This window comes from Halorubrum halodurans, assembly GCF_002252985.1.
Taxonomy (GTDB): Archaea; Halobacteriota; Halobacteria; order Halobacteriales; family Haloferacaceae; genus Halorubrum; species Halorubrum halodurans.
Map to the genome: position 1 here is coordinate 1 of NZ_NHPJ01000094.1, position 55530 is coordinate 55530.

Below are 55530 nucleotides of genomic sequence, written 5' to 3' on the forward strand. Positions count from 1 at the left end.
CGCGGCGAGGCGTTCTGACTCCCCGTCCCGGATCACGGTCGGTTCCCCCTCGAGAACGTGGAAGACGTTCGTCGCGTCCGCGTGCTCGTGGGCGTCGATCTCGCCGCCGGGCGCGAGGACGAACGCCTTCACGAGCACGTCGTCGGTGACGACGAGTTCGGCGGTGGCGACCTCGCCGTCGGCGGGGTCGAGGTCGCCGACCGCGTCGGCGTATCGGTCGAGCATCATACCCGAGGGGTCGGGCCGCGGGGGTTAAAACGCGTCGCCGCGGGCGGCCTCACTCGCGCGCGCCCGGCGGCAGCGGGTCGGCGTGGTCCGATATCGCCCTCGCGACGCGGTGGGGGTCCTCGTGGATCACCCAGTGGGTCGCGTCGTCGATCGTGAGGAGCCGGCCGTCGGCGCAGTGTTCGAGGCTCTCGCCGGCCAGCCGCTTCTCGAGGAACGGATCGTTCGCGCCCCAGACCACGAGCGTCGGGACCGTCACGCGCGGCGTGTCCGGCTCGGGGCGCTCGCGGACGATCGCGCGGTACCAGTTCACCATCGCCTCGAACGCGCCGTCGCGGTCCCACGCGCGCCGGTAGCGTCTGAGGTCCTCCTCGCCGAACGTCCCCGGATCGCTCGTCTCGCGGAGGGCCCGCACGCCGATCCGCCAGTTGCCGGCGCGCGCGACCGCCTCCGGCAGCCGAGGGAGCTGGAAGGCGAGCACGTACCAGCTCTTGCGGCGCTGCCGCCAGGAGGTCCGGAGCGCCCGCTCGAAGACGGTCGGATGGGGAACGTTGACCGCGACGAACTCGGAGACCCGGTCGGCGTGGTGGATCGCGAGCCACCAGCCGACCGCGGCTCCCCAGTCGTGGCCGGCGACCGCCGCCGTCTCGCGCCCGTACGCGTCGATCAGTCCGACGACGTCGCGGGCGAGCGCTCCGATCCGATAGTCCGCGACGTCGGGGGGTTTCTCCGAGAGGTTGTAGCCGCGCTGGTCGGGCACGACGACGCGGTAGCCGTCGTTCGCGAGCGGGGCGATCGTCTCGTGCCAGCCGTACCAGAACTCCGGGAAGCCGTGGAGGAGAACGAGCAGCTTCCCGTCCTCGGGTCCGGCCTCGACGACGTGGAGGCGGACGCCGTTCGTCTCGACCGTCCGCGACGTGCCCGGAACGTCCTCGGGGATCTCGTCAGCCGGGACCTCGACCGGTGGAGACGTCCCCGCCGTGCCGTCTGCGGTACCGACCATACCGACCGATCGGTCCGGGACGACTAATAGGTACGTCCGCCGGGACGCGGGTTCGTCGGCGGATCCGACGCGACCGTGCCGGACGCGACCCGGTCGAGTCGGACGGGAGGTAGAAAACGTCTTATACGTAGATTTCACAGGATCGTCTGAGGAGTGTTATCACGTGAGTATCTCTGAAACGTACGTCCGATACCGCCGAACCCTCGGCGAGGAACCCCTCGCCATCGGGGTCGTTCTCGTGGCCCTCTGGATGGTGTGGGCACTCGTGAGCGGACTCTGGACGGGGGGGATCCAGGTCAGCAGCCTCGCCTCGCTGGTCTGGGACGGCCTGCTTCGGGGGCTGATCATCGGCCTGGCGGGAATCGGACTCTCGATGACGTACAGCATTCTCAACTTCGCGAACTTCGCACACGGCGACTACCTCACGAGCGGCGCGTTCGCCGGGATGGCCACCAGCTACCTCGTCGCCGGGATCGGCGAGAACAGCGTCGGCGCGCTGCTGCTCGTCGGCGCCGGCGGCTCGGTGTTCGGCGGCGCGCTCGGGATCGGCGTCACCACGTCGCCGATCGCCGTGGTTCTCGGCGCGATCGTCGCCGGGGGGCTGACGATCGCGCTGGCGCTTTTCATCGACCGGTTCGTGTACAAGCCGATCCGCGACGAGAGCGGCATCGCGCTGCTCATCACGAGCATCGGGGTCGCGTTCGCGCTCCGGTACCTCATCCAGTTCGTCTTCGGGGCCGGCGTGCGCGGGACGACCGCGGCCGGGTCGGTCCCCCGGATCAACGTTCCGGCGTTCGACGGGACCTTCCGGGTCACCGCCCACGACGCCTCGCTGATCGTCGTGGCGGGCGGGCTGATGCTCGGCGTCCACCTGCTCCTACAGCGGACCAAACTCGGGAAGGCGATGCGTGCGATGTCCGACAACGAGGACCTCGCGCGGATCACCGGGATCCCGACGGAGCGGGTCATCCGCACGACGTGGATCGTCGGGGCGGGGCTCACGGGCATCGCTGGCTACATGTTCGTCCTCTGGAAGGGGACGCTCGGCTTCAACGACGGCTGGCTGCTGTTGCTGCTCGTGTTCGCCGCGGTCATCCTCGGCGGCATCGGGTCGATCTACGGGGCGATCGGCGGCGGGATCGTCATCGGGCTGACCGCCTCGGTGTCCGTGATCTGGATCCCCTCCGAGTTCGGTCGGGCGGCCGCGTTCATGGTGATGATCGTGATACTACTGTTCAAGCCGGAAGGCATCTTCAGCGGGAGGACCACGGCATGAGCGTCGACGACCTTCGCGGGCGGTTCGAGGGACTCTTCGAGCGGGACGTGACGCTCGTGCTCGCCGTCCTCGGAACCATCTACCTGGCGTACGTCCTCGCCGGGGTCGCGTTCGGCTACGGGCTCCGCGGACAGCTGAACTCGATCGCGAACCTCACCTTCTACGTCGGCGCGTTCGGCATGCTCGCGCTGGCGTTGAACCTTCACTGGGGGTACACCGGGCTCTTCAACATCGGCATCGTCGGCTTCATGGGGATCGGCGTCTACGTGACGGCGCTCGTCTCGAAGCCGCCGGTCGCACAGGGCGGCGCGGCACAGGTCGGCGGCCTCGGGCTGCCGCTCGGCGTCGGCATGCTCGCCGGCGTCGTCGTCGCGGGTGGGTTCGGGCTGTTGGTCGCGCTCCCCGCGCTCCGGCTGCGGGCCGACTATCTCGCCATCGTCACGGTGGCGTTCTCGGAGATCATTCGGTTCACGATGATGTCCCGGACGTTCCAGTCGTACACCGTTCCCGACACGATCGACCTCACGGTCGCGGGCGTCCAGCTGTTCAGCCTCGACCCGACGGCGGACACGATCGGCCTCGGCGGCGGCGGCGGGCTCATCCTGAACTACGCCGATCCGCTGGAGGCGCTCCTGCGGACGCTCTTCCTGTGGGAGCCCTACCTCGGGTTCGTCGCGTTCGTCCAACGAACGCTGATCCCGAACAACCCGAAGCCGGTGATCGACGGGCTCCTCTACGGGATCGTGCTCCTGATCGGCGTCGGGCTGTTCTACCTCCTGCTCTCGCGGACCGGGAAGTCACCGTTCGGGCGCGTCCTGAAGGCGATCCGCGAGGACGAGGACGTCGCGAACGCCCTGGGGAAGGACACCGACCGCTTCAAGCTCACCGCGTTCGTGCTCGGCTCCGCGCTGATGGGGCTCGGCGGGATCCTGTGGTACTCCAGTCGCGGGAGCATCACGCCGCCCTCGTTCCGGCCGAACATCACCTTCTTCGTCTGGATCGCGCTCATCATCGGCGGTGCGGGATCGAACACCGGGAGCTTCCTCGGCGGGGCGATCTTCGCCGGGCTGCTGTACGAGGGGCCGCGGTACGTGAAGAACCTCGTCGAGGCCGCCTTCAATCTGGGGGACGCGCCGCGGAACTTCGGCGAGGCGGTCGCGGCGTTCGGGTCGCTCGATCCCGTCCCGTTCCTCGTCTACACGCTCGACAGCGTGAGCCAGCTGCGGCTCGTCATCATGGGCGTGGTGTTGATCTGGCTGATGCACAACCGGCCCGAGGGGCTGCTCGGGCACCGCAAGGAGACGGCCTCGAGCGTCGACCTCACGCGACCGAGCGGCGGGGACGCGGGCAACGCCGCGGCCGCCGACGGAGGCGAGAACCGATGAGCGAGAGCGACGACACCGCCGTCGACGGATCGACGCCGACCGAGGAACCGGTCGAGAACGACGGGGTCGAGGGCGACCGAACCGACGAGGCGGAACCGACGGAGGGGCCGATCGAGGGCGACTCGGCGTCGGCCGCCGGCGACGGCTCCACGACGGCCGCCGGCGACGACACGGACGGGGCCGAACCGGGCGGCGCGGAGACGCCGGACGGGACCGTCCACGCGCCGGAGGACTCGGGCGTGTCGGTCGACGCGACGCCCCTCGAGGTCGAGGGACTCAGGCGGACCTTCGGCGGCATCGTCGCCGTCGACGACGTCAGCTTCGACGTCGAGCGGGGAACGATGACGGGGCTCATCGGTCCGAACGGGGCCGGCAAGTCGACGACGTTCAACCTCATCACCGGGATGTTGGATCCCGACGCGGGGACGGTTCGATTCAACGGCGAGGACATCACCGGCCTCGAGCCACACGAGATCGCGAACCAGGGGCTCGCCCGGACGTTCCAGATCGCTCGCGAGCTCGAGGAGATGACCGTCCTCGAGAACATGATGCTCGCGCCGAAGGGGCAGATCGGCGAGTCGCTGTGGCGCTCGGTCATGCCGATCACCCGCCGCGAGGTGCGCGAACAGGAGACCGAACAGCTCGAACGCGTCTGGGAGGTGCTCGACTTCTTCGAGATCGATCACCTCGCCGAGGAGTACGCGGGCAACCTCTCGGGGGGGCAACGGAAGCTGCTCGAGATGGCCCGCGCGCTGTTGACCGACCCCGACATGCTGCTTCTCGACGAGCCGTTCGCCGGGGTCAACCCCTCGCTGGAGAAGCGGCTGCTCGAACACATCCACGAGCTGCGCGAACGGGGGTACACCTTCCTCATCGTGGAACACGACATGGACCTCATCATGAACAACTGCGAGCGGGTCATCGTCATGCACCAGGGCCGCGTCCTGAAGGACGGGACGCCGGCGGAGATCAAGGAGAGCGAGGAGGTCATCGAGGCGTACCTCGGGGGTGAGGTGTGAGCCTCCTCGAAGTGCGTGGCCTCGACGCTGGCTACGGCGACCTCCAGATCCTCACGGACGTCGACCTCGACGTCGACGACGAGGAGTACGTCACGATCGTCGGGCCGAACGGGGCCGGCAAGTCGACCGTGATGAAGTCGGTCTTCGGGCTGACGACCCACATGGGCGGCACCGTGACGTTCGCCGACGAGGACATCAGCGGGACGAAGCCGGAGGACGTCATCCACAAGGGACTGGGGTACGTCCCGCAGAACGAGAACGTCTTCGCGGAGCTCTCGGTCCAGGAGAACCTGGAGATGGGGGCGTACATCCTCGACGAGGTGCCACAGGACGCCCTCCGGACCGTGTACGACCGGTTCCCGATCCTTGAGGAGCGGAGGGACCAGCGCGCGGGGACGATGAGCGGGGGGCAACGACAGATGCTCGCGATGGGGCGGGCGCTGATGCTCGACCCCGAACTCCTGTTGCTCGACGAGCCCAGCGCCGGCCTCGCGCCCGACCTCGTCGACGAGATGTTCGACAAGATCGACGAGATCAACGGGAGCGGCACGGCGATCCTGATGGTCGAGCAGAACGCGAAGGAGGCGCTCAGACGCTGTGACCGCGGCTACGTGCTCGCGAACGGACGGAACCGGTTCGAGGACGACGGAACCGCGCTGTTGAACGACGACGAGGTTCGCCGGGAGTTCCTCGGCGGCTAGTCGGCGTCGATCCGCGCGGATCGTCGTCCCTCCTCGATAGCTCGCCACCGGGCCGCCGCTCGCGTCGGCCGTCGACTCGGAAAAACGCGGTGTTGGCTGCCGGATCGCCGGCGACGCCGCCGATCAGTTCCCGCTCGAGAGCGCCTGTTCGATGACGTTGGAGTACGACGACTCGCCGATGTTGAAGCTGATCTGGTCGTACACCTCGCCGTCGAAGGTGTCCTCGAACACGTTGCTGAACCGCTCGGAGAGCTGCTGTCCGTAGTCGTTGTTCACGTACAGCGTCGCGGCGGTCTCGGCCTCGAGCCGCTCGGAGGCGACCTGCGCCATGACGCGTCCCTGGAGCTGGTCGCTCGGGGCGGTCCGGAAGATGTAGTCGTCGTCGTCGAGGTTCGTCACCGACAGCGCGGTGCTGGAGGGCGAACAGCCGACGACCTCGTTCGGGATGAACGTCTCCTGACACACCGGGACGTTCACGCCGGAGGAGGCGGTCCCGCACACCGCCGGGACGCCCGCGCTGACCAACGACTCCGCGCCGCTGACCCCCTGGTCGGGCGAGGTGTTGGTGTCCTCGAACTGGGCGTTCACGGTGAGGTCGAGGTCGGACTCGTTGACCTGCTGGGCCGGGAGCTCGGCCGCACGGATCATCGGCTGTCCCGTCGACGCCAGGTCACCCGTCTCGGGAAGCAGGATCCCGACGCTCACCTCGCGGCCGAAGCCGCCGGGCGAGGAGTCCGCGGAGGGGCCCGCCCCGTCGGGGTTCTCGCCCTCGAAGTTCTGCGTCTCGGCGACGTCGACCGAGTCGGCGTCCTGTCCGGCGAACTCCCAGATGGAGTAGGCCGCGGACGCCGGGTCGCCGTTCCCATCGAAGTTGACGGCGCTCGACGCGCCCTGGTAGTTGATGTCCTCGCCGTTCGCGGCCGCCTCGACGGCGTCGAGGAACCCGTCCGGACCGTACTCGGTGCCGCCGGGGTTCGCGATGCGCCGGAGCTGGTCGCGGATCGCGGTGCCGTCGTTCTCGCCCGCCGCGACGTTCGCGAGAATGAGCGCGGCCGCCGAGTCGTACGACTGCGAGGTGAACACGCCCGGCGTCTCGTCGTACGTGTCCTGGTACAGGCTCTCGAACGCCGCCTGGTTCGGCCCGCCCGCCGCCGGCGCGGTACCGGTGACGTTGTTCATGTCGTTGCCGACCTGGCCGGGCAGCGCGGGGTCCTGGAGTCCGTCGGGGATCAGGATGTCCTCGGCCCCGTCGGACGCGCTGTAGTAGTCACGGAAGAGCTGGATGCCGCTTTCCGGGTAGCCGATGACGGTGAGCAGGTCCGGGCCGCTGCCGCCCCCGCCGCCGCCTCCGCCGCCCGAGCAGCCGGCGACGCTGACCGCGCCCGCGACACCGATCCCCTTCAGTACGTCACGCCGTCTCTTGTGGTATGACATATCCACTCATATAGGGTCCACTTTGATAAGTATATCCCTGTCAACATCCCCACACGTATTGTCAACGACGTGTATGTATGGAATGTACTTCCCTCGGGCGCGGCCGACCTCACGGCTCGAGGGCATGATCGCGAGCTGATGGAAGCTCGGTTCCGGCGACCCCTCCGCGGACTCGCCGCCGGGGCGCTCGCGCTCACCGACCGTCGGGCCGTGCCGGGTACGACTGCCGCGAGCCGTGGGACCGTCGCGCGAGGAGGCGTGCGCTCGCTCGCCGGCGGTCGTCGGGCCGCTCCTCGGCCGTCTCGTCGTAGTGGAGGACGGTCAGTCCGAGACCGGCCCGCAGGAGCTCGTTCGCCCCGAACCGGTAGCGGTCGGTGCTCGGGCCGGACGGGGTCGGCTCGGCCGACCGGAGGTGCCCCTCGACGAAGAGGTAGCCCCCCTCGGCGAGCGACTCGCGGAGGTCGGTGAACCGGTCGAGCGTGTGATAGAAGCTCACCGTGACCAGGTCGTACCGCTCCGTCGGGAACTCGTGCGCCGTGGCGTCGGCGTGGACCGTCTCGATCCGTCCCTGGAGGCCACGCTCCGCCGCCCGCTCCCGGACGATCCGGAGCCCCTCCCTCGAGGCGTCCAGCGCGTCGACCTCGTAGCCGGCCGCCGCGAGGAACAGCGCGTTCCGTCCGGTCCCCGTCGCCAGATCGAGCGCCCGTCCGTCGGGGATCGAGGGCTCGTAGGAACGGAGGACCGGAGACGGCTCCGGATCTCGGGGGTACTCGCCGCTCGCGAACCGCTCGTCCCAGTCGGTCGACTCGTCGCCGTCGGTCATACGCGTCGATCGCCGAAGGCCGACATAAACCTCCGCGTCGGGCGTTTCAAGCACGCCGCGGCCGGAGCTACCTCCATGACCGACGACCAGACGGCGGATGGCGATCGCCCGCGGGACGGGCGGTCGGGGACGCGGGGCGGGGCGCCCGAGGCGCTCCTCGGCGAGCTGTTGACCGACCGCGGGGAGACGCTCGCGACCGCCGAGTCGCTGACGGGCGGGCTCGTCGGATCGACGGTGACCGACGTGCCCGGATCGAGCGCCTACTTCGATCGAGGATACGTGACCTACGCGTACGACGCCAAACGCGAGGAGCTGGGGGTCGCCCGCGAGACGCTGGACGAACACGGCGCGGTCAGCGGACCGGTCGCCCGCGAGATGGCCGCCGGCGCCCGCGATCACGCCGACGCGACGTGGGGCGTCTCCACCACGGGGATCGCCGGTCCCGACGGGGGAACCGCGGAGAAGCCCGTGGGACTGGTGTACGTCGGCGTGGCCTACGCCGCCCCGTGGGGAACGGAGGCGTCGTTCACGCGGAGCGTCCGCGCGGAGTTCTCGGGCGGCCGCGACGCCGTGAAGCGAGCCAGCGTCGAGCGCGCGCTCGACGAGCTCGTTCGGGCGATCCGCGAGGTCGACCGGGAGGAGTGAGGTCGGCGGCGAGGCGCCGAGGAGTGAGGCCGGCGGCGAGGCGGCACGCCGATCGGGCGGCCGGTCCAGGATTCACGCGAGCGCGATCCCGTCGTCGGTCTCCGCCACGTCGACGGGGCCGTCGATCTCGACCGAGTCCCCGACGGCGACGACGGACCCCCACGACTCCCGCGGGACGACCGTGTTCACCATCAGCCGGAAGTCGTGATCGAACCGGTCGCTCTCGGTCCACTCCGGCAACGTCTCCCGGCGCCTCCGGAGGAACGTCTCCCGGAACCCGTCGATCTCGACCGCGGTGTCGGGGTGCCGCGACGGAACGACGCACCGCTGGCAGGGGTTGACGCCGACGAGGTCGGCGTCGCCGATCGAGAACCGGATCCCCGTCCCGTGGTCGTCGAACAGCCGGTCCTCGAAGAAGGCGGGACGGTCCTCGAGCACGACGTTCGGCCTGAACCGCCGGCGCGCCTCCGTCGCGTCCACGATCCCCTCGAACCACGAGGCGACCGTCTCGAGCGTCCCCGTCGAGGTCACGGTCGGACCGGGGGCCGCCCGGTCGTCCGGGAACCCGCCCGCCGGCTCGCGGACGAGGTCGACCTCGTACCCGAGGTACTCGCCCACCCACGCCGCCAGCGCGTCGCCCGCCTCCGGCAGCGCGAACGTCCGCTCGTCGGCCGCCGCGTCGCCGCGCGCCGGGCGCTCCAGCGTCACCGCCGTCGGCGTCGCGTCGGCCTCTCCGGCGAGATCGTAGCTCGCCCGCAGGCGCTGGATCGCCGGCTCGCTCTTCCCGTTCACGTACCCGCCGCCGCTCCCGACCGACGCGACCTCGGGGTCGACGCCGGCCTCGACGAACGCGTACGATCGGTCGCCCCGGAGCGCGCCCTGCGGGCCGAGCTCCGCACGCTCGACCGCGACGCCGTCGAGCGACTTCACCGGGTACGCGAGGAGGTCGCCGAGTCGTGTCATACCTCCCGTTCGCGGGTCCGGACCAAAAGCGTGACCGTGAGCCGTCGTCCGCGCGGTCGAGTCGCGTTACTCCGCGTCGCCGTCGGCGTCCTCGCCCTCGGCGTCAGCGTCGTCAGCCGACGTCTCGTCGTCCTCGTCGCCGGCGAGCCCGGCGGCCTCGAACGCCTCGCTCACCTCGCTTTCGGGGACGGTGCGGTAGCCGTCCGCCTCCGTGACCGTCGCGACCGCGAGGTCGCCGGGGACGAACTCCGTCTCGTGGGCCGCGAGCGCGCGGACGCCGAGTTCGATCCCCGCGTCGAGCGAGAGGCCCTCCTCCCACTCCTCCTCGAGGACGTCCTGGATCTCCTGTCTCCCGCCGCCGATGACGGTCGCCTTCCACTCGTTGGGGGTGCCGGAGGGGTCGGCCGCGAACAGGCGCGGCTCGCCGTTCTCGATCCCGCCGATGAGCAGCGCCGCGCCGTACGGCCGGGTGCCGCCCCGCTGGGTGTTCTCCTGGATGTGGTCCGTGACGAACTTCGTCAGCGTCTCGACGCCGACGGGCTCGCCGTAGCGGAGGCGGTTGCCCTGCGCCTGCCGACGTGCGAGGTCGATGAGCTGTCGCGCGTCCGCGACGTGGCCGGCGCTCGCGGTGCCGAGGTGGTCGTCGAGCTTGTGGAGCTTCTCGATGCTCTCGGCCTCCATCAGCGTCGAGGTCGCCCGCGACATCGCGACGAAGACGATCCCGTCCGCCGTCCGGACGCCGAGGCTCGGCGCGCCGCGCGAGACCGCCTCGCGGGCGTACTCGACCTGGTAGATGCGGCCGTCCGGCGAGAACAGCGACGTCCCGCGGTCGTACGCCTGCTGGTCGTTGCCGCCCATCATCGCTTCTCACCCGCTCGCGCGGTGACGTGCTCGCTCATTACCCTTTATTACGCCGGACGGTTGAAAAACCCTCCTTAACCGGTACGCGCGGGGTCCCGATCCGATCGGTCCGGCGTCGAGCGGTTCGAGTCCCCGTTCGTGCGTTCGTCGCCGTCGTCGCCGTCCCCCCAGTCGCGCGAGACGGGGGTCTCGCTGGCGTCGATGGTCCCGAGCAGCCAGTCGCTCCCGGCGGCCAGCTCCGCCTCGTCGGTCCCGACGAGCTTCAGCCGGTTGTGACCCGCCTCCCGGTCGGGATAACAGCCGACCGTGATATCGTACCGCGCCATCGCCTCCTCGAGGGCCGGGACGATGTTCGCCTCGGGCTCGACCGTGTAGAGGAACCGGGACCGGCGCTCGCCCGCGAACTCGTCGGCGACGGAGTCGAACATCGCCTTCAGCTCCTCGGGGATCCCCGGCAGGACGTACACGTTCTCGAGCACGCAGCCGGGCGCGAGCCCCGCCTCGTTCAACAGCGCCCGGCTCCCCTCCGGGAGCGCGGCCTCCCGGTCGACGTCCACGTCGAGGTCGCGGTCCGGGATCCGGGTCGCGATCGCGGCCAGCCGCTCCTCGACGTCGGCGCGCGCCAGCTCCGAGACGGCGAGGTCGCGCCCGAACGCGTCAGCGACCGCCTCCATCGTCACGTCGTCGGGAGTGCCGCCGATCCCGCCGGTGACGATCACGCGGTCGAAGGCGTCGCCGTAGGCCGCGACCCGCTCGGCGATCGTCTCCTGATCATCGGGAACCGAGAGGATCCGCGTCACCGAGACGCCCCGATCGGCCAGCCGCGCCGCGAGCCAGTTGGCGTTCGTGTTCACCGTGTCGCCGGAGAGCAGCTCGTCGCCGACCGTGATCAACGCGACGTCCATGCGACCTCCCCTCGGACCGGCGGGGACATAAGCGGTTCCACGGCGCGGACGCGCCGGAGAAGCGGAGCGGTAGGCGGGTCGCTCACTCCGCGACCCGCTCGTAGGTGACGAACGCGAGGTCGCCCTCGCGCTCCCGGTCGACCTCGACCCACTCGTCGGGGTCCCACGCCGGGAAGCGCGTGTCGCCGTCGGGCGACTCCGGCACCTCCGTGAGAACCATCCGGTCCGCGAGCGGGAGGAACGCCTCGTAGACGCTCGCGCCGCCGATCACGTAGATCTCGTCGACGCCGCGCTCGGCCGCGGCCGACCGTGCGCGCGCCGCCGCCTCCTCGACGCCGCCGGCGACGGCAACCCCCTCGGGGAGATCCGGGTCGCGCGTCGTCAACACGACGCTCGTCCGGTCCGGGAGCGGGCCGCCGATCCGGTCGGCGATGCTCTCGTACGTGACGCGGCCGAGGACCACGGGGTGCCCGCTCGTCAGCCGCTTGAAGTGCGCCAGATCCGCCGGGTAGTGCCACGGCATCCCGCCGTCCGCGCCGATGACGCCGTTCTCCGCGACGGCCGCGACGAGGACGAAGGACACGTCGTCGGGGTCGACGGCGGGATCGACTGCGTCGTCGGTGTCGGAGTCGGTCCCCGCCATCACTCCGCGACCGCGAACGAGATCCCCTCGGCGCAGTCGTAGTCGACGACCTCGACGTCGTCGTAGGTCAGCTCGTCGAGCGGCACGTCCGCGATCTCGATCCGGGGCCGGTCGCGGGGCTCCCGCGAGAGCTGTTCGAGGAGGCCGGGGACGTGGTCGTGCCCCTCCTCGCCGTCGGCCTCCGCGGGGGCGGCGTCCTCGAGCCAGCCCCTGACGTCGCGGTAGTCGGCCTTCCCCTCCGCGTCCGCGAGCCGGTCCTGGAGCGCGGGGAGGTTCTCGCCGTACCACGCGCCGCGGTCGCCCCGGCCGCAGTAGGCGTGCGCGTCGACGATCGTGTGGCCGAACTCGCCGACCTCGAACCCGGTCCGTTGTGCGAGCGCGTTCGCGAGCAGCGCGTACGCCGCGACGTTGAACGGGACGCCGAGCGCGATGTCGCCGGACCGCTGGGTGAGATGGAGGTTGAGCCTCCCGCCCTGGACGGTGACGACGAAGGTGTAGTGACACGGCGGCAGCGTCGAGACGGTCGCGTTCGCGGGGTGCCACGCGTTCACCACCATCCGGCGGGAGTTGGGGTTCTCCTCGAGCGTGTCGAGCACGTAGGCGATCTGGTCGAAGGTGCGCCGCGTCGTCCCGTCCGCGTCCTCCTCGACGGTCACCCAGCGGTGACCGTCCTCGGGCCACGTCTCGCCGGGGAGCGCGTCGCCGTCGTCCGGCACCGGGTACCGCCGCCAGAACCGGCCGTACGCCGTGTCGAGACGGCCATCCTCGTCGGCCCAGGCGTCCCAGATCTTCGTCTCCTCGCGGAGGTTCTCGATGTGCTCCTCCCCGGAGAGGTACCAGATCACCTCGTGGATGAGCGAGTTCCAGCGGTAGCCGTCCATCCGCTTCGTCGTGAGGAGCGGGAACCCCTCCGCGAGGTCGACGGTGTAGCCGGCGCTGAACGTCGCGATCGTGTCCACGCCGGTCCGGTTCGGCTTGTACGTGCCCGTCGAGAGCGCGTCGTCGACGAGGTCGAGGTACTGTTGCATCGTGTGTCGTGGGGAGTCGCCCCGACGCTTACGGCGTCGGCGCGATCGGTCCGTCGGAACCCACGCGTCGCAAAACATAAACCTACGTCCTTTGGGATCCGTTCGCCCGACCGCAGCAACTAACCTCGCGCCGCCCGCAGTGGCCGACATGGACATCGATCCGTTCGGGCTCGAGCGGTGGTTCGCGAGGTACGAACACGAGGCGGACGTCATGCTCGCCGAGAGCGGGATCCGGTCGCTTGAGGCGGACCGGTTCGACCTCGACCCCGGCGAGGTAGGGTACGTGATCCCCACGAACGGCGACCCGGAGTTCCGCGCCCGCGTCGGCGACCGGTACGGCCGGAGCGCCGACGAGGTCCTGTTCACCTGCGGCACCCAGGAGGCGAACTTCCTGACGTACCTCTCGCTCGTCGCCTCGAGCGACCCCGTCGGCGACGACGGGATCGGATCCGGCTCGCACGCCGTCGTCGTCACGCCGACCTACCAGGCGCTCCACGCCGTGCCCGAGGCGTTCGGCGAGGTCACCCGCGTCGAGCTCTCCCCGCCGGAGTGGGAGCTCGACCCCGACGCGGTCGCGGACGCGGTCCGCGAGGACACGGCGGTCGTCGTCGTGAACAACCCGAACAACCCGACCGGGCGCTACCACGCCGAGGAGCGGGTGCGGGAGGTGTACGACGTCGCCGCCGAGAACGACGCCTACCTGCTGTGTGACGAGGTGTACCGGCTGCTCGCGTCGTCCCCGCAGAAGCCGGTGGCGAGCTTCGGCGCGCACGGGATATCGACGACGAGCCTGACGAAGGCGTACGGACTCTCCGGGCTGCGGTTCGGCTGGATCGCCGGCCCGGAGCCGGTGATCGAGCGCGCCTGGCGGTGGAAGGACTACACCACCATCTCGCCGAGCATCTTCGGCCAGCACGTCGCGAAACAGGCGCTCGGCCGGCGCGAGGAGGGGATCCTGGCGGAGAACCGGGAACTGGCCGACGGGAACCGCGAGCGGATCGCGGCGTGGGTGGACCGGCACGGGCTGGAGTGGCACGAGCCCGCCTCCGTCAACGCCTTCCCGACGATCCCCGAGGGGTTCGCGGACGCCCGCGAGTTCTGTCGGACCGTCGTCGAGGAGGCGGGCGTCGTACTCGCGCCCGGCGACCTCTTCGGGTTCTCGGACCGCTTCCGGATCGGCTTCGGGCACCGACGGGAGACCCTCGAGGAGGGGCTCGATCGGGTGAGCGGAGTCATCGAGGCGCACGCGGCGGGCGGCAGTGAGGCGAACGGCGACGGAGAGACGGTCGACGACGCGGTCCCGGACGGGGGGAGCCGCTGAATGGGACTCGCCGGCGACCTCAAGGACGACCTCGTCGGGCTCGTCAGGAACCCGACCGACGAACAGAAGGCGATCCTGGTCGCGATCGTCGCCATCGCGGTCGCGGACCGCTACTTCCTCTGGATCGACTTCCCGTTCGTGGTGCGGACGACCGCCGCCGTCGGCGTCGGGTTCATCGCGCTGTTCGTCGCCAGCTACCTCCTCACCGGCCGTCTCGTTCCGCCGGACGAGGACGACGAGGAGGAGTACGACGACGAGCTCAGCCCGTAGGGCGCCCCCTCGCGGATCGGCGGATCGGCGGGAAGCGACGACGTCGACGCCGCAGCGACGACGTTCCAAACCGTTTATACCCGCGCCGGGGGTAAGCCGGTGTATGCCGCGAGAGCAGAAGCAGGTTCGAGAACTCCAGGAGGGGAGCTACGTCATGATGGACAGCTCGCCCTGCAAGATCAACCACTACAGCACCGCGAAACCCGGCAAACACGGGAGCGCCAAGGCCCGCGTCGAGGGCAAGGGCGTCTTCGACGAGAAGAAGCGCTCGCTCTCCCAGCCGGTCGACGCGAAGGTGTGGGTGCCGATCATCGAGCGGAAACAGGGCCAGGTCGTCTCCGTCTCCGGCGACGACGCGCAGGTCATGGACCTGGACACCTACGAGACGTTCACGATGCGGATCCCCGAGGGCGAGGACTTCTCCTCCGACGACACCATCGAGTACCTCGAGTACGAGGGCCAGCGCAAGGTCGTCGGGTAGTCGGATGTTCCCCGGAGCGACCGCCGACCGCGACGCGGCCTCGTACGTGGTCGTCGGCGCTCCCCTCGACGCCACGACCACGTTTCAACCCGGCACCCGGTTCGGACCCGACCGGGTCCGGCGCTTCTCCGAGACCTACGACGACTACGACCGCCGAACGGACAGCCACTTCTCCGCACTCGGCGTCCACGACGCGGGCGACGTCGCCCCCTGGGACGACACGCGCGAGTACCTCGATCACCTCGCCGCCGAGCTCAGAAGCGTCGTCCTCGACGGCGCGATCCCGCTCGCCCTCGGCGGGGAACACACCGTCACCTACGCCGGCGTGGAGGCGGTCGCCCCGGACACCCTCGTCGTCGTCGACGCCCACCTCGACCTCCGGGCGGAGTACGGCGGCAACCCGTGGAACCACGCGTGCGTCACCCGCCACGCGCTCGACGTCGTCAACCGGGCGGTGATCGTCGGCGCGCGCACCGGCTCCCCCGAGGAGTGGGACCGCGCCGCCGAAGGCGACGTCGAGGTCGTCGCGCCCGAGGACGCCCGCGGCTGGATCGACGACCTCGATCCGGGCCGGTTCGACGACGGGTCGACGTACCTCTCCGTCGACGTCGACGGGGTCGATCCGGGGTTCGCGCCCGGCACCGGGACGATGGAGCCGTTCGGGCTCCACCCGCGCGAGGTTCGCGACCTCGTGCGGACGGTCGCGCCGCACGCCGAGGGCTTCGACGTCGTCGAGGTGAACGACCGCGACGACGGCCAAGCCGCGGCGCTGGGGGGAAAACTGATCCGGGAGTTCGTCCACGCACACGCCGGCGGCTCGTCGACGTAGGCCGTCAGGGTCGCGCGCGGCGCGTCGCCTCGTCTCTCAGTGGAGCTCGGAGAGCCGGCTGCGGGCGGCCGCGACCGCCTCCATGGTGTCGATCCACTCGCGGGTGTCGGTACACCAGATCCGGTCGCCCTCGACGCTGACGCAGAACACCGACTCCGAGGACGGCGAGAGGATCACGTCGTCGACGTCCGGTCGGTCGCCGAGGTAGGCGTCGATCAGGCGTCTGGCCGTCTCGGCCTCCGAACGGAGGCGGTTCCCGGAGGCGTACTCGATGGCAATCTCGGCCATACCGGATCGTTGGATGTACACGATTAATAACTACTGTTTCCGGGCAGCGATTGCGGGGACCGGAGAGACGGAACGGGATGGACGCGGCGGAACGGAACACGACGCGACGGAACGGGACGCGACGGAACGGAACGCTCCCGTCAGTCGTGACGGCGTCGGCCCGGCCGACCCGTGAGGCTATATTCCCCGCCGGACATTGCCGACCATGACCACTCCGATTCACGAGCGACCGGCCGATCTGCTGTCGGAACTCGTTCGATTCGAGACCGTGAACCCGCCGGGCGGAGAGCGGGCCTGTATCGAGTACGTCGACGGCCTTCTGACCGAGGCGGGGATAGCGACCGAGACGCTGGCCGCCGATCCCGAGCGACCGAACCTCCTCGCCCGCCTGCCGGGCGGCGACGCGCCGACGCTGCTGCTACAGGGCCACGTCGACGTGGTCCCCACGGAGGGACAGGAGTGGGACGAGCCGCCGTTCTCGGGGACGCGGAAGGACGGGTTCGTCTGGGGTCGCGGCACGCTGGACATGAAGGGGGGCGTCGCGATGATGGTCGCGGCGATGCTTCGGGCCGCCGAGGAGGGCGTCGAACCCGCGGGCGACGTGCTGTTGGCGGTGCTCTCCGACGAGGAGACGGGCGGCGACGTCGGCGCGAGGTATCTCGTCGAGACCCACCCCGAGCGCTTCGCGGACGTGGAGTACGCCATCGGCGAGTTCGGCGGCTTCCCGCTACGCATCGACGGGACGGAGTTCTACCCGATCCAGGTGGCGGAAAAGCGGGTCTGCTGGCTCGAGGCGACGGTGACCGGCCGCGGCGGCCACGCCTCTCGGCCGCAGCGCGACGGCGCGATGCACGCGCTCGGGGAGCTGCTCACCCGATTGACCGAGCAGCGCCTGCCCGTCCGCATCACGCCGCCCGCCCGGGAGTTCGTCGAGGCGATCGCCGCCGAGGCCGAACCCGAGCGAGCCGAGCAGTTACGGGGACTGTTGAACCCCGAACGCACCGACGAGATCCTGGACGAGCTCGGCCCCGTCGCCGAGCGGTTGGACCCGATGCTTCACAACACGGTGAGCCCGACGGTCGTCGACGGCGGCGGGAAGGTGAACGTCCACCCGGCGGAGATCGACCTCCGCCTCGACGCGCGGCTGCTCCCGGGCGTGACGCCCGAGGAGTTCCTCGAGGAGGTCCGAGAGGTCGTCGGCGACGTCGAGGGCGTCGAGTTCGAGGTCACGCGGTTCGACGGCGGCGAGGGCAAGCGCGTCGACATGGGGCTGTTCGATCTGCTGTGCGACTCCCTGACGGAGAACCACCCCGAGGCCGTCCCTGTCCCGTTCCTGCTCACCGGCGCGACCGACGGGCGGTTCTTCGAGCAGCTGGACGTCCAGCCCTACGGGTACACCCCGCTGAAGCTCCCCCCGACGTTCGAGTTCGAGGCGCTGGTCCACGCCGCGAACGAGCGCGTTCCCGCCGAGGCCATCGCGTTCGGAACCGACACGCTCTCGACGGTGATCCGGGAGTACGGCTCCGCGTAGGAGGAACGGCCGGCTTCCAGCGTTCGAATTCCGGATACCTGCCTCGACCGGAGGCGGACGACGTGGCGGACGCCTTCGGGACACGCCGGCGGCAGCCTCGGGACGGTGCGGGTTCCTCGTTACCCGTGGTCGCAGAGTGGGGTGAAAACGGGCCGGCACGAATGCTCCGAGGCACTCGGCGCGTCTACGTGCCTGAAAGCGAGAAGAGTCCTTGTCCGAGCGGTAGTGGGAGTTATCCGCTCGTTTCGTTCACCACTGTGATATTCGACTCATTGGGATCGATCGCGACGCTATCGGTCCGTACGATCGTATCGGATCCATCGGCTGACCCGTTTTCGTCGATCATTTTGATGTTTGATTCGTCGATCTGTATCTCTACCCACGTGTGAGCGACGGTCTCCGAATCGAGATCGACGGTCAGCATGACTGTACTTCCGCTCCCGTCCGGATGCTCGAGTTTGATATCGACGTGCTCGTCGGCAGTTGCCTCCACGACCGTTGCCTCCAACTCTGTCGCGTCTATGTGTGTCTGAACGTTGTAGCTGGCCTGCTCGTCGGCCACGATGAGACGTTCTATCAGCTCCCGGTCGTCTCGTTCCAACACACCGATGTCGTTGCTGTAGTTCAACTCTACCGCGTCGAGATCGGGACGCGTAGTCTGGACCGTGATCGTCTCGTTGGTCCGGTTCACCGTTCCCCGAACCAACGGAAGGCAGTCGTCAGTGGGTCGGACGCGGATCCCGGCAATATCCAGCGGCTCCTCGCGTGCTGTGGACTCGTAGTACTGATTAACCCGTACCTCCAGCTGGCTGTACTCGCTAAGTCCGACGCGATCGCCGGTCTGTTCAACGATGAGTTCGGCAAGCCGTTGACGGCCGATCTCGTCGACGACCGAACCATTATGATGGGAAACGAGGGTGACGGTCACGTCTTCGACCCGATGGCTGGTACCGTTTCGCTCCGTACTGTTCAGACGGAGAGCGCCGCCACACGTACGTTGAGCCTGGTGTAAGGTGTACTCGTCTCCGTCAGTCTGGGTTAGTGAGCCGTTGAACTGCTGCTGGTCTCCGTTCAGTTGCGCTACGTTGTCTTCATCGGCGGGATTGCCTGTCGCTTCCGGGGACAGGGTAGCTCCCGCGATGACGGCGATACCACTGGCAGCGAGCAGTACAGTCGCGATACTGAGGGCGTATATCGCGAGTCTGTAGTCACGTTGCATGATTCTTGCTTCCTTCACACCGCTTGTGTCGTGTCATTGGTTGGTCCGACGACAGCCGGGCGGGGACCGACGGAACGGCCACGGGTACCGTGGAGACGGACTCGGCCGATTGTGGGCGGTCGTCCGACTGCGTCACTTCACGCTTGTAAGAAAGTCCATATAAATCACAGTTGGAAACGGCTAGTGAACACGCCTGAAACGCGTTTCACAGGTGTTTCAGGCGTTGAAAACGCTGAAAATCATCAGATTCATACTGCCGATGTTTCGAAAGTCAACCATGCCCCAGGTCCCCTATTCCCGAGTGGTACTGGTCCTCTCGCTAGCCGTCCTCGCAAGCAGTATTGCGGTGTTTGGCAGCGCTACTGGCATCACTCCGGACAAAACCCACGAGTTCACTATTGAGGATGGTGCGTTCGTCGTTACAACCGGTAGTGGCCAGCACGTGCTGGTCGAAGACGCTCACACGATCAATCGAATCGAGATCAGCCATGAAGACAGCCGCTACCTCGTTCAAACAGTCAACCACGGCCCACCCCCGGTAGACGCGCAGACACGCCTGCGTGTACGGCAGATCGTCACGTCCGCCGAGATCGTCGGCAGCGATGTCCCACCGGCGAACAGTGCTGCGTATACTGTCCGTCGGATCCCGTCACGCCTCCCCAGCGATCGTGCGGCAGTCATCGGAGCAACAGCGAACGAATCCCTACAGACGGTGATCTCTCCTAACGCCTCCGCGTTCACTGTCCGACAAAATGACGGCAGCATCGTTTTCGAGCGGCGCGAATCGTGGTGGAGTGGCGATCGGATGCTCGTCGTCGTGACGCCGAACGAATCCGGAACACGGTACAGTGCTGTGGTTAATCTCCGCACCGAGACCGTCGAATCACTCGTTCGACTCGACAGAGGTGACCGATGAGAAATATCGGCCCCACCTACAATCGGATTGATCTCCGTGGTCAGACACTGGTACAGTTCCTCTTCGTCACCAGCCAAACCGAACCCCCGGAGTGGGGGAGACTCAGGTCGATCAACGGTCACACCGGTGAAACGAGATGACACAGATATCTTCCCGACCGCGCTCTGAACTCCTCGCTGTCGGTATCTTTGTCACTGCTGTAACGATCCTCGTCACGCAGTTCATAAGCGCAACGCCAGCCGCCGTCGCGGTTGGTGACGAGAGTACACGAATTGGGAATCTCGGATGGCAATTCACGCTCCGCGACGTGGCCCTCATTACTATTTCAGCGTATGCCGCCGGCGGAAGCACGATCGTACTCCTCACCGAGGCGGATCCGACGTCGTCGACGATCGCGGACGCCGAGCAAACGGACGCTTCCACACGGCAGTCTACCAGCGAGTCCAGTAACGAGCTACTGGAGGCCCGCAGAGAGGAGTGGGAAACCGTTTCGGAACGACTCACGAGCAACGAGGAGGTGGTTTATCAGGCGGTGCTCGAGGCCGACGGCGTCCTCCCACAGAGCGAGATAGTCGACCGGACAGACCTCTCAAAAGCGACAGTCAGCCGTACGCTCGATAGTCTGGAGGCGAAAAACCTCGCCGAGCGAAAGCGCCACGGCATGGGGAACACGGTACTGCTTACGTAGGCTGGCCGTCGTGAGTACGATCATAACGGCATACTTCCCCGACTGACCGCCTGTAGTCACGCAGATTTGAGGGGCCGCGATCCGATACACGAACTGTTTGCTGCGCCGCCGCGCTAGTTCGCTTCAGCCGATGACGAGCGAACTCGTCTTCGCCACCGTTTCACGGTGGTTCGTAACGTGGTGGGGTCCCCCCTGTGATTTCACTTCCGCACACGCGCGTGCGTAAGCGCCCGACCACGACAAGCGATCGATATTTCCGGCGAGTGACCGTCAGATTCCGAAAAAAGACTTACAGAGACCCTCAATCGGTGATTGGTTTCTGCGGGTGTGCTGAATACAGAGCGCGAATCGGGTAGAAGACATTTGCCAGACGAACCACGGGACTGAACCATTAGCGGGCACCGTGACGACTCGGATCGTGTTGGGCGTTCTCACCACGCAAAAGCTATTCTGTGGGGTCGCCTGCGTCGGCACGTGAAGCGCTACGAGAACGCCCTCGGGTTCCTCGCGCTCGCCGCCCTCTGGGGCGCCTCCTATCCCGCTATACGCGCCGCGAAAGCGGGCGTCGAGCCGCTGCTGATGGCCGCACTCCGGTTCGACGCCATCGGCGTCGTCGTCCTCGGCTACGCACTCGCCCGCAGCCAACAGGTCCGCCCCACCAGCGCCGACACCACGGCTATCCTGATCGGTGGTGTCGGCATGATCGCTGTCCACAACGGCCTCCTCTTCGTCGGCCAGACCATGGTCACTGGGGCCGTCGGCGCGGTCGTCCTCGCCACCGTCCCCATCTGGAGCGTCGCGTTCGCCGTCGTCGCTCTCGACACCGCCCGCCCGACGCCCACGCGCGTCTTCGGTATCCTCCTCGGCCTCGTCGGCACCAGCATCCTCGTCGTACCCGGCCCCACCGACATACAGCCACCCGACCCACTCGGCGTCACACTCATGACCGCGAGCGCGGTCACGTTCGCGCTCGCCGCCGTCGCCCTCCGCCGCGAAACCCCCACGCTCGGCGTCGCCGCCCGCCAGGGCTGGATGATGCTCGTCGGCGGCATCGTCCTCCACGTCGCCAGCCTCGCCCGCGGCGAACCCCAGACCGTCGCACTCACCCCGGACGTACTCATCGCGTTCGGGTTCCTCGTGCTCGCCGCCGGCGTCGTCGGCTACCTCCTCTACTACACGCTCCTAGACCGCCTCGGTCCCGTCGAGGTCAACCTCTTCGGGTACGTCGCCCCCGTGTTCGCCGCCATAACCGGATGGCTCTTCCTCGACGAACGCCTCGCCGCGACCACCGTTGTCGGCTTCCTCGTCATCGCCGTCGGCTTCGTGCTCGTCAAACGCGACGCTATTCGCGACGCGCTCATCGACGAGGCCGTACCAGCGACCGGCGACTAACTGGCTCGACCAGCAACCGCCGTCCTCGCGGCGGTCGTCTGCTACTCGGTTGGCCTTTGTTGAACCCTCCAACGGCGACACCTCCTCCATTCGCGTGGAATACAGAGCGCGTATCTCCCACAGAACCATTCTCCAACTTGATCAGAGTAGATCGCACAGTACAGCCTCTGTATCTCGCACACCGATCCTATCAGTTCCAAAGGTTTTCAACAGAGCCGCTGACGACGGATTTCCGGGAGTCCACATCAAAGCCTCACCTCATGGATCGAGCCGCATTTGTGCCGAGGGAGTCGGTGGGGCGGTTTACACGAGGGCTGGAGCGACGCCGAGGGCGGCGGTTCCGAGAAGGACCGCGCCGTATCCGGTAGCGACGAGGAATACCGTGCGTCGGGGATGGTCGACGAGGCCCCGACGGTGTCCGGCTGCCGCGAGGTAGCCAGTCAGCGGCAACAGCTGGAGGGCGTGGAGGCCGACGAAGTGCGCAAGGCGAAGGTCTCCGACGAGCTGCCAGCCGACGACCGGGACCGTTGGCTCCGTCGTCTCGACGACCCGTGACTGGATCGCGATCATCGCCGCTCCTTCGAACGCGCCGACGACGAACCACCCGATCCCGAGGAGGATGCCCGCGGCGAACGCCGGATGGACGTCGAAGGCGTTGCCGCGCGCGCGGACCGCCAGCGCGGCGATCGCGACGGTGACGACGACGATCGTGACGCCCATCACCCCTCCGATCGCCGCGTCGAGGACCGTCGCCCGATTGAAGTGGGACCCGACGCCGCGAGCGGCCTGTCCGCCGATGAGGGCGATCTCAAGGAGGAGACCGACGCCGACGATCCGGGAGACGCGGCGGCGAACGTCCGGGTCGACCGGGAGGTGGACGCCGAGCCAGCCGAGCGTCGCGCACGCGAGCGCGATCGAGCCGGCGAACTTCGTCGGCTTAAGCCACGCCGGTTCCCCGTTGACGACCGTCGGGTCGAGGACGATGCCGACGGCGAAGACACCGAACAGAACGGCGTTGATCGCGGCCACGGCGGACAGAACCGGGTCGCGGCGCCGTAGCTCTCCGATCGACGTGGCCATCGTCCGCGCGATCGCCCGTAGCGTCGTCCGTCCTCTCGTGGCTACAGCGGCCGACTCGGAGTTCATACCGTCGTGTTACCGGGCGATTCATGTGTGTGTGACCCCAACATGTTGGCATCTGCTCGATGCGGCAGTGATCGACATGATCGACGCTCGGTTCCGCATTCGCCTCCCGCCGGACCTGTACATCGCCGACCTGTCGGAGGCGTTCCCCGACGCGACGTTTCGACTGCTGTCCGGCGTCCGCAGCGGCGCCACCGCGAAGGAACTCGGTGAGGTGCTGACTCCGGCTCCGGGGTCGGTCGCGGCGGCGTTTCGCGAGCACGATGCGGTCGACGCGTACGAGGTGTTGGAACGCACCGACGACCGGCTCCTCACGACGTACGAGACGACCGACGTCGACCTCTACGCCTTCGTCGAGGCCGGGGGATTCCCGCCCGAGTTTCCGATCGAAGTGCGGAACGGGTTCTACGAGTTCGACCTGACCGGCACTCGCGAGGAGTTCGACCAGCTCCGAGAGACGCTGGAAACGAGCGGTACCGAGTACGAACTCCTCTCGAAGGTGAACAAGAAGCGGGCGGACCGACTCCTCACACGCCGACAGGAGGAGCTCCTCGCCGCCGGCCTCAGAGAGGGGTACTTCGAGGTCCCGCGAGGGTGTACCCTGGCGGATCTCGCCGACGCGGTCGGCGTGGACAAGTCGACCGCGAGCGGGATCGTCCGCCGGGCGCAGGCGCGGCTTATCGCGTGGTACCTGACCGACGTGACGGCCGAGTGACGGGCGGGCGGGTTCGTCACGATTCCTCGCACAGATCTGCTCCGTTGAATCCCCAGAAGGCGTCGGGATCGGATCACTCCGTACTCGGTGTAGGAGCGATGTCGAGGGAATTCAGCCGATGGATCTGCGCAGAGAAAGAGCGGATCGAGACCACGGGATGGATCCCGTCCAACTCATCGACGACGACGAACGAGATAACCCCGTTCTCGGCGATCGAGACCCCGTGTCATCGCCGGATCCAACGGAGCACCGGAAGCCGAAACGATCGACCGGTCGCTCGATCCCCGCCTCGAAACCCGACCCGTAGGTCCGCTCGTTTTCTCTCGTCGAGCCGTTCGCTGAGCGCTCGTCCGACCGTCCTCGACGTCGAGTGGCTCCCTCGCTCCAGCTGCTCGACGGGCGAGTTCGTCTTCGTCACCGTCCCATTCGCGCGTGCGTGAGCGCCGCGACCGCGACGGCGATCGATAGCTCCGGCGATCGACCGACGGATTCCGGAAAAAAGACCCTCGACCGGTCATCGGTTTCTGCGGGTGTGCCGAATACGGGGCGCGTATCCCACACGGCACCTGACGAGAGCTGTCTCTCCCGTGAACGAACGCGTCCGAGGTCGATACGGTCCGAGGTCCCGACCGATCGTGGTCTTCCAGGGCAGGCCGAACTCGAACGGGTCACGTGGCTGCTCGACAACGAGTTCGACGCTGATGTCGCCGTGCGCGAGAGTGACGCGGCTGCGGGCGAGTTCGCGTCGAGGGTCGAACCCCGAAGGCCGGCGACCCGTATTTCCGACGAGGACTGGATCAGTGAGCCGGGGTATGTGCGCCCGAGACCGTCGTCAACAGCACGATTCCGACGAGTATGAGACCGACGCCGACGACTGCGGCCGGGTCGATCGACTCGCCGAAGAAAACGAGACCGATCGCCGTCGTCCCGACGATACCGACGGCTGACCAGATCGCGTACACCTTCCCGATCGGCAGCGCTTCCAGAGCCAGCCCGAGGAAGTAAAACGAACTCAGATATCCGACGACCACGCCGCCGGTCGCGACGTAGTTTGAGAACCCGTCCGACAGTTTGAGCGCGGTCGTCCCGACCAGTTCCGCTGCGATCGCGAGCGCGAGCGCCAGCACCAGCGCGGGATTCATGGCCGGATCGAGGCCGACTACGGGAAAGTAGGTTCTCCAATGTGTTGCCACTTGCTCTCCGTTGTGGAACGATAACGGTGAGTTCATCCTGTAGTAGACCGTCAGCGTTTCTTCGACCGTGGGTGAACGCGGGATATGAGCGACCTCGTCGAGCTAGGGCTATCAAACTACGAAGCCAGAGTCTACCGGACACTGCTCGGTCTCGGATCCGCCCCAGCGCGGACGATCTCGGAGGCCAGCGAGGTTCCTCGAGGCCGGATCTACGACGTTCTGAACGTCCTCAACGGTCGCGGTCTCATCAGGACACACGACTCCCGAGACCCAACCCACTACACGGCCGTCGACCCCGACACTGCCGTCGACAGTCTGCTGGACGAGCGGAGGCGCGAACTGTCCGAACGGCGTAGGCACTACGAGTCGGTCGCCGAGTCAGTGAGCGAGCGACTCTCACCGGCGATACCCAAAGAGAGTCGCTTCTGGGCAGCTTCCCTCGGAAGCGAAGATGCTCTCTCGCTCGCTAGTGACCAGCAGGAGATCGCCGAGGATCGTATCACGTCCGTGGTCGCCGCACCTTACGAGAACGCGCCGTGGAAGCGGTACGCTTCCGAGATCGACGTTATCGAGCGTGAGATGGACCCGTCGCTGGACGTTCGCGTGCTCTGCAGCGAGGATCTGCTCTCCGGGGTCGATGCCGCGGTTCGTGAGGATCTCCTTGGTCTTTCAGCAAACCTCGCCGTCCGGGAGACACCAGACGTCTCGATCACTGCCGACGTCGTCGATGGGCACACAGTCTACGTACACGTCGCCGATCCGTTCGATCCGAGCGAGCGACTCGGGGTCGTCGCGGTCCGGGACGAAACGTTCGCGGACTCCATGGAAACCGCCTTCGAGAGCGCATGGGGGGATGCTCGACGGATTTCGGGTCCGTGATACGGGAAGGATCCGCCGAGTCAGCCGTTCGTTATACGCTCCGACCGCTCGACCGACGTTACTTGTGGGCCCCGATTCACGCCCGTCCCGTAGGTTTCACGCCCGCTACGGATCCGTCGCTATCGTCGGTGCGAAGTGGGGTGAAAATGGGCCGGCACGAATTTGAATCGTGGTTACGGCCACCCGAAGGCCGAAGGATACCAAGCTACCCCACCGGCCCGCATCCCAACGGAGGCCGTTCGTTCTTTTAATCCTTCCGAAAACGGGGTCGGCGGCATCGGCGGGTCAGGGTTCGAAGTACCGGTCTCGGTGCGCGCGGCAGCCGGGATTGAACGCGGCCCCGCAGCGCGGACAGGCGTCGTCGCAGTCGAGGTACTCGCGGGCGCTCAGCCGCCCACGGCAGCGCCCGCAGAACACTACAGGCTCGTCGAACCGGTCGCGGGGCCACGGCTCCGCGTCGTGGTCGGCCGCCGCGTCGTGACAGCTCGCACACGGGTAGTACGTCTCACAGCAGCCGAACCGCAGGGCGATCACGTCGACCGCGGCGTGCCAGTGGGCACACCGGGTCCGGGGATCGACCGCCACCCCACGAAGGGGGACGGGGAACCGGTCGTCGAGCGCGGGAGCGTAGGTCGTCCGCGTCGCGTCGGGGTCGTCGGCGTCGCTCATCTCTCCGCTCCCGTTCAGTACGCGGTGTAGCCGTCCGTGTCGAGCCAGTTGTGGACGACCGAGACGGTGTGGTCGGCGTGGAGCCGTTCGGGGCCGACGCGAAGCCGCCGGTCGCACGCCTCCGCGAGCAGCGACGACTCCGTCTCCGAGAAGTCGTGATGGTCCGAGAGGACGAACACCGGATCGGCCGGCGGCTCCGCGTCGACGAGCGGGTCGCCCGCCTCGTGAAGCTGGACGAGCGATCCCTCGGCGGCCAGCCGGTCGAGCGTCCGCGACAGTCCCATCCGACGCAGCTCCACGCCGGGAGAGACGTCCGCCGGCATGTGGCCGATCGCGTCCTCGCGGGCGGCGAGTGCGTCACGGACCCGCGCGGCGACGTTCCGCTCGTCGGGGTGGAGGTGTCGAAGGGTCGCGGCGTCGAACGTGACGGTGAACTCGTCGGCACAGACGAGGTGGACCCTGGCGTCCTCGCGGATGCCGTGTGAGAGGAAGACGCCGGTCGACACGCATCGACAGAGCAGGTCGAGCCGGCCCGCGCCGGGGATGTCCGAAAGGGAGATCGCGTCCGGGTCGGTGGGGACGTCGTGGCCGACGACGACGAACTGGCGCATACGGGCCGGTCCGCCCGAACCGTGATAAGCGCCCCGGCCGACGGTCGACCATGAGCGTCACCGGACTCTGTCAGATCTGTGAGAACGCCCCGGCACGGCACGGCTGTCGGTACTGCGGACGCCAGGTCTGCCGCGACCACTGGAACGAGGCGGTCGGCGCGTGTACCCCGTGTGCGGAGTCGTCGGGCGTCGACGACTCGGACGGATCGACCGGCTAGCGGTGCCGGTTCAGCCGCCGCTTCAGTCGTTTCGCCGCGTCGCCGGCGGCCCCGAAGTACGTCGCCTCGTCGTCGGACCGAGCCGCCTCCTCGCCGGCGAAGACGATCCCCCGCGAGGAGTTGACCAGTCCGACGTCGACGTCGACGCCCGGATACGCCGCGAGTCCGTGTTCAACCGCCGCCTCGGCGTCGCCGCCCTGCGCGCCGACGCCGGGGACGAGGAACGGTATCTCCGGGACGATCGCTCTGACCTCCGCGAGCTCCTCGGGCGTGGTCGCGCCGACGACGAGGCCGACGTTCCCGTTGGCGTTCCAGCCGTCCGCGAGCGCGGCGACGCGCTCGTACAGCGGCTCGCCGGAGTCGAGCTCGAGGTCCTGGAGGTCGCTCCCGCCCGGATTCGACGTTCGGCAGAGCACGAACACGCCCGCGTCCTCCCGGTCGAGGAACGGCTGGAGCGAGTCGCGACCCATGTACGGGTTCACCGTGATCGCGTCGACCCGCTCCAACACCTCGGCGTACTGCCGCGTGGTGTTGCCGATGTCGGCGCGTTTGGCGTCGAGGAGGACCGGAACGTCCTTGCCGGCCGCATACGCGACGGTCTCCTCGAGCGCGCGCCAGCCGTCGGCGTCCTCGTAGAAGGCCGCGTTCGGCTTGTAGCAGGCCGCGTGCTCGTGGGTCGCGTCGATGATACGCCGGTTGAACGCCCATCGCGGCAGGTCGGCGTCGGAGAGGAACGACGGGATCCGGTCCGGGTCCGGGTCGAGTCCGACGGAGACGACGCTGTCGGCCCGTTCGATCCGATCCGCGAGCCGCTCGAAGAAGCGCATATCCGGTGTCTTGCGGCTTCCGGACTAAGCGTTGTGTTCCACGCCGGAGCGGGCGGGCTCGTCGAACCCGGCCGGATCCGGGAGGCGAGACGACGGTTCAAACCCGATAGGGCCGCACGCCCGCCGTGAGCTGAGAGCCGCCCCGCGGCGGCCGAGGCGGGTGTGTGGCGATCCGCCGCGGGAACCGACCACGCCGCCGCCTGTTCGCCACGTCTCGCCGGCAGCGACGCGACTCCCGGTCGCGGACCGATCCGTCCCGGCGTGTCACTCCCCCCAGTTCTCCACGCGCTTCGGGCGGTCCGACACCGCCATCACGTCGAGATCGTCGCCCGCGTGATCGATCGCCTCGAGCGCCGCCCTCGCGCTGGCGTGCGTCGAGAAGTACGTGATCTCCTCCTCGACGGCCACCTCGAGCAGTTCCCGCTGGCGGGAGACGATGAGGTCGATCTCGCCTCGACGCGCCGCCTCGATGAGGTCCGTCGCCGTCGACAGCTCGAAGCACTCGGAGAAGCCCTCGACGAGCGCCTCACCCTCCGCCGTGTCCGGGTCCGGAAACTCCTCGGCGGAGAGGTCGACGACCGCGGTCCCCGACTCGGGGATCGGCTTGCCGGTCGCGTCCTGCGCCTTGTCGTACGCCTTCCCGAACGAGCGTGCGGTCCCCATCACCTCGCCAGTCGACTTCATCTCCGGACCGAGCCGCGGGTCCGACCCCGGCAGACGGTCGAACGGCAGGACGACCTCCTTCACGCTCAGCTGCTCCGGGATCTGCTCGTCGACGTCCAGGTCGGCGAGGCTCACGTCGTCGGTCATCACCTTCGCCGCGAGCTTGGCGATCGGGACGCCCGTCGCCTTCGAGACGAACGGCACCGTCCGCGAGGAGCGGGGGTTCGCCTCGAGGACGTACACCTCTGCGTCCTCGTCGGCGTCGTGAACGCCCGTCACCGCGAGCTGGACGTTGAGCAGTCCGACGGTGTCGAGCGCGCGGGCGATGTCCTCGGTGACCTCGCGGACCCGCGCGAGGGTGTCGTCCGCGAGCGAGCGCGGCGGGATCATACACGCGGAGTCGCCGGAGTGGACGCCGGCGCTCTCGACGTGCTCCATCACGCCGCCGATCAGCACGTCCTCCCCGTCCGCGACCGCGTCGACGTCGAGTTCGACCGCGTCCGCGAGGAACTGGTCGATCAGGATCGGCTTGTCGGGGGAGACACGAACCGCCTCCTCGATGTACTCCTCCAGTTCCGCGTCGTCCTCCACGACCCGCATCGCGCGGCCGCCGAGCACGTAGGAGGGGCGCACCAACACCGGGTAGCCGATCCGGTGGGCCAGACCGAGCGCCTCCTCGCGGCTCGTCGCCGTTCCGCCGTCCGGTTGGGCGACGCCGATCTCGTCCATCAGGACGTTGAACCGGTCACGGTCCTCCGCCAGATCCATCGCCTCGACGCTCGTGCCGAGGATCGAACAGTCGAGCCCGCGACGCTCGATCTCCGCTTCCAGCGGTTCGCCCACGTTGACGGAGGTCTGGCCGCCGAACTGGACCATCACGCCGTCCGCGCCCGTCGTCTCGATCACGTCCGCGATCTCCTCGGCGGAGATGGGTTCGAAGAAGAGCCCGTCGGAGGTGTCGTAGTCCGTCGAGACCGTCTCCGGGTTGTTGTTGACGACGTGGGCGTCGACGCCAAGCTCGCGGAGCGCCCGAACCGCGTGGACCGCACAGTAGTCGAACTCCACGCCCTGTCCGATCCGGATCGGGCCGCCGCCGACGACGACGACGCTCTCGACGTCGGGATCGACCCGGACCTCGTTCGCAGCGCCGGCCGTGTCCGCCCCGGCGAGGAACTCGGGGAGCCGGGCGGAGTAGTAGTACGGCGTCGACGCCTCGAACTCGCCCGCGCAGGTGTCGACCTGCTTGAACGTGCGGTCGGGGACCGTCGACTCGACCTCGCCGACGTCGGCCGCCGTGCCGCCGTCGCCCGCGACCGCGGCGATCTCGGCGTTCGTCCGGCCGGCCATCGCGGCCGCGGTGAAGTCGCCCTCGGCGGCCGCCGCGGTCGCGTCGGCGACGTTCTCGAAGCGCTCGACGTACCACCGGTGGATGTCGGTGAGCTCGACCACGTCGTCGACGCCGTATCCCCGGTCGAACGCCTCGAACATCGCGTACGGACGGTCGGGGCTCGGCCGCTCGAGGTACTCAGTCTCCAGTTCCTCGTCGGAGACCGACGCGAAGTCGACGGCGGGGTCGTACTCCGAGGAGCGGAGGGCCTTCGTGAGGCTCTCCTCGAACGTCCGGCCGATCGACATCGCCTCGCCGGTCGACTTCATCGCCGTTCCCAACTCGAAGTCGACGTCGTCGAACTTGTCGATGGGCCACCGCGGCACCTTCGTCACCACGTAGTCGATGGCGGGCTCGAAGGCGGCCGTCGTCTCGCCGGTGATCTCGTTGTCGATCTCGTGGAGCCGCTTGCCCAGGGCGACCTTCGCGGTGACGCGGGCGATCGGGTAGCCGGTCGCCTTCGAGGCCAGCGCGGAGGAGCGCGAGACGCGGGGGTTCACCTCGACGACGCGGTACTCGCCGCCGGGCGTGCCGTCGTCGTGCCACGCGAACTGGATGTTACAGCCGCCCTGGATGCCGAGATCGCGGATCACCTCGAGCGCCGCGTCCCGCATCTCCTGGTGGCCGTCGTCCGGGATGACCTGCGAGGGGGTGACGACCGTCGACTCGCCGGTGTGGATCCCCATCGGGTCGATGTTCTCCATGTTACAGATGATGATACACGAGTCGTCCGCGTCGCGCATCACCTCGTACTCCAGCTCAACCCACCCGGAGATCGACTCGGTGACGAGCACCTCGCTGTTCCGGGAGAGTCGGAGGCCCTTGCGGACGCGCTCGACGAGTTCGTCGAAGTCGTCGACGACGCCCGAGCCGGAGCCGCCGAGGGTGTAGGTCGTCCGGGCGATGACCGGAAGGCCGCCCACCGCGTCGACCGCCTCCTCGACGCGGTCGACGAGGTCCGCCTCGGTCAGCGCCGCGACCGACTCGTCCTCGTCCAGCGAGATGGTCGTCGACTTCGGGACGGGCTGGCCGAGGTCCTCCATCCGCTGGCGGAAGAGGTCGCGGTCCTCCGTCGCGTAGATGGTGTCGAGCGGCGTCCCCATCACCTCGACGTCGTACTCCTCGAGGATGCCCTGTTCCGCGAGCTCGGCGGTGACGTTGAGACCCGTCTGTCCGCCGAGCCCGGCGATGACGCCGTCGGGCTCCTCGATCCGGACGACCTCGGCGATCGCCTCGGGGGTGATCGGTTCGATGTACACCCGGTCGGCGGTCTCGGGGTCAGTCATGATCGTCGCCGGGTTCGAGTTCACGAGGACGACTCGTGCCCCCTCCTCCTGGAGCGCGCGACACGCCTGCGCCCCGGAGTAGTCGAACTCCGCCGCCTGTCCGATCTGGATCGGCCCGCTGCCGATGAGCAGTATGGTCCGGTCCTCGCTCATTGTCGCGACCGAGTACGCTCATCGTAATAAGGCCGACGATAAAGTACGAATCTCGCAGCCTCTTTTCGATTTTCGCAAGACACTCGTCCACACGGGCCATGGCACGTGCTGGATCGGCGTCGACGACCCGGTCGTCGAGTGGCACCGCGGCGCGGTCCGCGACCCGCTCACGCCCGAACGATCCATGCCCGAACGATCCGAACTCGACCCGTTCGCCGACGTCGCTCCCGGTCGGGCCGACGTCGGCTCCGGCCGTGGAGGAGGGACGACCGCTAGGTGCTCAACTCGTACCGATACGGCCGCCCGACGATCACGTCCACTTCGCCGCGTTTCGCCCACCGTCCCAACACGGTCGCGACCCGGTGCGGGCTGTCGATCCCCTCGGTCTCCTCCAAGAGGGCCAGGATCTCCCGCGCCGTCAGCGGCTCCTCGGCGTCGGCGAGCACACCGCGGATCCGCTCGTACTCGTGGGTGTGCATGTGTCTTACAGTACGCGCGCCGAGGGTATAGGTTTCAGTGAGACAGGAGTCGGACGCGCGTCGGACACACGAGCCCGCTACCGCCGGTCCACGGTGCCGCCGGCGACGGACCCGGCCGCCGATCAGACGTACGGGTCCTCGGCCTCGAGGTCGCGTTCCGCGCGATACTGCTCGACGAACTCGCGCACGTCGAACTCCATCATCTCCCGCTCGAACTCGGAGAGGGCGTCGTCGTCCTCGGCGTGGCTGACGGCGTGTTCCATCAGCTCGACGACGAGTTCGACGATCACCTCGTGGAGCCGACGGGAGTCGAAGTCCGACACCCACACCATCGCGTAGCCGACCTCGCCGTCGCCGCTGGCGTCGTGTGTGACGACCGACTCGGGGAACTCCTCCAAGACGACCCCGAGGAGGTGCGGCGTGTCGAACTCCGGCATCTCCTCGCTCGTCGTCTCTATCGCCTCCCGGAGGACGTCGACGAGGAACTCGGGGAGAAACCGCTCCGGCGGGTGGACGTCCATCACGACCGCGTGCGTCTCGCCGCAGTCACACTCGAACTCCCGCATCCCGAGATCCAACTCGCCGAGGCCGACGGTCTCGCCACACGGGAGCTCGAGCGCGTGGTCGTCGTCACCGGGAACGCGCGGCTGGGCCATGCCACGCCTTGGCCGTTGTGGCGGTTAAAAGGCGCGGAAGCGGGCGGACCCGCGCCGGCGACGGGCGAGGGCCGACGGAACCCTACTGGAACCCGACGCGGCCGCCGGTGTCCCGGAGCGCGTCGCGGCCGCCGCCCTTGAACTCGCGTTCGACCTCCTCGTAGTAGGACATGATGTCCTCGGTGATGGTCGGCCGGACCGACTCCATCGCCCGCCGGAAGTGTTTCATCTCCACCTCCTCCGCGTCGTCGTCGTCCCGCAGCGCCTCGATGGCGGCCTCGCGGGCGATCCCTTCGAGGTCGGAGCCGACGTAGCCGTCGGTGATCTCCGCGACCTCCCGGAGGCTGACGTCGGGCGCGAGCGGGGTGTCGTCGGTGTGGATCTCGAGGATCCGCTCGCGACCCTCCTGGTCCGGCTGGCCGATCATCACGAGCCGGTCGAACCGGCCCGACCGGATCAGCGCGGGGTCGATCATGTCCGGGCGGTTGGTCGCGCCGATCACCATCACGTCGCCCATCTCCTCCAACCCGTCGAGCTCCGTCAGCAGCTGGTTGACGACCCGCTCGGAGACGTTGTTGCCCATCTCTTGGCCACGGGAGGGCGCGAGGCTGTCGAGCTCGTCGAAGAAGATCACGGTCGGACTCACCTGCCGGGCCTTCCGGAACGTCTGCCGGATCGCCTTCTCCGACTCGCCGACCCACTTCGAGAGCAGCTGCGGCCCGCGGACCGAGATGAAGTTCGCGTTCGTCTCGTTGGCGACCGCCTTCGCCATCAGCGTCTTGCCGGTCCCCGGCGGGCCGTACAACAGCACGCCCTTCGGGGCCTCCACGCCCATCCGCTCGAACTTCTCCGGGGTCGTGAGCGGCCACTCGACGGACTCTTGAACCTGCTGTTTCGCGTCGGTCAACCCGCCGACGTCCTCCCAGGAGACCTTCGGGAGCTCGACGAGCACCTCCCGCATCGCGGAGGGTTCGACCTCCGTGAGCGCGCCCGCGAAGTCGTCGCGTTTGACGATCATCCGGTCGATGAGGCTCGGCGGAACCTCCTCCTCGTCGAGGTCGATCTCGGGGAGGTACCGCCGGAGCGCCTTCATCGCGGCCTCCTTCGTGAGGCTCTCGACGTCGGCGCCGACGAAGCCGTGGGTCTCGTCGGCGAGGTGGTCGAGCGAGACGTCGTCGGAGAGGGGCATGCCGCGGGTGTGGATCTGGAGGATCTCCTTGCGGCCGACCTCGTCGGGGACGCCGATCTCGATCTCGCGGTCGAACCGGCCGGGGCGGCGGAGCGCGGGATCGACGCTGTCGACGCGGTTCGTCGCGCCGATGACGACGACCTGCCCGCGGGTCTCGAGCCCGTCCATCATCGTCAGAAGCTGGGCGACGACGCGCCGTTCGACCTCGCCGGTCACGTCCTCGCGTTTCGGCGCGATGGAGTCGAGCTCGTCGATGAAGACGATCGACGGCGACTCCTCCTTCGCGTCCTCGAAGATCTCCCGGAGCTGCTGTTCGGACTCGCCGTAGTACTTCGAGATGATCTCGGGACCGGCGATCGAGAAGAACGAGGCGCTCGTCTCGTTGGCGACCGCCTTCGCGAGCAGCGTCTTCCCCGTGCCCGGCGGGCCGTGGAGCAGCACGCCCTGCGGGGGCTCGATCCCGAGTTTCGAGAAGATCTGCGGGTGTTTCATCGGGAGCTCGACCATCTCGCGGACGCGCTGGATCTCCGACTGGAGCCCGCCGATGTCCTCGTATGTGATCCCGCTGCCGGTCTTCTCGAACCCGGAGATCGGCTCCTCGCGCAGTTCGACCTCGGTGTCCTCGGTGATCAGACAGACGCCGTCGGGCTCGGTCTCGACGGCGATGAGGGGGATCGCCTGTCCCGGCGAGCGCATGAACGGATGGTTCGTCGAGGACATCACGGGGACGATGTCGCGCTCGACGACCGGGCGCTTGAGGATCTGGCGTTTCACCATGCCGGCGGCGTCCGAGCCGAACTGGACGGACGCCTCCTCGGGCGGGGCCAGGACGAGCGTGTCGGCCTTCTCCGCCTCGGCCTTCCGGATGGTGACGCGCTCGCCGATGCCCACGTCGGCGTTCTGGCGGGTGAACCCGTCGACGCGGACCGTGTCGGTGTTCCAGTCCTGCCGGTCGGCGCGCCACACCTTCGCGGCGGTCGTCTCCGCGCCCTCGATCTCGATGATGTCGCCGGGCGAGAGCTTGAGGTGGAGCAGGGTGTCGGGGTCGAGCCGCGCGATGCCGCGCCCCGAGTCGTTCGGGTACGCCTTCGCCACTTCGAGTTGGACTTCGTTCATGGTTCCTCGCGGGGGATAGCCGTACCTGCACCCGGTTCGGGAATAAGCCTGTTGCTCCGAGGGGTCCCTCCCGTCGACCGGACGGTCCGTGGTCCGTCCGTGATGGGACATGACATCTTATCACATGGTACTGCCTCCGTGGTTAAAACGCCGTCGTCACCGTGCGTTTTCGCCGGGGGACCGGGCCGGCGTCGGAACGGCGGGTCGGCGGTCGTCGGCGGGTCGACCGGTCAGTCCGCGATCTCGAAGACCGCGACGTCCTCGACGGTCAGCCCCTCCGCCGCCGCCCGCGACTCGCCGGAGACGAGGTCGGTCGCGTCGACCGCCTCGTCGACCCCGACGACGGCGGGTTCGGAGCCGAAGTTGAGCAGCACGACGTAGCCCGCCTTCCCGCTCTCGCGTGTGAAGGCGACGACGTCGTCGGGGGCCGCCGCGCCCGCCGTCTCGTAGTCGATGCGGCCGAGGTCGCCGGCGGATCCGAGGACCGGATACGCCTCGCGGAGCGCGAGCAGGTCGTCGTAGTGGTCACGGATCTCCTCGCGGGCGTGGTCCCACGCGAGCGGGTCGCGGTTGCCGCGCTGGCCGAGCTCCTGGCCGCCGTACAGCATCGGGATCCCCGGCAGCGTGAACAGCGCGCCGGCGGCGGCCTTCGCGGCGTCGTCGCCGCACTCGACGAGGTACCGCGTCTCGTCGTGGTTCTCCAGATACAGCATGAACGCGGCGTGGTCCGGGAAGCCGGAGCGCGCCCGGCCCTCTATCGCGTCGAGGACCGACTCGGCCGGTTCGTGGCCGCGCCCGACCTGCCGGAGGGTGAAGTACAGCGTGGTGTCGAAGTGGACGTCGAACATCCCCTCGTGGAAGTCGGCGATGTAGGGGATGGTCTCGTCGAGCAGGAGGAACTCCGGGTCCTCGGCTTTCAGCCGCTCCCTGAGTTCCTTCCAGAACGACTCGGGAACCGCCCACGCCATGTCACACCGGAAGCCGTCGGCGACCTCGGCCCACGTGTCGGCGGCGTCGAGGAGGTGCCGACGGACCTCGAGGCTGGCGAAATCGAAGTTGGCGATCAGCTCCCAGTCGAAGTAGGTACCCGGCTCGCCGGAGTCCTGCCACTCGTACCGGTCACGGTACGGGGAGTCGGGGTTCCGGTAGGCGTCCTGGAACCACTCGTGGTCCCGTGCGGAGTGGTTCAACACGAGGTCGAAGAGCACGCGCATTCCGCGGTCGTGGGCCGCGTCGACGAACGCCTCGTAGTCCTCGCGGTCGCCGAGGTCGTCGGCGATGGAGAAGAAGTCCGTGATGTTGTAGCCGTGGGGCGCGCCGTCGTGTTGGAGCACGGGCGTGAGCCACAGCGTGTCCACGCCGAGCTCCTCGAGGTAGTCGAGCCGCCTCTCGAGCGCCTCGAAGGTGGTCTCGGCCTCGTCGTCGTCGGCCGCGTAGCCGCGGACGTAGATCTCATAGAGCGTGGCGTCCGTCGCCCACGCCGGCGGGTCGTTGAGTCGCGTGACGCCGACGTCCTCGCCGTCCCCGAGCCGGTCGACGCTCACCGCGTCGGCGACGCTGTAGCTCGCGCCGACGGCGACGCCGTGGACGCGGACCCGCTCGTCGATCGCCGCGAGCGGGATCCGAAGCTCGCGGCCGTCGACGGTCACGTCGCCGCGGGTCACGCCGTCGCGGTCGTCGAGGAGGAACTCCACGTCGAGATCGCTCGCGGCCCGCGCCGAGTCCGGGTGTGGCGTCGGCGTCGCGCGGACGACCGCCTCACCGCCCGCGATCTCGGCGTCGAGTCTCACCCGCGGTCTGCCGTCGTCACGGTCGGGAGCCTTCGCGCCCGCGCCCGACCCGGAGCCCGAGACGAGACCGCTCTCGCCCCCGCTTCCGCGGGCGGAGCCGCTCTGCCCGGTGTAGCCGCTCTCCCCGCTGTAGCCGCTCCGGCCGGCGGCTCCCGCCGCGCTAGCATCGCCGGTCGGTCGACGATCGCCCGGAAAGACGCGAACCGTGAGGTGGTGGCGGTCCTCGGGGGTCTCCAGCGCGATCCGGTAGCGTCCGGGCGTGTCCGGGACGAACTTCTCGACCGCCTCGTTGCCGACGGTCGCCTCGCTCGCGATCGGCGCCTCCGTGACCGTCCACCGGTAGGTGGCCTGGGGGTCCGGGTCACGCGGCGCCAACTGTACCACGTCGCCGACGGCGGCGAACTGCGGCGGGCCTGGATGGTCCATTATTACTTCCCGACTCGGCCACTTCGGGCTTAGGTGTTCGGAAATCACAGCGGACAGACATACTGAACGTCCCTGATACATCGGTGCGTCGAGAGCGACTCAGCTCGGCGGTACCACGACGTTCAGCGATCCGCGATCGTTCCCGATAGGTGATTGATATCCCGTGTAGTGGCGTTCGATCCGTCCGTGGGTTCGGATCCGACGACCGCGCTCGCGGCGGCGAGTGGGACGGCTCTTTATCCATCGACCGCGTTCGCCCCTCCATGCGTACGCTCGCTTTCGACGGTCGAACCGGCGCGGCCGGGGACATGATCTGTGCCGCGCTGATCGCGGCCGGGGCCGACGCCGCGGTGCTCGACACGGTCGAGGACCGGCTTCCCGTCCGCTATGCGGTCGGCGAGACGACGAAGAACGGGATCCGGGCGACGACGGTCGACGTGCTCCTCGACGACGAGGGGAGCGGCGTCGACCCCGGCGCTCGGGAGGCCGACAGCGACCGCTCTCAAGATCAACACGAGCATCACCACGATCAACACGACCACGAGCACGACCACGACCACGAGCACGCACACCAGCACGGACATGCCGAGGGAGCCGGCGTCCACCGGACCTACCCGGAGGTCGTCGAGCTCGTCGAGTCGATGGACCTCCCGGCGGCCGTCGAGGCGACCGCGCTCGAGGCGTTCGAGCTGCTCGGCCGGGCGGAGGCGTCGACGCACGGGACCGACCTCGAGGAGACGGCGTTCCACGAGGTGGGCGCGGACGACGCGATCGCCGACGTCGTCGGCGCGGCGCTGCTCCTCGACGACCTCGACGTCGACCGCGTCGTCACCACGCCCGTCTCCGTCGGCGGGGGAGACGTCGAGATGGCCCACGGCGTCTACCCGATCCCGGCCCCGGCGGTGGTCGGGATCGCCGAGCGTGCCGGCCTCACGCTCGTCGGCGGGCCGGTCGACCGCGAACTGCTGACGCCGACCGGAGCGGCGATCCTCGGGGCCGTCGCCGAGGGCGTCGACGCGCTGCCGGCGCTCCGCGTCGACGGCGCGGGGTACGGCGCGGGCGACGCGACCTTCGATCGCCACCCGAACGTGCTCAGGGCGGTGATCGGCGACGGCGGGGGGACCGTCACGGCCGAGGCACACGGGCACGACGCCGGCTCCGGCGGGCTCGTTCACGACGACATCGCGGTTCTGGAGACCAACCTCGACGACGCCGCGCCGGAGGTGCTCGGCGGCCTCCAGGAGTCGCTCGCGGCGGCCGGCGCCCGCGACGTGACGATCGTGCCGACGACGATGAAGAAGTCGCGGCCGGGCCACCTCGTGAAGGCCATCTGTAAGCCGGCGGACGCTGCGGCGGTCGCGGAGCGGCTCGCTCGGGAGACCGGCACGCTGGGCGTGCGACAGGCGGGCGCGAGCCACCGCTGGATCGCCGATCGCGCCTTCGAGACCGCGATCGTCCCGGTCGACGGGGTCGATCACGAGGTGTCGGTGAAGGTGGCCTCGACCGCCGACGGCGACGTCTACGACGTGAGCGCCGAGTACGACGAGGCGGCGGCGGTCGCCGCCGAGGCCGGGATCCCCGTCCGCGAGGTGCTCCGCCGGGCGGAGACGCGCGTCCGCGACGACCTCGGCGACGTCGGCGCCGACGAGTGAGTCCGCGAGGGGGTCCCGGATCCGCGAGTACGACCGGGTGACCGACGCGAGGACGCCGGAACCTCGACGGAAAGACGACAGGCCTATGCCCGACGCCCGGCCACTCGGAGGTAAGTCACCCTATGATCGAGCGTATTCACACGTCGGAGGTCGACCCGGACGCGGACGAGGTCGCGATCGCGGGCCACGTCCACGAGATCCGTGACCTCGGCGGCCTGGTGTTCCTCATCGTGCGCGACCGCGAGGGACTCATCCAGGTCGTCTTCAAGGAGGAGCGCGAGCCGGAGCTGTTCGAGGCCGTCCAGGACGCGGGCTCCGAGGACGTCGTCCGGGTCGTCGGCGAGCCGCTCGAGAGCGACCAGGCCCCCGGCGGCGTCGAGCTCGCGCCGACGGCCTACGAGGTGCTCGACGAGGCGGACTCGCCGCTTCCCCTCGAGATCTCGAAGGACGTCGACGTCGACCTCTCGACCCGGCTCGACAACCGCGCGCTCGACCTCCGGAAGCCCGAGACGCTCGCGGTGTTCTCGCTGCGCTCGAAGCTGATGACCGCGATGGAGGAGTGGTTCGACGAGGAGGGGTTCGTCGACATCAAGACCCCCCTGATCTCGAAGGGCGGCGCGGAGGGCGGCGCGGAGCTGTTCCCGATCCTCTACTACGACCGCGACGCGTTCCTCTCACAGAGCCCGCAGCTGTACAAGCAGATCCTGATGGCCGCCGGCTACGAGGCCGTCTACGAGACCGGCACCGCGTTCCGCGCGGAGGACTTCGCGACCTCACGACACGTCTCGGAGATCGCGATGTTCGACGTCGAGCTGGCGTACATCGAGGACCACAACGACGTGATGGACGTTCAGGAGGAGTCGCTCAGACACGCGATCCGGGCGGTCGCCGAGAACGCGGAGCGCGAGCTCGACCTCCTCGACGTCGACCTGACGGTCCCCGAGGAGGACTTCCCGCGGATCACCTTCGAGGAGGCGCTCGACCTCCTCGAGACGGAGTTCGGCCACTTCCCGGACGATCCGACCGACCTCGACACGAAGGGCGAGAAGCTCCTCGGCGAGCACTTCGCGGAGCAGGGCCACCCCGCCTTCTTCATCGTCGGCTACCCCGACGAGAAGTTCTACTACATGCAGGACGTCGAGGGCGACGAGATCGCCTCCCGGAAGTTCGACCTCATCTACGAGGGCCAGGAGCTCTCCTCGGGCGGCCAGCGCGAACACGACGTGGAGCGCATGGTCGAAGTGATGGAGGCGGAGGGCGTCGAGCAGGCGAACTTCGAGTTCTACATCGAGGCGCTGAGCTTCGGGACGCCCCCGCACGGCGGGTACGGGCTCGGGATCGACCGGCTCGTCCAGCAGGTCGCCGGCCTCGACAACATCAAGGAGGCGATCATGTTCCCGCGCGACCCGAACCGGCTGGAGCCGTAAGACGGCGAGACCGGTCTACCCCTCTCTTTCGGTCGCCGCCGCATCGAGCAGCGCCTCGTACGCCGGCTCGTATCGGTCCGCGATCGTGTCGGGATCGCCGCGCTCCTCGCCGGACAACGCAGGCAGCCGAGTCGTCGCGAGCGGCTCGATCATCTCCGTCAGCGTTCCCGTGTGCTCCTCGAGGCTGCCCTCCCGCGGGCTTCCGGAGGCGACCGCGCGGGCCTTGCGGTAGCGGTCGCCGGCGTAGACGCGCGCCCGGCCGGGGTCGACGACGGCGACCGCGTCGTACTCGACCGACAGCGGCGCGGCGACGTCCCCGTAGGACTCGACGACGACCGGGACGGTCGCGTCAGCCACCCGGTCCGCGAGCCGGTCGAACGCGGGGAGGTACGCCTCCGCGGTCACCTCGTCGAGTTCGGCCACGTCGTCGACGCGGACCGCGTCGGCGAGCGGGAGGCGTTCCCGGAGCGACTCCGGGATCAGCCCCGCGTCCGCGGCCGCACCGTTGAGCACGAACCGCGAGCCGCCCTCGTCGGCCGCGGGGGACGTGACCCGGTCACAGAGGAAGGTCCGGTCCGACTCCCCCAACAGTCCGGTCCGGCCGGGCGTCGGAAGCCACAGCCGGTGAAGGGGGTTGATCGACTCCGGCGTGACCGCGCCGCGGGCGGACGCGTCGTCGCTGCCGGCCGCGTCGCCGGCCGACGCGCCCAGCGGACGCGTGCTCGCGGCCGCGAGCTTCCGAGCGTCCTTCCCGTACAGCCGCCCGGACCCGGCGGCGATCCGGACGTCGTCGTGGTCGAACCAGTGGTCGTTGCCGGCGCGGGGTTTCACCCCGACAGCGTCGCCGACCCGCGCCGTGAGCGTTGCGAGCAGCCCCGTGGAGAACGTCGTCTTTCCGGCGTCGACCCGCGCGCCGCCGGCGACGAGCAGGGTCGGCGGATTCGACGGGTTCCCGTCGTGTGCGTTCGCGTTCACTATTCCTCGGCGTCGGGCTCGTCAGCGTCGTCACCGACGTCGCCGGCGGCGGCATCGTCGCTGGCGTCCTCGGCGAGCCCGTAGTAGCCGGGGCTGTCGTCGGTCGGCGGATCGGCGACGACCATGTCGTCGGCGTGGACCATCACCCACGGGATCGCCCAGTCGATCAGCACGGCCTCGGTGTCGGCGTCGATCTCGGCGTCGGGCTCGAGCCCCTGGAGCAGCCGCCCGATCTCCGGGATCGTGTACAGCAGGTCCGGCTCGAACAGCTCGGCCGGCTCGTAGAAGTCACACGGGAACGTCTCCTCGAAGGCGGATCTCGGTTCCGGCATGTCGGGCGGCTACGCTCGCGGTTCCGTAAACGCTGGCGATGTTCGCCGCTGGCGGGGTGCGACGGTGTCAAAAAACGTCGGGGTTCGACGCGCGGGGCGCGCGTTCCGGCTGTCGGGTTACTCGAACAGCTCGACGGCCTGCTCGTAGCGGGCGGACGGCTCCTCCCAGTCGACGACCTCGAAGAAGTTGTCGACGAACTCGCCGCGAGCCGGGCCGTAGTCGTGGTAGTAGGAGTGCTCCCAGACGTCCAGCGCGAGGATCGGGTGGCCGCCCCAGATCGCACCCTGGTCGTGTTTGTCGACCACGACGTTGCGGAGCTGGTTCGAGAACGTGTCGTAGACGAGGAGCGCCCAGCCGCTCGCCGCGGAGGCCGCCGCCTCGAACTCGCCCTTCCAGGCCTCGTACGAGCCGAAGTCCTCCTCGATGCGGTCGGCGAGGTCGCCCTCGGGCTCGTCGCCGCCCTCCGGCGACATGTTCTGCCAGAACAGGTCGTGGAGGATGTGTCCCGAGGAGTTGTGGGTCACGTTGCGGATCGCGCCGCCCGACGAGGAGAAGTCACCCTCCTCGCGGTTGGCCTCGAGCGTCTCCTCGGCCGCGTTCCAGCCGTTCACGTACCCCTGGTGGTGGGTGTCGTGGTGCCATTCGAGCACCTGCTCGGAGATGTGCGGTTCGAGCGCGTCGTAATCGTACGGGAGCGGATCGAGTTCGTAGCTCATGCTTGTATCACCTATCCCCAACATGGATAGGAAACCTGTTAAAGATAATGCGGTACCTGATACCACACGTCACCGGACGCGAGTGTTACCGGACGCCGACGAACGCGGACGGTACGCTCGCGGTTCGGGCGAAACGGGGTTTCCGGGGGCGACCGCGGATCGATCAGTCCACTCGGACAAATGTAACCACTATAAGTTACTCTCATTTTCGAAAACGACAAACAGCAAGACCCTGCCGCACTCGGACGGTGGGGCTGGGATTCGAACCCAGGAAGCCGTGAGGCTACCGGTTTTCAAGACCGGCGCAATGGGCCACTCTGCCACCCCACCCCGAGTTGACGTGTCGGGGCCCCCCGACTAAGGGATGTCGGTGTCGGGCGGTGCCGCGAACGCTCACCGAAAGAGCCGGAACGACCCTTGCCCGACGACGACCTCCGAGGAGCCGTTCTCGGTCGTGCTCGTCACCGACATCTCGCTGACGCCGATGGAGCCGCCGGAGCGGACGACCGTCGCCTCCGCCTCGAGGTCGCCCTTGGCGGGTCGCAGGTAGTTCGTGTTGAGGTTCACCGTCGCCACGTCGCCCGAGAGCGGGTCCTCGAAGGCGGTCCGCTGGGCGAGCCCGCCCGCCGTGTCGATGAGCGTCGCCGCGACGCCGCCGTGGATCGTCCGCCCGTCCGCGTTCGTCAGCTTCCGGTCGAACGGGATCGACAGCACCATCCGCCCGCGCTCGACCACGTCGACCGACGTGTTGAGCCACGAGAGGTAGCCGTGCTCCTCCTCGATCCGGCGTTCGATGAGCGACACCGCCTCCGCGGGAAGCGGATCCGTCTCCGAGACCTCTCCCTCGTCCATACCCCGGAATCGCCGCCGACCCGTTTGTATCCAGGGGATCCGCGTGAGCGACCCGGCGGTTCATACCCGATCCCGCGGCAGACCCTCCGTGACCTGACGAACCGCCCGCGGCGGCCGAGGCGGGAGCCCGGCGCACCGCCGCGGAGCACGACCGCGAGCGCCGGCTGTTCGCCCGATCATCTCCTCGCGAGCGGACGCTCCACTTCGGCGGCCGGCGGTCGGCGGCTCACCCGACGCCGAGCCGGATCGGGTCGTCGCTCCGCTCGATCGTGATCTCGACGGCGTCGCCGACCGCGAACTCGTGGTCCGGACAGACGACCTTCGCGCCGTAGTCGCCGTCGCGGGCCGCGAACAGCGACAGCCCCGTGACGCGGTCCCCGTTCGCGGTCACGTCGATCGGCGCCCACGCGATCCCCCGATCGGCGGCCACGCCGACCCGCGTTCCCCACAACGAGACGGCTCGACCGGCGTCGACGGCGGCGAACGCGCCGCCGCCCGCGTAGTGGGCCAGGCCGCCGTCGAGCGGCACGCCGCCGTCGCTCGCGATCGCCGCGAACTCGCCCGGAGCCGGATGCGTCGGCGCGTCCAGGGTGACGTGGCTCGGCCCGCGTTCGAGGACGACGCCGGTGCCGTCCCAGGGAACGCCCGCGACGGCCGCGTCCACGTCGACCGGGAGCGACCCGCTCGCGCGGCGCGCGTTCGCCCCCGGCGGGCGGAACCCGAGATGGACGTGGTCGTCGACCCACCGTCCGAAGAATCCGGAGCGCGTCATCGGGCCGAGGGAGTCGCCCACGTCGATCCGGTCGCCCGGCTTCACGCTCGGGGTCACGTGAAGGATCCGTGCGACCGTGCCCGGCGCCGTCCCGGTCCGCCGACACCACGCCTCGTCGAGGTCGACGACGATCAGGTGGTCCTCGGACGCGGCGTACGATCGATCGGGGCAGCCGACGGTGTACGTCTCCCGGACGACGCCGGAGACGGGAGAGATGCCGTCCTCGCCGTCGGGATAGAGGTCGATCGCGTTCCCCGCGTCGTGTGCGGGGTACGGGGAGTTGAACCGCGAGAACCGCCGATAGCGGGAGACGACCGCCGCGGGGATCCGGACCGGAGCGGTCACGTCGACGCGACCTCGATCCCGTCGATCTCGAAGCACGCGCCGCCGCCCGCCTCGTCGACGACCCGGACGGACCAGCCGTGCGCGTCGACGATGTCGCCGACGATCGCGAGCCCGAGGCCCGTGCCGTCGTCGAGGGAGACCCCGCGTTCGAAGACCCGACCCCGTTCGTCCGACGGGATCCCCGGTCCGTCGTCGGCGACCCGGAGCGTGACTCCGTCGTCGGTTCGCTCGGTTCGAACCCGCACGGTCACGTCCTCGCCGGCGTGCTCCACCGCGTTACGGAACAGGTTGGCGAGGAGCTGCCGGAGCCGGTCGGCGTCGGCCGACACGGTCTCGTCGGCGGCGTCGACGACCAGCGTCGCCGCTCCGGTTTCGAGGCGCGACCAGACGGTCCGGACCGCCGCGTCGATCGAGACGGGTTCGACCTCGTCGACGGCGCGTCCCGCGGTGGCGAGCGAGAGGAGTCCCTCGATCAGCTCGTCCATCCGTTCGTGGGCGTCCGCAGCCCGTTCCAACGCCCCGTCGTCGCCGTCGCCGTGACGGGCCAACTCGACGGCCGCGGTCGCGGCTGCGAGGGGGTTTCGGAGGTCGTGGCTGACGACGCCGGCGAAGTCCTCGAGCCGCTCGTTCTGGCGTTCGAGCTGGCGCTCTCGACGCTCCAAGGCCTCCTGTCGCCGCTCGCGTGCCGTCACGTCCCGAAGGAGGAAGACGTGCCCCCGGTCCGTTCCGTGTGGGTCCGTGATGGGATCCTCCTGGACGTCGAACCGGCGGCCGCCGATGGTGATCGGATGTTCGTCGCCGGACTCCAGCTCGGGAAACGCCGTCGACAGCGACTCCCCGACCGCGTCGGCGGGGAGGATCCGCTCCGCGGCGGGGTTGAGGTCGCGGATCCGGCCGTCGGAGCCGGCCACGATCACGGGGTCCTGCATGACCTCGACCGCGGTGTCGCGCGCGACGACCGCGGCGTCGAGGGTACCGAGCCAGAACACCACGCCGTACAGGAACACGCCGTGGACGACGAACGCCGCGGGCGTCCAGTCGACCGTCGGGTAGCTCCCGAAGTCGACGACGGTCGCGATCCCGGCGAGCAGCGGAAACAGCGTTCCGAGGAGGGCGACGAACGTCTGGAGCCGATAGCGGTTCCCGGTTCGGCGATAGAGGTCGACGATCACGAGGAGACCCGCTGCGTACAGGCCGTAGGCGTACACAACGAAGATGAGCCCCGCCGGGCCGAGCCCGGTCTGGACGAGCGTGAACGGTCCCTCGACGATCGGCTCGAAGGACCGCCGCGCCAGCCCGTGCGTCCGGCTCGACCACGCCAGGAGCACCCAGAGGAACGCCGGCGTCGCGAGGCCGATCAGCCGGCGCTCGGTCCGCCACTCGTCGCGGCCGGCGTACGCGAACGCGAAGACGATCCAGAGCACGGGTAGCGCGGCGAGGAAGGGCGTCGCGACCTGGAGCGCCCCGATCATCACCGACGGGTCCGGGCTCGCGACCCTGACCGCGTACAGGACGGCGACGACGCCGGCACAGCCCAGGTAGAGCGAGACCTCGAGCCCTCCCGGCTCGTCGCGCTCGGTCCACGCGGTACGACCGAGCAGGAGACCGACGGCTCCCGAGAGCAGGCAGGCGAGAAGGTACGCCTGGACCGGAACGGCGGTCGGGTCGCTCATCGATACCGGAACCAGCCCAAGGACCAGCAAAACCTTTGCGCCATTCCCCGAAGCGACCGCGTCCGGACGCAAGCGGTTTGTCGGTCGCCCCCGTCGCGGCCCCCATGCGGGTGCTTCGGGGACGGGGGGCGACCGTTCGGGCCGACCGCGAACACACCGCCCGGCTGCTCGCCGACGCGGCTGACGGGAGTCCCGGCGTCCGGGTCTGGGCACCGCCCCGGCAGGTCGCGTTCGGTCGCCGCGACGCGCGGGAGTCCGGGTACGACCGGGCGCGTCGGGTCGCCGAGGCGGCCGGGTTCGCCCCGGTCGAGCGCGACGTCGGCGGGCGTGCGGTCGCGTACACCGGGCGGACCCTCGCGTTCGCGCTCTCGGTCCCGCTCGACGGGGACCGAGGCCGGATCGACGAGCGCTACGCCGACGTCACCCGCGCGGTGCGATCGGCGCTCGGGAGGGTCGGAGCCGCGGTCTCGCCCGGCGAGCCCTCCCGCTCGTTCTGTCCGGGCGATCACTCCCTCCGCGTCGCCGGGGGCGGGAAGGTGGCGGGGACGGCCCAGCGGGTCCGTGCCGACGCCGCGCTCGTCGCGGGCTGTCTCGTGGTCTCGCGCTCCGACGCGGCGGCGCTGGCGACCGTTCTCGAACCGGTGTACGACGCGCTCGACGTTCCGTTCGATCCGGAGTCGATCGGGAGCGTCGCGGAGGCCGGCGGGCCGGTCGAAGCCGAACGGATCGCGCGGGCCGTCGAGGAGGCGCTGATCGACCTGGCGGACGCCGACTCCCCGCGGGTCGATCGGGTCGGAGCCGAGCCCTGGTGAGCCGAAACGGCCCACGACGCGGCGAGACGACGCTTCGCCGCGCTCTCGGCGTATCGCGCTTTCGACGTGCTTTTTATTCGCGGGCGTCTCGGTCCGCGCATGGCCGAATTCAAAGTCGTCGTCGCCGACCCCGAGACCGGCGAGACGTTCCAGCGAGAGGTCGACGGACAGGACGCGAACCGATTCCTCGGTCGAGACGTGGGCGACGAGATCGGCGGCGACGCCGTCGGACTCTCCGACCACACCGTCGAGATCACCGGCGGCTCGGACGAGACGGGCCGACCGATGCGCGAGGACGTCTCCGGAACGCGCCTGAAGGAGCTGCTCCTCGAGGGCGGCGTCGGGTTCAAGCCGTCCCGCGAGGGCGAGCGAAAGCGGATCACCGTCCGCGGTCGCGAGATCGCCGACGACGTGGCCCAGATCAACGTCTCCGTCGTCGACGGCGAGGGCGACGTCGCCGCGGCGTTCGACGACGAGTAATCCGGCTTCATGCCCCGCGTTCCCTCCGACGACGAGAGCGTCGCGTCCGTCCGCGTGACGCTCGCCCGCAGCGGCGGCACCCGCCGACCCTGCGTCCGCCTCCCGGCCGACGCCGACCTCGAGGGGCGCGTCGAGTCGGGCTCGTGTACGTCGCTCGCGCTCGCGGACGGTGACCTCGTCCGGCTGGTGATCGACCGCGAGGAGTGCCACGCGCGGGTCCTCGCCGACGCCACGGGGCGGCTGCTCCGCGGGGCGTACGACAACCGGCGGCTGGCGCGCGATCCCGGCGCGGGCGAGAACCGGCTCGCCGCGTGGCTCGACGCAAACGACCGGGAACCGGGCGAGAGCGTCGTCCTCGACGTCGTGGTTCCGGGCGAGCTGTACGGGCTCCGGATCCCCGGCGAGCGCGCGGTGTACGACGCGAACCGCGGTCCACGGTCCTCGCTGTCGGACATCGCGCGGGACCTCGACGGCTGAGACGCGATCGCCGGGGGCGCGAGCCGTCGTGCGGCGATCGAGACGCGACCTCGCGGTCCCGACCGGCGACGGGCCGGATCGCTTATTCTCTCGCGACCCCGATCCCCGTACATGAAGGAGGTCGACGCGGATCTGACGGCGCTCGACCGGGGGATCATCAACGCGTTCCAGGGTGGGTTCCCCGTGACCGCGCGCCCGTTCGAGCCCGCCGCCGCCGCGCTTCGTGACCACGGACTGGCGGTCACCGGCTCCGAGCTCTGCGAGCGCGTCCGGGAGCTCGACGAGTCGGGCGTGCTCTCGCGGTTCGGCGCGCTCGTCAACGCCGAGGAGATCGGCGGCGCGGCCTCGCTCGTCGCGATGCACGCGCCCGAGGACCGCTACGAGGCGATCGCGGAAACGGTCAACGACTTCACCGCGGTGGCACACAACTACGAGCGGGAGCACCCCCACCTCAACATGTGGTTCGTCGTGAGCGTCGCCGACCACCCCGACCCCGACAAGGACGGGAGCGACCGGGTCGAGGAGGTGCTCGCGGAGATCGAGGCGGCCACCGGCCAGGAGACGTACAACCTCCCCAAACTGCGGGAGTTCCACGTCGGCGCGAAGTTCCTCGTCGACGGGCCGGTCGCCGACGGCGACGTGGACCTCTCGGGGCTGGCCCCCGACGTCGAGCCGTCCGGTCGCTCGACGCTCTCGCCCGCCGAGCGTGACCTCGTCGTCGAGATCCAGGGCGGGCTGCCGGTGACGGAGACGCCGTACGCGGACGTGGCGGCGGCGATCGACGCCGACGTCGACTGGGTGATCGAGACGATAGAGCGGTTCCGGCTGGAGGGGAAAGTGCGTCGGGTCGGGGTCATCCCCAACCACTACGCGCTCGGGTACACGGAGAACGGGATGACCGTCTGGGACGTGCCCGAGGAGGTCTTGGACGAGGTCGGCCCCACGGTCGCGGATCTGGAGTTCGTCACGCACTGCTACCAGCGTCCCCGGCACGCGGGCGTCTGGGAGTACAACTTCTTCGCGATGACGCACGGCCGGACCGAGGCCGAGAGCGAACGCCGCGTGGCGGAGGTGAAGGAGACGATGGCCGACTACTGGGACGTCGGCTCCGACGACTGGGACACGCTGTTCTCGACCCGAATCCTGAAGAAGACCGGGATCCGGATCGAGGAGCGCGCCGACAGCAACACGGCCTGATACGCCGTGGCGACGACTCCCACACCATGATACCGCTGTACCACGACCTCTCCGAGGAGACCGTCCTCGTCGTCGGCGGCGGCGCGGTCGGCCGGCGGAAGGCCCTGAACTTCGCGGAGGAGGCGCGCGTCGTCGTCGTCAGCCCCGCGTTCGACGACCGACTGGTCGAGGCGGCTGCCGAGGACGACTCCCCGATCGGCCTGGTTCGTGCCGCCCCGAACGCCGACTCGGTGTCGGCGTGGGTCGACCGCGTCGATCCCGCGCTCGTGGTCGCCGCGACCGACGACCCGGCGGTGAACGCGGCCGCGGAGGCGGCGGCGCTCGACGCGGGGCGCCTGATCAACCGCACCGACGTCTCCGGCGGGCGCGATCCGGGGAGCGTCGTCGTCCCGGCGACCGTCGCGGACGACCCGGTCAGGGTGGCGGTCTCCACGGGCGGGCGGAGCCCCGCGCTCTCGAAGGCGCTCCGCGAGCGGATCGGCGCCGAGATCGAGGGTGCCGGGGCGATGGCCGAGCTCACGGGGGAGCTGCGTGAGGAGCTCTCGGCGGCGGGCGTCGACCCCGAGATCCGCCGGGAAGCGATCCGCCGAGTCGTGCGATCCGAGGGGGTTTGGAAGGGTTTACAAAAGGGGAGATCCAAGGCTCGAATCGAGGCAGACAACGTGATAGAGGAGGTCGTCGACCGATGAAGGAGCCGGGTGCGATCACGGGCGTGAGCGTCGCCCACGGCGACGCGACGATAGACGAGATCGACGCCGCCGGCGGCGAGAGCGTCCGGGCGACCGTGTCGGACCTCCTCGCGCGCGACGGGGTCGAGGAGGCGTTCGCGCTCCGGACGTGTAACCGCTCGGAGGCGTACGTCGTCACCGACCGGACCACGAAGGGTCGGGAGGCGCTCGAGTCGTTCGCGCCGTCGGTCCGCGGCGCGGCGGTCCGCCGGCTCGACCACGAGGGCAGTCTGGAGCACCTGATGCGGGTCGCCTCCGGCCTCGAGTCGCTCGTCCTCGGCGAGGACCAGATCATCGGCCAGATGCGGGAGGCCTACGAGGAGTCCCGCTCGGCCGGCGGGATCGGTCCCGTCCTGGAGGACGCCGTCACGAAGGCGCTCCACGTCGGGGAACGCGCCCGCACGGAGACGTCGATAAACGAGGGGGTCGTCTCGCTCGGCTCCGCGGCGGTCCGGCTCGCGGCCGGCGAGATCGACCTGACGGACGGCACCGCGGTCGTCGTCGGCGCGGGCGAGATGGGCACGCTCGCGGCCCGCACGCTCGACGCCACGACGGTCTCGGAGATCGTCGTCGCGAACCGGACGGTGCCGAACGCGCGGTACGTCGCCGAGGAGGTCGACACCGACTCGTCGGTCGTCCACCTGAGCGACCTCCCCGCCGTGGTCCCGGACGCGGACCTCGTGATCACGGCGACCGGCAGTCCGGAGCCGGTGCTCGACCCGGCGGCGTTCACGGGCGTGGACCGGATCGTCTGTATCGACATCGCCCAGCCCCGCGACGTCGACCCGGAGACCGGCGATCTGGAGGGGGTCTCGCTGTACGACATCGACGCCCTGGAGGACGTCACCCGCGAGACCCGGAGGCGCCGGGAGACGGAGGCCCGCGAGGTGGAGTCGATCATCGACGAGGAGCTCGACCGGATCCTCCGGTCGTACAAGCGGAAGCGCGCCGACGACGCCATCTCGGCGATGTACGCCGGCGCGGACCGGGTCAAGGCCCGCGAGCTCGACCGCGCGCTCACGAAGCTCGAGGCGCAGGGCGGGCTGACCGACGACCAGCGCGAGACCGTCGAGGCGATGGCGGACGCGCTGGTCGGCCAGCTGCTCGCGGCCCCGACGCGGTCGCTCCGGGACGCCGCCGGCGAGGACGACTGGGAGACGATCCGGACGGCGCTCGAGCTGTTCGACCCCGAGTTCGACGCCCCGCCGGAGACGCCGGGCGGAACCGACGGCGAGGTCGAAGCCCCCGCCGGCGCGCCGTTCGACACGATCCCGGACTCCGCGACCGAGGAGCTCGACGACTGACGCCGGGTACGTTTTCGACCGAAACCCGCTTCTTACGGACGAGGTGGAGTCCCCGCTCTGGCACGTACGCTGGACGTTCTCGGCTTCCACGTCGAGGCGGGTTTCGTACGCTGTGAGGATGAAGCCGGACCGCGACTCGTTCACGTTGAACCCTTTCGAGAGACGGAGTTGACCATGCGTGTCTCCGAGAGGAGGAGTCGGCCGTGCTTACGATCCGTTCCGCGCCCAAAGACGGGATACCCCCTCGATTTTACAGGTGGGCGGAAGACGGTTTAGCGGCCGAGACCCTCGAGATCCGGCCTGCCGTGAGTTCGCCAACTAGTGTGACATGACGAGCGGCTCTTCTCGAGTTTCCGCAAGTCACTCTTCGGATTCTTTTCTCTGGCGACCGTCCAACCGGCACGAGCGCGACGCCGGCAGGTGTGGGCACGCTCGTCCGGGACGGTGGCGAACCGAAAAGAAGGCCGGACGGCTGACCCTACTCGTCGGGTCCGCCGGCGACGTACTGGGTGACGTTTCCGAGGTTCATCGCCACTGCGAGGAGGATCGCGATCACGAGGACGATGAAGGCGGAGATCGCGTTCATCTTCGGCGCGGCGCCGTACTTGATCATCGAGAACATCGCCGTCGTCAGCACGTCCATCGTGCCCTTGGTGAAGAACGCACGGATGAAGTCCTCAAACGATCGGATCCACGCGAACAGGAAGCCCGCGCCGACCGCCGGGGCGATGATCGGCAGCGTCACATCCCGGAAGGTCTCCAGCGGACTCGCACCCAAGTCCCGCGCAGCCTCCTCCAACTGTTCGTCGAAGGTGTACAGCCGGGCGGAGACGATGAGAAGGACGAACGGGAACCCGTACACGGAGTGGGTCAACACGAGAGTCAGGAACCCAGGGACGAACAGGTCACCCACTACTGGGATCGCGGACAGCAGCGTCCGGAAGTAGATCAGGAGCGCGATACCCAGAACGACGCCGGGAACGATCATCGGTAGGATGCCGAAGGTCCGGAACGCGGACTTCAGCGGGAACTCCCGGCGCGCGAGGGCGAACGAGGCCAGCACGCCGAGCACCGTTGCGATACACGCCGCAACCGTCGCGACCTGGGCGCTATTAAACAGCGCCATCATCAGTCCGGGATCGGAGAACGTCGCGGCGTAGTGCTGGAGGGTGAATCCCTCGAACGGGAACAGGGTGCTCGCGTTCTGTGCAACCGAGAGGAATACCATCACTGCGAGCGGGATCCACAGGAACACGAGCAACAGCCCCGCGATTCCGTAGAGTCCCCGGCGCAGCCAGCGCTCGCGGGTCCGGTGGTCAAAGAACCGTTCGACGGTCGTCACGTCAGTCGTGTTTTCCGTGTTAGTCGCCATCTCAGACACCTCCCAGTTCGTCGACGTCGACGTAGCGGAAAGCCAGGGCGAACGCGACGACGATGGTCAAGACGATGAACATCGAGCCAGCGCTACCGTAGCCGATCGCATACAGCGAGTTGATGCGCTCCTCGATCAGTTGGCCGATCATCAATACCTTCCCCTGTCCGAGGAAACGTGGCGTGATGAAGGCCCCGAGGGAGGGGACGAACACGAACAGGCTCCCGCTGATGATTCCCGGTAACGCGAGCGGGAGAATGACGTCTTTCAGTACTGCCGGACGCGACGCACCGAGATCACGGGCCGCCTCGACGAGTGAGAAGTCGATGCCGTCGAGGCTCGCGTATAGCGACAGTAGCATGTACGGGAAGTATGCGTGCGTCAGACCGACGATGATCGCCGGGACCCCGAAGTTGAACACGGCTAGAGGCTCGGATATCATCCCGAGTTTGAGCAGCGTCGCGTTGAGAACCCCGTTCGGACCGAACATCAACAGCCACGAGTAGGCCCGCACGAGGTACATCGTGAAGAACGGGAGGAGCACGAGGAAGATGACGACCTTGAACACCCGCCCGCCTTTCCGTGCGAGCAGATAGGCGAGGGGGAAGGCAAGCGAGAAACACATCACGGTCGTCACTATGGCGATCACATACGAGAGCAGCAGCGACTCCATGAACGCGGTGTTCCAGAACGAGCTCTCCCAGGGTAGACCGGGGCCGGTAAGTTGCCCGTAGTTGTCCAGCGACGGCTGCCAGACGATGTTGTACGCCTCGTTGATGTTCATGAAGCTCACCGTCACCATGAACGTCAGCGGCGCCAACAGCAACAGGCCAAGCCAGATCGTCGAGGGTCCGGCGGTCAGAGCGAGCTTGCCTCTGGCCGTCCGGAGCAGCGATCTGTTGTTGGTGTCTGTGCTTGCGGCCATCTTACGCGGACTTGATCTCCTCCCACGCAGTGAGCCAGGCGTCTTCGTTCTCGACAGACTTGAACGGGATCATCGACTCCAGCTGTGAGGGATCGATCGCTCCGAACATCTCGTTTTGCTCGTCGCTCAGGTGCTCCTGGGTCTTGGGGTTGACCGACGGAGAGTACCCGATCTTCGCCAGAGACGCACCGTTCTGGGGCGAGATGTACTCGTTGATGACCTTCCACGCGGCCTCTTTGTTGTCCGACGCCTTCGAGACGACCGCGGATTCGAACCACGCCAGCGATCCCTCCTTCGGTGCCGCCATCTTGGGCCAGGTCTTGCCGTTCGACCACATCTCGACGATCTCGTTGCGACCGGACTGGCCGATGACGAAGTTCCCCTGATTGAACTGCTTAATGTAGGTCGGGTCGGCGGCGATGTACCCTTGAAGCATGTCCTTCTGGTCGATCATCGTGTTCTTCACTTCCTCGATCTGGTCCTCCGAGAGGCTGACCGACGATCCCTCGAAGGCGTCGCGGTACCCGAGGTACAACGCGGCTCCCGACATGGCTTTGAAGTGGTTGTCGTACATGATGATGTTCCCCGAGTACTCGTCGTTGAACAGCATGTCGTAACTCTGCTCGTGGTCCTCGGAGACCTCCCGCGAGTCGTAGGAGTAGCCGTACCACCCGAAGCGGATCGGGACGCCGTACGTGTTACCGCCGCTGGTGAACTGCGACTCCTGGAACCCCTTGAAGACCTCGTAAATGTCCCCACTATTGGTCATCACGTCCTCGTTGACCGGCGCGGCCAGGTCCGCGTCCATCATCTTCGGCACGTAGTTGTTGTTCGGGATCGCGATGTCGTACTGCTCGTTTTGACCCGAGTTCCACGAAGAGAACATCTTCGAAGAGGAGGTCGACTTCGTGATCTCCAGCGTGACTCCCACCTCGTCTTCGATCCTGGATTTGATGTCCGGGTCCGCGTATTCCTCCCACGTCAGGATGTTGATCGTCTGTGATCCACTGCCACCACCGAGACCACCGAGACAGCCTGCGGTCCCCGTGAGTCCCACCGCACCGGCACCCGCTATGTAGGTCCGCCGCGAGACCGTACTGTTACCGCTCGATGCCTGATCGCCGTCAGTCTGACTGTCAGACATATCAACCGCGTAGTTTTTACTACCCTTTTATAAAATTATGTATCATGACATTCGATCCTTCAGTCGGTAAGTTTATACTCGACTCTTGGAAACGCCGTGCCATGGCATCGCAAGGGAAGACCGCTACAAGTGATGAGACACTCGTGGAATTGGACGACGTCCGCAAGGAGTTCGGTGACCTCGTCGCGGTCGAGGGCATCGATTTCACCGTTCGACAGGGCGAGTTTTTCACGCTCGTCGGTCCCTCGGGCTGTGGCAAGACGACCACCCTCCGGATGATCAGCGGCTTCGAACATCCCACCGACGGGGAAGTCCGCATCGGCGGACAGTCGATGGCGTCAGTCCCGCCAGAGGCGCGAGACACAAACCTCGTTTTTCAGCATCTGTCACTGTTCCCGCATTTGACTGTCGCCGAGAACACTGGCTACGGACTGAAAAAGAAAGGCCTTCCCGGAACCCACGACGACGACAGGTCGGAGGAGAAAATCCGCGAGGAGCGTATCTCGGAATACCTCGATCTCGTGGACCTCTCGGGATTCGAGGACCGCAACCCCACGGAGCTGTCCGGCGGGCAGCAACAGCGGGTCGCACTCGCGCGTGCGTTGGTCAACGAACCCGCCGTGTTGTTGCTTGACGAGCCGCTCTCCTCGCTCGACCGGAAGCTGCGGAAGCTAATGCAAGTCGAGCTCCGGAAGATACACGAGAAGACGCAGGGTGCCTTCTTCTATGTGACCCACGACCAGGAGGTCGCGATGACGCTCTCCGACCGTATCGCCGTGATGAACGAGGGTCACATCGAGCAGATAGGCAGTCCCGAAGAGATCTACCGCGAGCCCGCCACCCCCTTCGTCGCCAATTTCATCGGGGACACGAACCTCTTCGACGCTGAGATCCGCGAGCAGGATGGAGCCATGGTCGCCGAGGTCGGGGGCGAGGAAGGGTTCACCGTCCCAGCATCCGGATCGGCGAGGGAGACCACCGTCTCGATCCGCCCCGAGGACTTCGAGATCGGCGAGTCGGGAGCGATCAGCGGCACGGTCCGGGAACGATACTTCCAGGGCGATCAGACGAACTACGTCGTCGAACCTGACGCCGCTCTC

The 55530-nt window shown here is 68.5% G+C and carries 55 protein-coding genes, 2 tRNA genes and 1 pseudogene (1 of these 58 only partly in view); 25 read left to right on the plus strand and 33 right to left on the minus strand.

Annotated elements, in window-relative coordinates:
• Positions 1-228: cupin domain-containing protein (locus DJ70_RS10030; protein WP_094532560.1), on the minus strand; the 228-nt coding region annotated here is incomplete at its 3' end.
• Between the two features lie 49 nt (positions 229-277).
• On the minus strand, positions 278-1228 hold the full coding sequence (locus DJ70_RS10035; protein WP_094532563.1) for an alpha/beta fold hydrolase: 951 nt from the start codon (positions 1226-1228) through the stop codon (positions 278-280).
• Between the two features lie 163 nt (positions 1229-1391).
• Between DJ70_RS10035 and DJ70_RS10040 the strand changes: the two genes are divergently transcribed.
• From DJ70_RS10040 to DJ70_RS10055, 4 genes are read left to right on the plus strand one after another with little or no spacing between them, the layout of a single operon-like run.
• A complete protein-coding gene (locus DJ70_RS10040; RefSeq protein ID WP_094532566.1) occupies positions 1392-2504 on the plus strand; it encodes a branched-chain amino acid ABC transporter permease in 1113 nt (370 codons plus the stop codon).
• Positions 2501-3889, plus strand: a complete 1389-nt coding sequence (locus DJ70_RS10045; RefSeq protein WP_094532569.1) for a branched-chain amino acid ABC transporter permease — start codon at positions 2501-2503, stop codon at positions 3887-3889. The genes DJ70_RS10040 and DJ70_RS10045 overlap by 4 nt, the downstream gene beginning before the upstream one ends.
• Positions 3886-4908 (plus strand): ABC transporter ATP-binding protein, encoded by a 1023-nt coding sequence (locus DJ70_RS10050; RefSeq protein ID WP_245810810.1) that lies wholly within the window; start codon positions 3886-3888, stop codon positions 4906-4908. The genes DJ70_RS10045 and DJ70_RS10050 overlap by 4 nt, the downstream gene beginning before the upstream one ends.
• Entirely contained in the window at positions 4905-5609 is a 705-nt protein-coding gene (locus DJ70_RS10055) for an ABC transporter ATP-binding protein (RefSeq protein ID WP_094532572.1), read from the plus strand. Before DJ70_RS10050 ends, DJ70_RS10055 begins: the two co-directional genes overlap by 4 nt.
• 123 nt (positions 5610-5732) lie before the next feature.
• Here the strand turns inward: DJ70_RS10055 and DJ70_RS10060 are convergent, their stop codons facing one another.
• Together DJ70_RS10060 and DJ70_RS10065 are read right to left on the minus strand one after the other, a co-directional pair.
• On the minus strand, positions 5733-7043 hold the full coding sequence (locus DJ70_RS10060; RefSeq protein WP_094532575.1) for an ABC transporter substrate-binding protein: 1311 nt from the start codon (positions 7041-7043) through the stop codon (positions 5733-5735).
• 193 nt (positions 7044-7236) lie between these two features.
• Positions 7237-7866, minus strand: a complete 630-nt coding sequence (locus DJ70_RS10065) for a class I SAM-dependent methyltransferase (protein ID WP_094532578.1) — start codon at positions 7864-7866, stop codon at positions 7237-7239.
• A 75-nt stretch (positions 7867-7941) separates the two neighbouring features.
• On the opposite strand from DJ70_RS10065, the gene DJ70_RS10070 reads away from it, so the two are divergent.
• Positions 7942-8511 carry a CinA family protein gene (locus DJ70_RS10070; protein WP_094532581.1) on the plus strand — a complete coding sequence of 190 codons (570 nt, stop codon included), beginning with the start codon at positions 7942-7944 and terminating at the stop codon, positions 8509-8511.
• Between the two features lie 72 nt (positions 8512-8583).
• On the opposite strand, the gene DJ70_RS10075 is transcribed toward DJ70_RS10070, so the two are convergent.
• From DJ70_RS10075 to thyA, 5 genes are all read right to left on the minus strand, one after another.
• A complete protein-coding gene (locus tag DJ70_RS10075; RefSeq protein ID WP_094532584.1) occupies positions 8584-9474 on the minus strand; it encodes an MOSC domain-containing protein in 891 nt (296 codons plus the stop codon).
• Between the two features lie 66 nt (positions 9475-9540).
• On the minus strand, positions 9541-10335 hold the full coding sequence (gene psmA, locus DJ70_RS10080; protein WP_179234031.1) for an archaeal proteasome endopeptidase complex subunit alpha: 795 nt from the start codon (positions 10333-10335) through the stop codon (positions 9541-9543).
• Positions 10336-10409: 74 nt separating this feature from the next.
• Positions 10410-11240, minus strand: coding sequence for a competence/damage-inducible protein A (locus DJ70_RS10085; protein WP_094532590.1), 831 nt, complete (start codon positions 11238-11240; stop codon positions 10410-10412).
• A gap of 82 nt (positions 11241-11322) precedes the next feature.
• On the minus strand, positions 11323-11883 hold the full coding sequence (locus tag DJ70_RS10090) for a dihydrofolate reductase (RefSeq protein WP_094532593.1): 561 nt from the start codon (positions 11881-11883) through the stop codon (positions 11323-11325).
• Complete coding sequence (thyA, locus tag DJ70_RS10095) at positions 11883-12911, minus strand: thymidylate synthase (protein ID WP_094532596.1); 1029 nt, start codon at positions 12909-12911, stop codon at positions 11883-11885. The genes DJ70_RS10090 and thyA overlap by 1 nt, the downstream gene beginning before the upstream one ends.
• 148 nt (positions 12912-13059) lie before the next feature.
• On the opposite strand from thyA, the gene DJ70_RS10100 reads away from it, so the two are divergent.
• The 4 genes from DJ70_RS10100 to speB all read left to right on the plus strand — a co-directional run bounded on the left by DJ70_RS10100 (position 13060) and on the right by speB (position 15812).
• Complete coding sequence (locus DJ70_RS10100; protein WP_094532599.1) at positions 13060-14232, plus strand: aminotransferase class I/II-fold pyridoxal phosphate-dependent enzyme; 1173 nt, start codon at positions 13060-13062, stop codon at positions 14230-14232.
• Positions 14233-14502 carry a hypothetical protein gene (locus tag DJ70_RS10105; RefSeq protein ID WP_094532602.1) on the plus strand — a complete coding sequence of 90 codons (270 nt, stop codon included), beginning with the start codon at positions 14233-14235 and terminating at the stop codon, positions 14500-14502.
• Positions 14503-14605: 103 nt separating this feature from the next.
• Positions 14606-14983, plus strand: coding sequence for a translation initiation factor IF-5A (locus DJ70_RS10110; protein ID WP_094532605.1), 378 nt, complete (start codon positions 14606-14608; stop codon positions 14981-14983).
• A 4-nt stretch (positions 14984-14987) separates the two neighbouring features.
• Positions 14988-15812, plus strand: a complete 825-nt coding sequence (gene speB, locus DJ70_RS10115) for an agmatinase (protein WP_094532608.1) — start codon at positions 14988-14990, stop codon at positions 15810-15812.
• 36 nt (positions 15813-15848) lie between these two features.
• Here the strand turns inward: speB and DJ70_RS10120 are convergent, their stop codons facing one another.
• Positions 15849-16100 carry a hypothetical protein gene (locus DJ70_RS10120; RefSeq protein WP_094532611.1) on the minus strand — a complete coding sequence of 84 codons (252 nt, stop codon included), beginning with the start codon at positions 16098-16100 and terminating at the stop codon, positions 15849-15851.
• Positions 16101-16305: 205 nt separating this feature from the next.
• Between DJ70_RS10120 and DJ70_RS10125 the strand changes: the two genes are divergently transcribed.
• Positions 16306-17631 carry a M20/M25/M40 family metallo-hydrolase gene (locus DJ70_RS10125; RefSeq protein WP_094532614.1) on the plus strand — a complete coding sequence of 442 codons (1326 nt, stop codon included), beginning with the start codon at positions 16306-16308 and terminating at the stop codon, positions 17629-17631.
• A 232-nt stretch (positions 17632-17863) separates the two neighbouring features.
• On the opposite strand, the gene DJ70_RS10130 is transcribed toward DJ70_RS10125, so the two are convergent.
• A complete protein-coding gene (locus DJ70_RS10130) occupies positions 17864-18850 on the minus strand; it encodes a hypothetical protein (protein WP_094532616.1) in 987 nt (328 codons plus the stop codon).
• A 277-nt stretch (positions 18851-19127) separates the two neighbouring features.
• On the opposite strand from DJ70_RS10130, the gene DJ70_RS16910 reads away from it, so the two are divergent.
• From DJ70_RS16910 to DJ70_RS10140, 3 genes are all read left to right on the plus strand, one after another.
• The gene (locus tag DJ70_RS16910; RefSeq protein WP_143421002.1) at positions 19128-19766 is read left to right on the plus strand and encodes a hypothetical protein; all 639 of its coding nucleotides are present in this window, start codon (positions 19128-19130) and stop codon (positions 19764-19766) included.
• A 136-nt stretch (positions 19767-19902) separates the two neighbouring features.
• Positions 19903-20454, plus strand: a complete 552-nt coding sequence (locus DJ70_RS10135; protein ID WP_094532619.1) for a helix-turn-helix transcriptional regulator — start codon at positions 19903-19905, stop codon at positions 20452-20454.
• A gap of 474 nt (positions 20455-20928) precedes the next feature.
• Entirely contained in the window at positions 20929-21846 is a 918-nt protein-coding gene (locus DJ70_RS10140; RefSeq protein WP_094532622.1) for a DMT family transporter, read from the plus strand.
• A gap of 303 nt (positions 21847-22149) precedes the next feature.
• Here DJ70_RS10140 and DJ70_RS10145 read toward each other — a convergent pair whose 3' ends face one another.
• Entirely contained in the window at positions 22150-22992 is an 843-nt protein-coding gene (locus tag DJ70_RS10145) for a hypothetical protein (RefSeq protein ID WP_094532625.1), read from the minus strand.
• Positions 22993-23068: 76 nt separating this feature from the next.
• On the opposite strand from DJ70_RS10145, the gene DJ70_RS10150 reads away from it, so the two are divergent.
• Positions 23069-23704, plus strand: a complete 636-nt coding sequence (locus DJ70_RS10150; protein WP_094532627.1) for a helix-turn-helix domain-containing protein — start codon at positions 23069-23071, stop codon at positions 23702-23704.
• 797 nt (positions 23705-24501) lie between these two features.
• Here DJ70_RS10150 and DJ70_RS10155 read toward each other — a convergent pair.
• Complete coding sequence (locus DJ70_RS10155; protein ID WP_394338454.1) at positions 24502-24831, minus strand: DMT family transporter; 330 nt, start codon at positions 24829-24831, stop codon at positions 24502-24504.
• Between the two features lie 150 nt (positions 24832-24981).
• On the opposite strand from DJ70_RS10155, the gene DJ70_RS10160 reads away from it, so the two are divergent.
• Positions 24982-25776, plus strand: a complete 795-nt coding sequence (locus DJ70_RS10160; protein ID WP_094532634.1) for a TrmB family transcriptional regulator — start codon at positions 24982-24984, stop codon at positions 25774-25776.
• Between the two features lie 147 nt (positions 25777-25923).
• Here the strand turns inward: DJ70_RS10160 and DJ70_RS10165 are convergent.
• From DJ70_RS10165 to trmY, 3 genes are all read right to left on the minus strand, one after another.
• Positions 25924-25996, minus strand: a tRNA-Pro gene (locus DJ70_RS10165).
• Positions 25997-26061: 65 nt separating this feature from the next.
• Positions 26062-26445 carry a CHY zinc finger protein gene (locus tag DJ70_RS10170; protein ID WP_094532637.1) on the minus strand — a complete coding sequence of 128 codons (384 nt, stop codon included), beginning with the start codon at positions 26443-26445 and terminating at the stop codon, positions 26062-26064.
• A gap of 14 nt (positions 26446-26459) precedes the next feature.
• Positions 26460-27056: a tRNA (pseudouridine(54)-N(1))-methyltransferase TrmY gene (gene trmY, locus DJ70_RS10175; RefSeq protein ID WP_094532638.1), complete on the minus strand. Its 597-nt coding sequence runs from the start codon at positions 27054-27056 to the stop codon at positions 26460-26462.
• Positions 27057-27106: 50 nt separating this feature from the next.
• Here trmY and DJ70_RS17420 point away from each other — a divergent pair, with 50 nt between their 5' ends.
• Positions 27107-27274 carry a hypothetical protein gene (locus DJ70_RS17420; RefSeq protein ID WP_179234032.1) on the plus strand — a complete coding sequence of 56 codons (168 nt, stop codon included), beginning with the start codon at positions 27107-27109 and terminating at the stop codon, positions 27272-27274.
• Here the strand turns inward: DJ70_RS17420 and pyrF are convergent.
• From pyrF to malA, 6 genes are all read right to left on the minus strand, one after another.
• Positions 27271-28101, minus strand: coding sequence for an orotidine-5'-phosphate decarboxylase (gene pyrF, locus DJ70_RS10180; RefSeq protein WP_094532641.1), 831 nt, complete (start codon positions 28099-28101; stop codon positions 27271-27273). The two genes, DJ70_RS17420 and pyrF, sit on opposite strands and share 4 nt — an antisense overlap.
• A gap of 264 nt (positions 28102-28365) precedes the next feature.
• On the minus strand, positions 28366-31590 hold the full coding sequence (gene carB / locus DJ70_RS10185; RefSeq protein ID WP_094532644.1) for a carbamoyl-phosphate synthase large subunit: 3225 nt from the start codon (positions 31588-31590) through the stop codon (positions 28366-28368).
• Positions 31591-31862: 272 nt separating this feature from the next.
• Complete coding sequence (locus DJ70_RS10190; RefSeq protein ID WP_094531120.1) at positions 31863-32069, minus strand: hypothetical protein; 207 nt, start codon at positions 32067-32069, stop codon at positions 31863-31865.
• Between the two features lie 122 nt (positions 32070-32191).
• On the minus strand, positions 32192-32725 hold the full coding sequence (locus DJ70_RS10195; RefSeq protein ID WP_094532647.1) for a DUF5815 family protein: 534 nt from the start codon (positions 32723-32725) through the stop codon (positions 32192-32194).
• Positions 32726-32807: 82 nt separating this feature from the next.
• Complete coding sequence (locus DJ70_RS10200; protein WP_094532650.1) at positions 32808-35030, minus strand: CDC48 family AAA ATPase; 2223 nt, start codon at positions 35028-35030, stop codon at positions 32808-32810.
• A 230-nt stretch (positions 35031-35260) separates the two neighbouring features.
• Positions 35261-37246, minus strand: a complete 1986-nt coding sequence (gene malA / locus DJ70_RS10205; protein ID WP_094532653.1) for an alpha-amylase MalA — start codon at positions 37244-37246, stop codon at positions 35261-35263.
• 263 nt (positions 37247-37509) lie between these two features.
• On the opposite strand from malA, the gene larC reads away from it, so the two are divergent.
• Together larC and aspS are read left to right on the plus strand one after the other, a co-directional pair.
• A complete protein-coding gene (gene larC / locus DJ70_RS10210; RefSeq protein ID WP_094532656.1) occupies positions 37510-38898 on the plus strand; it encodes a nickel pincer cofactor biosynthesis protein LarC in 1389 nt (462 codons plus the stop codon).
• Positions 38899-39020: 122 nt separating this feature from the next.
• Complete coding sequence (gene aspS, locus DJ70_RS10215) at positions 39021-40325, plus strand: aspartate--tRNA(Asn) ligase (protein ID WP_094532659.1); 1305 nt, start codon at positions 39021-39023, stop codon at positions 40323-40325.
• A 15-nt stretch (positions 40326-40340) separates the two neighbouring features.
• Here the strand turns inward: aspS and DJ70_RS10220 are convergent, their stop codons facing one another.
• The 7 genes from DJ70_RS10220 to DJ70_RS10250 form a co-directional block, all read right to left on the minus strand.
• Positions 40341-41300, minus strand: coding sequence for an ATPase (locus DJ70_RS10220; RefSeq protein WP_094532662.1), 960 nt, complete (start codon positions 41298-41300; stop codon positions 40341-40343).
• Positions 41300-41632: a DUF5827 family protein gene (locus DJ70_RS10225; RefSeq protein WP_094532666.1), complete on the minus strand. Its 333-nt coding sequence runs from the start codon at positions 41630-41632 to the stop codon at positions 41300-41302. Before DJ70_RS10225 ends, DJ70_RS10220 begins: the two co-directional genes overlap by 1 nt.
• 117 nt (positions 41633-41749) lie before the next feature.
• Positions 41750-42349, minus strand: coding sequence for a superoxide dismutase (gene sod / locus DJ70_RS10230; protein ID WP_094532669.1), 600 nt, complete (start codon positions 42347-42349; stop codon positions 41750-41752).
• Between the two features lie 246 nt (positions 42350-42595).
• Positions 42596-42679: transfer RNA gene (locus tag DJ70_RS10235), tRNA-Ser, on the minus strand.
• Positions 42680-42742: 63 nt separating this feature from the next.
• The gene (locus tag DJ70_RS10240) at positions 42743-43201 is read right to left on the minus strand and encodes a PaaI family thioesterase (RefSeq protein WP_094532672.1); all 459 of its coding nucleotides are present in this window, start codon (positions 43199-43201) and stop codon (positions 42743-42745) included.
• A gap of 226 nt (positions 43202-43427) precedes the next feature.
• Positions 43428-44318: a hypothetical protein gene (locus tag DJ70_RS10245; protein ID WP_094532675.1), complete on the minus strand. Its 891-nt coding sequence runs from the start codon at positions 44316-44318 to the stop codon at positions 43428-43430.
• A complete protein-coding gene (locus DJ70_RS10250) occupies positions 44315-45991 on the minus strand; it encodes a sensor histidine kinase (protein WP_094532678.1) in 1677 nt (558 codons plus the stop codon). Before DJ70_RS10250 ends, DJ70_RS10245 begins: the two co-directional genes overlap by 4 nt.
• A 104-nt stretch (positions 45992-46095) precedes the next feature.
• On the opposite strand from DJ70_RS10250, the gene DJ70_RS10255 reads away from it, so the two are divergent.
• The 6 genes from DJ70_RS10255 to hemA all read left to right on the plus strand — a co-directional run bounded on the left by DJ70_RS10255 (position 46096) and on the right by hemA (position 50989).
• Complete coding sequence (locus DJ70_RS10255) at positions 46096-46803, plus strand: lipoate--protein ligase family protein (RefSeq protein WP_094532681.1); 708 nt, start codon at positions 46096-46098, stop codon at positions 46801-46803.
• A 99-nt stretch (positions 46804-46902) separates the two neighbouring features.
• The gene (locus tag DJ70_RS10260; RefSeq protein WP_094532684.1) at positions 46903-47283 is read left to right on the plus strand and encodes a 30S ribosomal protein S6e; all 381 of its coding nucleotides are present in this window, start codon (positions 46903-46905) and stop codon (positions 47281-47283) included.
• Positions 47284-47292: 9 nt separating this feature from the next.
• The gene (locus DJ70_RS10265) at positions 47293-47760 is read left to right on the plus strand and encodes a DUF7112 family protein (RefSeq protein WP_094532687.1); all 468 of its coding nucleotides are present in this window, start codon (positions 47293-47295) and stop codon (positions 47758-47760) included.
• A gap of 111 nt (positions 47761-47871) precedes the next feature.
• Positions 47872-48957 (plus strand): siroheme decarboxylase subunit beta, encoded by a 1086-nt coding sequence (gene ahbB, locus DJ70_RS10270; protein WP_094532690.1) that lies wholly within the window; start codon positions 47872-47874, stop codon positions 48955-48957.
• A gap of 26 nt (positions 48958-48983) precedes the next feature.
• Positions 48984-49646 (plus strand): precorrin-2 dehydrogenase/sirohydrochlorin ferrochelatase family protein, encoded by a 663-nt coding sequence (locus DJ70_RS10275; RefSeq protein ID WP_094532693.1) that lies wholly within the window; start codon positions 48984-48986, stop codon positions 49644-49646.
• Positions 49643-50989 (plus strand): glutamyl-tRNA reductase, encoded by a 1347-nt coding sequence (gene hemA, locus DJ70_RS10280; protein WP_094532697.1) that lies wholly within the window; start codon positions 49643-49645, stop codon positions 50987-50989. The genes DJ70_RS10275 and hemA overlap by 4 nt, the downstream gene beginning before the upstream one ends.
• 1 nt (position 50990) lies before the next feature.
• Here the strand turns inward: hemA and DJ70_RS17790 are convergent.
• The 4 genes and pseudogenes from DJ70_RS17790 to DJ70_RS10295 form a co-directional block, all read right to left on the minus strand.
• Positions 50991-51166 (minus strand): annotated as a pseudogene (locus tag DJ70_RS17790) (RNA-guided endonuclease TnpB family protein); the annotation flags it as partial.
• Between the two features lie 301 nt (positions 51167-51467).
• Entirely contained in the window at positions 51468-52361 is an 894-nt protein-coding gene (locus tag DJ70_RS10285) for an ABC transporter permease (protein WP_094532761.1), read from the minus strand.
• A 1-nt stretch (position 52362) separates the two neighbouring features.
• On the minus strand, positions 52363-53286 hold the full coding sequence (locus DJ70_RS10290; RefSeq protein WP_094532700.1) for an ABC transporter permease: 924 nt from the start codon (positions 53284-53286) through the stop codon (positions 52363-52365).
• Between the two features lies 1 nt (position 53287).
• Positions 53288-54430: an ABC transporter substrate-binding protein gene (locus DJ70_RS10295; protein ID WP_094532703.1), complete on the minus strand. Its 1143-nt coding sequence runs from the start codon at positions 54428-54430 to the stop codon at positions 53288-53290.
• Between the two features lie 101 nt (positions 54431-54531).
• Here DJ70_RS10295 and DJ70_RS10300 point away from each other — a divergent pair, with 101 nt between their 5' ends.
• Positions 54532-55530 carry the 5' portion of an ABC transporter ATP-binding protein gene (locus DJ70_RS10300; RefSeq protein ID WP_094532706.1) on the plus strand. It continues 99 nt past the right edge of the window, so 999 of the gene's 1098 nt are visible here — the first part of the coding sequence; its start codon is at positions 54532-54534; its stop codon lies off the right edge, out of view.

Bases quoted from the DNA above. Each gene is read 5' to 3' on its own strand.
- carB (WP_094532644.1), bottom strand. From the start codon at position 31,590: ATGAGCGAGGACCGGACCATACTGCTCATCGGCAGCGGGCCGATCCAG.
- sod (WP_094532669.1), bottom strand. From the start codon at position 42,349: ATGAGCTACGAACTCGATCCGCTCCCGTACGATTACGACGCGCTCGAA.
- DJ70_RS10275 (WP_094532693.1), top strand. From the start codon at position 48,984: ATGATACCGCTGTACCACGACCTCTCCGAGGAGACCGTCCTCGTCGTC.
- DJ70_RS10290 (WP_094532700.1), bottom strand. From the start codon at position 53,286: ATGGCCGCAAGCACAGACACCAACAACAGATCGCTGCTCCGGACGGCC.
- DJ70_RS10105 (WP_094532602.1), top strand. From the start codon at position 14,233: ATGGGACTCGCCGGCGACCTCAAGGACGACCTCGTCGGGCTCGTCAGG.
- DJ70_RS10250 (WP_094532678.1), bottom strand. From the start codon at position 45,991: ATGAGCGACCCGACCGCCGTTCCGGTCCAGGCGTACCTTCTCGCCTGC.
- DJ70_RS10110 (WP_094532605.1), top strand. From the start codon at position 14,606: ATGCCGCGAGAGCAGAAGCAGGTTCGAGAACTCCAGGAGGGGAGCTAC.
- malA (WP_094532653.1), bottom strand. From the start codon at position 37,246: ATGGACCATCCAGGCCCGCCGCAGTTCGCCGCCGTCGGCGACGTGGTA.
- trmY (WP_094532638.1), bottom strand. From the start codon at position 27,056: ATGCGCCAGTTCGTCGTCGTCGGCCACGACGTCCCCACCGACCCGGAC.
- DJ70_RS10135 (WP_094532619.1), top strand. From the start codon at position 19,903: ATGACACAGATATCTTCCCGACCGCGCTCTGAACTCCTCGCTGTCGGT.
- DJ70_RS10240 (WP_094532672.1), bottom strand. From the start codon at position 43,201: ATGGACGAGGGAGAGGTCTCGGAGACGGATCCGCTTCCCGCGGAGGCG.
- DJ70_RS10085 (WP_094532590.1), bottom strand. From the start codon at position 11,240: ATGGACGTCGCGTTGATCACGGTCGGCGACGAGCTGCTCTCCGGCGAC.
- DJ70_RS10225 (WP_094532666.1), bottom strand. From the start codon at position 41,632: ATGCCGGAACCGAGATCCGCCTTCGAGGAGACGTTCCCGTGTGACTTC.
- DJ70_RS10190 (WP_094531120.1), bottom strand. From the start codon at position 32,069: ATGCACACCCACGAGTACGAGCGGATCCGCGGTGTGCTCGCCGACGCC.
- DJ70_RS10090 (WP_094532593.1), bottom strand. From the start codon at position 11,883: ATGGCGGGGACCGACTCCGACACCGACGACGCAGTCGATCCCGCCGTC.
- DJ70_RS16910 (WP_143421002.1), top strand. From the start codon at position 19,128: ATGCCCCAGGTCCCCTATTCCCGAGTGGTACTGGTCCTCTCGCTAGCC.
- hemA (WP_094532697.1), top strand. From the start codon at position 49,643: ATGAAGGAGCCGGGTGCGATCACGGGCGTGAGCGTCGCCCACGGCGAC.
- DJ70_RS10145 (WP_094532625.1), bottom strand. From the start codon at position 22,992: ATGAACTCCGAGTCGGCCGCTGTAGCCACGAGAGGACGGACGACGCTA.
- DJ70_RS10045 (WP_094532569.1), top strand. From the start codon at position 2,501: ATGAGCGTCGACGACCTTCGCGGGCGGTTCGAGGGACTCTTCGAGCGG.
- DJ70_RS10160 (WP_094532634.1), top strand. From the start codon at position 24,982: ATGAGCGACCTCGTCGAGCTAGGGCTATCAAACTACGAAGCCAGAGTC.
- aspS (WP_094532659.1), top strand. From the start codon at position 39,021: ATGATCGAGCGTATTCACACGTCGGAGGTCGACCCGGACGCGGACGAG.
- DJ70_RS10100 (WP_094532599.1), top strand. From the start codon at position 13,060: ATGGACATCGATCCGTTCGGGCTCGAGCGGTGGTTCGCGAGGTACGAA.
- DJ70_RS10295 (WP_094532703.1), bottom strand. From the start codon at position 54,430: ATGTCTGACAGTCAGACTGACGGCGATCAGGCATCGAGCGGTAACAGT.
- DJ70_RS10260 (WP_094532684.1), top strand. From the start codon at position 46,903: ATGGCCGAATTCAAAGTCGTCGTCGCCGACCCCGAGACCGGCGAGACG.
- DJ70_RS10285 (WP_094532761.1), bottom strand. From the start codon at position 52,361: ATGGCGACTAACACGGAAAACACGACTGACGTGACGACCGTCGAACGG.
- larC (WP_094532656.1), top strand. From the start codon at position 37,510: ATGCGTACGCTCGCTTTCGACGGTCGAACCGGCGCGGCCGGGGACATG.
- DJ70_RS10170 (WP_094532637.1), bottom strand. From the start codon at position 26,445: ATGAGCGACGCCGACGACCCCGACGCGACGCGGACGACCTACGCTCCC.
- thyA (WP_094532596.1), bottom strand. From the start codon at position 12,911: ATGCAACAGTACCTCGACCTCGTCGACGACGCGCTCTCGACGGGCACG.
- DJ70_RS10050 (WP_245810810.1), top strand. From the start codon at position 3,886: ATGAGCGAGAGCGACGACACCGCCGTCGACGGATCGACGCCGACCGAG.
- DJ70_RS10265 (WP_094532687.1), top strand. From the start codon at position 47,293: ATGCCCCGCGTTCCCTCCGACGACGAGAGCGTCGCGTCCGTCCGCGTG.
- DJ70_RS10195 (WP_094532647.1), bottom strand. From the start codon at position 32,725: ATGGCCCAGCCGCGCGTTCCCGGTGACGACGACCACGCGCTCGAGCTC.
- DJ70_RS10075 (WP_094532584.1), bottom strand. From the start codon at position 9,474: ATGACACGACTCGGCGACCTCCTCGCGTACCCGGTGAAGTCGCTCGAC.
- DJ70_RS10255 (WP_094532681.1), top strand. From the start codon at position 46,096: ATGCGGGTGCTTCGGGGACGGGGGGCGACCGTTCGGGCCGACCGCGAA.
- DJ70_RS10060 (WP_094532575.1), bottom strand. From the start codon at position 7,043: ATGTCATACCACAAGAGACGGCGTGACGTACTGAAGGGGATCGGTGTC.
- speB (WP_094532608.1), top strand. From the start codon at position 14,988: ATGTTCCCCGGAGCGACCGCCGACCGCGACGCGGCCTCGTACGTGGTC.
- pyrF (WP_094532641.1), bottom strand. From the start codon at position 28,101: ATGCGCTTCTTCGAGCGGCTCGCGGATCGGATCGAACGGGCCGACAGC.
- DJ70_RS10065 (WP_094532578.1), bottom strand. From the start codon at position 7,866: ATGACCGACGGCGACGAGTCGACCGACTGGGACGAGCGGTTCGCGAGC.
- DJ70_RS10150 (WP_094532627.1), top strand. From the start codon at position 23,069: ATGATCGACGCTCGGTTCCGCATTCGCCTCCCGCCGGACCTGTACATC.
- DJ70_RS10130 (WP_094532616.1), bottom strand. From the start codon at position 18,850: ATGCAACGTGACTACAGACTCGCGATATACGCCCTCAGTATCGCGACT.
- DJ70_RS10200 (WP_094532650.1), bottom strand. From the start codon at position 35,030: ATGAACGAAGTCCAACTCGAAGTGGCGAAGGCGTACCCGAACGACTCG.
- DJ70_RS10125 (WP_094532614.1), top strand. From the start codon at position 16,306: ATGACCACTCCGATTCACGAGCGACCGGCCGATCTGCTGTCGGAACTC.
- DJ70_RS10120 (WP_094532611.1), bottom strand. From the start codon at position 16,100: ATGGCCGAGATTGCCATCGAGTACGCCTCCGGGAACCGCCTCCGTTCG.
- psmA (WP_179234031.1), bottom strand. From the start codon at position 10,335: ATGATGGGCGGCAACGACCAGCAGGCGTACGACCGCGGGACGTCGCTG.
- DJ70_RS10035 (WP_094532563.1), bottom strand. From the start codon at position 1,228: ATGGTCGGTACCGCAGACGGCACGGCGGGGACGTCTCCACCGGTCGAG.
- ahbB (WP_094532690.1), top strand. From the start codon at position 47,872: ATGAAGGAGGTCGACGCGGATCTGACGGCGCTCGACCGGGGGATCATC.
- DJ70_RS17420 (WP_179234032.1), top strand. From the start codon at position 27,107: ATGAGCGTCACCGGACTCTGTCAGATCTGTGAGAACGCCCCGGCACGG.
- DJ70_RS10070 (WP_094532581.1), top strand. From the start codon at position 7,942: ATGACCGACGACCAGACGGCGGATGGCGATCGCCCGCGGGACGGGCGG.